At 46.3% G+C, this 57,671-nt stretch carries 52 protein-coding genes, 1 pseudogene and 1 other annotated feature (2 of these 54 only partly in view); of the genes and pseudogenes, 13 read left to right on the forward strand and 40 right to left on the reverse strand.

Features of this window, described 5'->3' with window-relative positions:
• Positions 1–865 carry the 3' portion of an acetate/propionate family kinase gene (locus AACS05_RS14415; RefSeq protein WP_045444545.1) on the forward strand. The gene continues 350 nt to the left of window position 1, outside the view, so the window shows 865 of its 1,215 coding nt (coding positions 351–1,215); its start codon lies beyond the left edge, outside the window; its stop codon occupies positions 863–865.
• 92 nt (positions 866–957) lie between these two features.
• Positions 958–1,824: a GHMP family kinase ATP-binding protein gene (locus AACS05_RS14420; protein WP_045444548.1), complete on the forward strand. Its 867-nt coding sequence runs from the start codon at positions 958–960 to the stop codon at positions 1,822–1,824.
• Between the two features lie 81 nt (positions 1,825–1,905).
• Here the strand turns inward: AACS05_RS14420 and AACS05_RS14425 are convergent, their stop codons facing one another.
• The 7 genes from AACS05_RS14425 to phsA form a co-directional block, all read right to left on the reverse strand.
• On the reverse strand, positions 1,906–2,241 hold the full coding sequence (locus AACS05_RS14425) for a DUF496 family protein (RefSeq protein WP_003834176.1): 336 nt from the start codon (positions 2,239–2,241) through the stop codon (positions 1,906–1,908).
• A 238-nt stretch (positions 2,242–2,479) separates the two neighbouring features.
• Positions 2,480–3,538, reverse strand: coding sequence for an FUSC family protein (locus AACS05_RS14430; RefSeq protein ID WP_045444553.1), 1,059 nt, complete (start codon positions 3,536–3,538; stop codon positions 2,480–2,482).
• Positions 3,539–3,645: 107 nt separating this feature from the next.
• Positions 3,646–4,113, reverse strand: a complete 468-nt coding sequence (sbmC, locus tag AACS05_RS14435) for a DNA gyrase inhibitor SbmC (RefSeq protein ID WP_045444556.1) — start codon at positions 4,111–4,113, stop codon at positions 3,646–3,648.
• A 124-nt stretch (positions 4,114–4,237) separates the two neighbouring features.
• Positions 4,238–5,410, reverse strand: a complete 1,173-nt coding sequence (dacD, locus tag AACS05_RS14440; protein ID WP_045444560.1) for a serine-type D-Ala-D-Ala carboxypeptidase DacD — start codon at positions 5,408–5,410, stop codon at positions 4,238–4,240.
• 154 nt (positions 5,411–5,564) lie between these two features.
• The gene (phsC, locus tag AACS05_RS14445) at positions 5,565–6,332 is read right to left on the reverse strand and encodes a thiosulfate reductase cytochrome B subunit (protein ID WP_045444563.1); all 768 of its coding nucleotides are present in this window, start codon (positions 6,330–6,332) and stop codon (positions 5,565–5,567) included.
• Positions 6,329–6,907, reverse strand: a complete 579-nt coding sequence (phsB, locus tag AACS05_RS14450) for a thiosulfate reductase electron transport protein PhsB (protein WP_045444566.1) — start codon at positions 6,905–6,907, stop codon at positions 6,329–6,331. Before phsB ends, phsC begins: the two co-directional genes overlap by 4 nt.
• Positions 6,908–6,921: 14 nt before the next feature.
• Positions 6,922–9,195 carry a thiosulfate reductase PhsA gene (gene phsA / locus AACS05_RS14455; protein WP_045444569.1) on the reverse strand — a complete coding sequence of 758 codons (2,274 nt, stop codon included), beginning with the start codon at positions 9,193–9,195 and terminating at the stop codon, positions 6,922–6,924.
• A 398-nt stretch (positions 9,196–9,593) separates the two neighbouring features.
• Between phsA and sbcB the strand changes: the two genes are divergently transcribed.
• Positions 9,594–11,018, forward strand: coding sequence for an exodeoxyribonuclease I (gene sbcB, locus AACS05_RS14460; protein WP_045444572.1), 1,425 nt, complete (start codon positions 9,594–9,596; stop codon positions 11,016–11,018).
• A 79-nt stretch (positions 11,019–11,097) separates the two neighbouring features.
• On the opposite strand, the gene plaP is transcribed toward sbcB, so the two are convergent.
• From plaP to AACS05_RS14480, 4 genes and pseudogenes are all read right to left on the reverse strand, one after another.
• Positions 11,098–12,456: a putrescine/proton symporter PlaP gene (gene plaP / locus AACS05_RS14465; RefSeq protein WP_045444576.1), complete on the reverse strand. Its 1,359-nt coding sequence runs from the start codon at positions 12,454–12,456 to the stop codon at positions 11,098–11,100.
• Entirely contained in the window at positions 12,446–12,508 is a 63-nt protein-coding gene (gene yoeI, locus AACS05_RS14470; protein WP_101706264.1) for a membrane protein YoeI, read from the reverse strand. The genes plaP and yoeI overlap by 11 nt, the downstream gene beginning before the upstream one ends.
• 161 nt (positions 12,509–12,669) lie before the next feature.
• Positions 12,670–13,660, reverse strand: a pseudogene (locus AACS05_RS14475) (LysR substrate-binding domain-containing protein).
• A 41-nt stretch (positions 13,661–13,701) separates the two neighbouring features.
• Entirely contained in the window at positions 13,702–14,526 is an 825-nt protein-coding gene (locus AACS05_RS14480; protein WP_045444581.1) for an SDR family oxidoreductase, read from the reverse strand.
• A 174-nt stretch (positions 14,527–14,700) separates the two neighbouring features.
• On the opposite strand from AACS05_RS14480, the gene hisL reads away from it, so the two are divergent.
• The 9 genes from hisL (at position 14,701) to hisIE (ending at position 21,933) form a co-directional block, all read left to right on the forward strand.
• Entirely contained in the window at positions 14,701–14,748 is a 48-nt protein-coding gene (hisL, locus tag AACS05_RS14485; RefSeq protein ID WP_100250077.1) for a his operon leader peptide, read from the forward strand.
• Positions 14,724–14,846 (forward strand) — a sequence feature (His leader region). It overlaps the preceding gene by 25 nt.
• Before the next feature lie 47 nt (positions 14,847–14,893).
• Positions 14,894–15,793: an ATP phosphoribosyltransferase gene (gene hisG / locus AACS05_RS14490; RefSeq protein ID WP_045444584.1), complete on the forward strand. Its 900-nt coding sequence runs from the start codon at positions 14,894–14,896 to the stop codon at positions 15,791–15,793.
• A 5-nt stretch (positions 15,794–15,798) separates the two neighbouring features.
• Positions 15,799–17,103, forward strand: a complete 1,305-nt coding sequence (gene hisD, locus AACS05_RS14495; RefSeq protein WP_045444587.1) for a histidinol dehydrogenase — start codon at positions 15,799–15,801, stop codon at positions 17,101–17,103.
• Positions 17,100–18,179 (forward strand): histidinol-phosphate transaminase, encoded by a 1,080-nt coding sequence (gene hisC / locus AACS05_RS14500; protein ID WP_045444590.1) that lies wholly within the window; start codon positions 17,100–17,102, stop codon positions 18,177–18,179. Before hisD ends, hisC begins: the two co-directional genes overlap by 4 nt.
• Positions 18,176–19,243 carry a bifunctional histidinol-phosphatase/imidazoleglycerol-phosphate dehydratase HisB gene (gene hisB / locus AACS05_RS14505; RefSeq protein ID WP_045444593.1) on the forward strand — a complete coding sequence of 356 codons (1,068 nt, stop codon included), beginning with the start codon at positions 18,176–18,178 and terminating at the stop codon, positions 19,241–19,243. The genes hisC and hisB overlap by 4 nt, the downstream gene beginning before the upstream one ends.
• Positions 19,243–19,833, forward strand: a complete 591-nt coding sequence (gene hisH / locus AACS05_RS14510) for an imidazole glycerol phosphate synthase subunit HisH (RefSeq protein WP_045444595.1) — start codon at positions 19,243–19,245, stop codon at positions 19,831–19,833. Before hisB ends, hisH begins: the two co-directional genes overlap by 1 nt.
• The gene (gene hisA, locus AACS05_RS14515; protein WP_045444597.1) at positions 19,833–20,570 is read left to right on the forward strand and encodes a 1-(5-phosphoribosyl)-5-[(5-phosphoribosylamino)methylideneamino]imidazole-4-carboxamide isomerase; all 738 of its coding nucleotides are present in this window, start codon (positions 19,833–19,835) and stop codon (positions 20,568–20,570) included. Before hisH ends, hisA begins: the two co-directional genes overlap by 1 nt.
• Positions 20,552–21,328, forward strand: a complete 777-nt coding sequence (hisF, locus tag AACS05_RS14520) for an imidazole glycerol phosphate synthase subunit HisF (RefSeq protein ID WP_045444599.1) — start codon at positions 20,552–20,554, stop codon at positions 21,326–21,328. The genes hisA and hisF overlap by 19 nt, the downstream gene beginning before the upstream one ends.
• Complete coding sequence (gene hisIE, locus AACS05_RS14525) at positions 21,322–21,933, forward strand: bifunctional phosphoribosyl-AMP cyclohydrolase/phosphoribosyl-ATP diphosphatase HisIE (RefSeq protein ID WP_045444601.1); 612 nt, start codon at positions 21,322–21,324, stop codon at positions 21,931–21,933. The genes hisF and hisIE overlap by 7 nt, the downstream gene beginning before the upstream one ends.
• A 62-nt stretch (positions 21,934–21,995) precedes the next feature.
• Here hisIE and wzzB read toward each other — a convergent pair whose 3' ends face one another.
• Positions 21,996–22,979: an LPS O-antigen chain length determinant protein WzzB gene (gene wzzB, locus AACS05_RS14530; RefSeq protein WP_045444604.1), complete on the reverse strand. Its 984-nt coding sequence runs from the start codon at positions 22,977–22,979 to the stop codon at positions 21,996–21,998.
• 354 nt (positions 22,980–23,333) lie between these two features.
• On the opposite strand from wzzB, the gene AACS05_RS14535 reads away from it, so the two are divergent.
• A complete protein-coding gene (locus tag AACS05_RS14535; RefSeq protein WP_045444607.1) occupies positions 23,334–24,338 on the forward strand; it encodes an NAD-dependent epimerase in 1,005 nt (334 codons plus the stop codon).
• 61 nt (positions 24,339–24,399) lie between these two features.
• On the opposite strand, the gene ugd is transcribed toward AACS05_RS14535, so the two are convergent.
• From ugd to cpsB, 28 genes are all read right to left on the reverse strand, one after another.
• Positions 24,400–25,566, reverse strand: a complete 1,167-nt coding sequence (gene ugd / locus AACS05_RS14540) for a UDP-glucose 6-dehydrogenase (protein WP_045444610.1) — start codon at positions 25,564–25,566, stop codon at positions 24,400–24,402.
• Positions 25,567–25,774: 208 nt separating this feature from the next.
• Positions 25,775–27,181: an NADP-dependent phosphogluconate dehydrogenase gene (gene gndA / locus AACS05_RS14545; protein WP_045444613.1), complete on the reverse strand. Its 1,407-nt coding sequence runs from the start codon at positions 27,179–27,181 to the stop codon at positions 25,775–25,777.
• 148 nt (positions 27,182–27,329) lie between these two features.
• Positions 27,330–28,760: an undecaprenyl-phosphate galactose phosphotransferase gene (locus AACS05_RS14550; RefSeq protein ID WP_045444616.1), complete on the reverse strand. Its 1,431-nt coding sequence runs from the start codon at positions 28,758–28,760 to the stop codon at positions 27,330–27,332.
• 85 nt (positions 28,761–28,845) lie between these two features.
• Positions 28,846–30,273: a phosphomannomutase gene (locus AACS05_RS14555; protein WP_045444619.1), complete on the reverse strand. Its 1,428-nt coding sequence runs from the start codon at positions 30,271–30,273 to the stop codon at positions 28,846–28,848.
• Positions 30,257–31,699: a mannose-1-phosphate guanylyltransferase/mannose-6-phosphate isomerase gene (locus AACS05_RS14560; RefSeq protein ID WP_045444622.1), complete on the reverse strand. Its 1,443-nt coding sequence runs from the start codon at positions 31,697–31,699 to the stop codon at positions 30,257–30,259. The genes AACS05_RS14555 and AACS05_RS14560 overlap by 17 nt, the downstream gene beginning before the upstream one ends.
• Positions 31,700–32,644 (reverse strand): glycosyltransferase family 2 protein, encoded by a 945-nt coding sequence (locus tag AACS05_RS14565; protein ID WP_045444625.1) that lies wholly within the window; start codon positions 32,642–32,644, stop codon positions 31,700–31,702.
• A gap of 7 nt (positions 32,645–32,651) precedes the next feature.
• On the reverse strand, positions 32,652–33,722 hold the full coding sequence (locus tag AACS05_RS14570; protein ID WP_045444628.1) for a glycosyltransferase: 1,071 nt from the start codon (positions 33,720–33,722) through the stop codon (positions 32,652–32,654).
• Position 33,723: 1 nt separating this feature from the next.
• Positions 33,724–34,908, reverse strand: a complete 1,185-nt coding sequence (locus AACS05_RS14575; RefSeq protein WP_045444631.1) for an O-antigen polymerase — start codon at positions 34,906–34,908, stop codon at positions 33,724–33,726.
• Positions 34,909–34,957: 49 nt separating this feature from the next.
• Complete coding sequence (locus AACS05_RS14580; protein ID WP_045444634.1) at positions 34,958–35,959, reverse strand: glycosyltransferase family 2 protein; 1,002 nt, start codon at positions 35,957–35,959, stop codon at positions 34,958–34,960.
• A 1-nt stretch (position 35,960) separates the two neighbouring features.
• Positions 35,961–37,259 (reverse strand): MATE family efflux transporter, encoded by a 1,299-nt coding sequence (locus AACS05_RS14585; protein ID WP_045444637.1) that lies wholly within the window; start codon positions 37,257–37,259, stop codon positions 35,961–35,963.
• A 71-nt stretch (positions 37,260–37,330) separates the two neighbouring features.
• Positions 37,331–38,347 carry a CDP-paratose 2-epimerase gene (gene rfbE / locus AACS05_RS14590; RefSeq protein ID WP_045444640.1) on the reverse strand — a complete coding sequence of 339 codons (1,017 nt, stop codon included), beginning with the start codon at positions 38,345–38,347 and terminating at the stop codon, positions 37,331–37,333.
• A complete protein-coding gene (locus AACS05_RS14595) occupies positions 38,347–39,168 on the reverse strand; it encodes an NAD-dependent epimerase/dehydratase (protein WP_339374225.1) in 822 nt (273 codons plus the stop codon). Before AACS05_RS14595 ends, rfbE begins: the two co-directional genes overlap by 1 nt.
• Positions 39,169–39,219: 51 nt before the next feature.
• Positions 39,220–40,533, reverse strand: coding sequence for a lipopolysaccharide biosynthesis protein RfbH (gene rfbH / locus AACS05_RS14600; protein ID WP_045444646.1), 1,314 nt, complete (start codon positions 40,531–40,533; stop codon positions 39,220–39,222).
• 26 nt (positions 40,534–40,559) lie between these two features.
• Positions 40,560–41,642, reverse strand: coding sequence for a CDP-glucose 4,6-dehydratase (gene rfbG, locus AACS05_RS14605; RefSeq protein ID WP_045444650.1), 1,083 nt, complete (start codon positions 41,640–41,642; stop codon positions 40,560–40,562).
• Positions 41,643–41,646: 4 nt separating this feature from the next.
• Positions 41,647–42,420, reverse strand: a complete 774-nt coding sequence (gene rfbF, locus AACS05_RS14610; RefSeq protein WP_045444653.1) for a glucose-1-phosphate cytidylyltransferase — start codon at positions 42,418–42,420, stop codon at positions 41,647–41,649.
• 19 nt (positions 42,421–42,439) lie between these two features.
• On the reverse strand, positions 42,440–43,414 hold the full coding sequence (locus AACS05_RS14615; protein ID WP_045444656.1) for a CDP-6-deoxy-delta-3,4-glucoseen reductase: 975 nt from the start codon (positions 43,412–43,414) through the stop codon (positions 42,440–42,442).
• A gap of 8 nt (positions 43,415–43,422) precedes the next feature.
• Positions 43,423–43,971, reverse strand: a complete 549-nt coding sequence (gene rfbC / locus AACS05_RS14620; RefSeq protein ID WP_045444659.1) for a dTDP-4-dehydrorhamnose 3,5-epimerase — start codon at positions 43,969–43,971, stop codon at positions 43,423–43,425.
• A 3-nt stretch (positions 43,972–43,974) separates the two neighbouring features.
• Positions 43,975–44,853 (reverse strand): glucose-1-phosphate thymidylyltransferase RfbA, encoded by an 879-nt coding sequence (rfbA, locus tag AACS05_RS14625; RefSeq protein WP_045444662.1) that lies wholly within the window; start codon positions 44,851–44,853, stop codon positions 43,975–43,977.
• 53 nt (positions 44,854–44,906) lie between these two features.
• Positions 44,907–45,806: a dTDP-4-dehydrorhamnose reductase gene (gene rfbD / locus AACS05_RS14630; RefSeq protein ID WP_045444665.1), complete on the reverse strand. Its 900-nt coding sequence runs from the start codon at positions 45,804–45,806 to the stop codon at positions 44,907–44,909.
• Complete coding sequence (gene rfbB, locus AACS05_RS14635) at positions 45,806–46,891, reverse strand: dTDP-glucose 4,6-dehydratase (RefSeq protein WP_045444668.1); 1,086 nt, start codon at positions 46,889–46,891, stop codon at positions 45,806–45,808. Before rfbB ends, rfbD begins: the two co-directional genes overlap by 1 nt.
• A gap of 371 nt (positions 46,892–47,262) precedes the next feature.
• The gene (gene galF / locus AACS05_RS14640) at positions 47,263–48,156 is read right to left on the reverse strand and encodes a GalU regulator GalF (RefSeq protein ID WP_045444671.1); all 894 of its coding nucleotides are present in this window, start codon (positions 48,154–48,156) and stop codon (positions 47,263–47,265) included.
• A gap of 165 nt (positions 48,157–48,321) precedes the next feature.
• Positions 48,322–49,710: a colanic acid biosynthesis protein WcaM gene (gene wcaM, locus AACS05_RS14645; protein ID WP_045444674.1), complete on the reverse strand. Its 1,389-nt coding sequence runs from the start codon at positions 49,708–49,710 to the stop codon at positions 48,322–48,324.
• A gap of 11 nt (positions 49,711–49,721) precedes the next feature.
• The gene (gene wcaL, locus AACS05_RS14650) at positions 49,722–50,942 is read right to left on the reverse strand and encodes a colanic acid biosynthesis glycosyltransferase WcaL (RefSeq protein ID WP_045444678.1); all 1,221 of its coding nucleotides are present in this window, start codon (positions 50,940–50,942) and stop codon (positions 49,722–49,724) included.
• Positions 50,939–52,219, reverse strand: a complete 1,281-nt coding sequence (gene wcaK, locus AACS05_RS14655; RefSeq protein WP_045444680.1) for a colanic acid biosynthesis pyruvyl transferase WcaK — start codon at positions 52,217–52,219, stop codon at positions 50,939–50,941. The genes wcaL and wcaK overlap by 4 nt, the downstream gene beginning before the upstream one ends.
• 23 nt (positions 52,220–52,242) lie before the next feature.
• Positions 52,243–53,721: a colanic acid undecaprenyl disphosphate flippase WzxC gene (gene wzxC / locus AACS05_RS14660; protein WP_045444683.1), complete on the reverse strand. Its 1,479-nt coding sequence runs from the start codon at positions 53,719–53,721 to the stop codon at positions 52,243–52,245.
• A gap of 1 nt (position 53,722) precedes the next feature.
• Positions 53,723–55,117 (reverse strand): undecaprenyl-phosphate glucose phosphotransferase, encoded by a 1,395-nt coding sequence (gene wcaJ / locus AACS05_RS14665; protein ID WP_045444686.1) that lies wholly within the window; start codon positions 55,115–55,117, stop codon positions 53,723–53,725.
• Between the two features lie 39 nt (positions 55,118–55,156).
• Complete coding sequence (cpsG, locus tag AACS05_RS14670; RefSeq protein WP_045444688.1) at positions 55,157–56,527, reverse strand: colanic acid biosynthesis phosphomannomutase CpsG; 1,371 nt, start codon at positions 56,525–56,527, stop codon at positions 55,157–55,159.
• A gap of 112 nt (positions 56,528–56,639) precedes the next feature.
• On the reverse strand, positions 56,640–57,671 hold the 3' portion of the coding sequence (gene cpsB / locus AACS05_RS14675) for a mannose-1-phosphate guanyltransferase (protein WP_045444690.1). The gene runs 405 nt beyond the window's last position; 1,032 of the gene's 1,437 nt are visible here — the last part of the coding sequence; its start codon lies beyond the right edge, outside the window — the gene reads right to left on this strand; its stop codon occupies positions 56,640–56,642.

Consider the following 57,671-nt stretch of genomic DNA (forward strand, 5'->3'; position numbering starts at 1 on the left):
ACTGGCACCGTTACATAACCCGGTTAATGCGCTCGGCATTGCTGTATTTCGCCAATTGCTGCCAAAAACGCCTGCTGTTGCCGTTTTTGACACCGCTTTCCATCAGACACTCGATGAGCCTTCTTTTATTTATCCCCTGCCCTGGCGGTATTACTCTGAGCTGGGAATTCGTCGCTACGGTTTTCATGGCACCAGCCATAAATATGTCAGCGCCGCACTGGCTGAAAAACTGGGTGTTCCTCTCAGCGCCCTGCGCGTTGTGTGCTGTCATCTGGGTAACGGGAGCAGTATCTGCGCCATCAAGGGCGGGCTGTCGGTTAATACATCAATGGGCTTTACCCCACAATCGGGCGTGATGATGGGCACTCGTAGTGGTGATATCGATCCGTCTATTCTGCCGTGGATTGCGATGCGTGAAGGCAAAACACCTCAGCAGCTCAATCAGTTACTCAATAATGAGTCAGGTTTGCTGGGTATTTCTGGCATTTCACCTGATTACCGTGACGTTGAACATGCTGCTGATAATGGAAACCATCAGGCAGCACTTGCGCTAACGCTGTTTGCCGAACGTATTCGGGCCACGATTGGCAGCTACATTATGCAAATGGGCGGTCTGGATGCACTGGTATTTACTGGTGGTATTGGCGAGAACTCTGCACGTGCTAGGGCCGCCATTTGTCGCAATTTGAATTTCTTAGGTTTGGCCGTTGATGAAGAAAAAAATCAGCGTAACGCGACCTTCATTCAGACAGAAAATGCGATGGTCAAAGTGGCCGTGATTAACACCAATGAAGAGCTAATGATAGCGCAGGACGTGATGCGAATAGCGATAGCAGAAACTGTGACATTGGACATCCCGGCCTAGTATTGCCGCACTGCAAATTGCGGCAAATCATGGTAATAGCGCGATCGCCATGACACTATGCGCCGAGGATTGCTGATCACAAAGGTGAAGACGTGGCTGTTGCGCAATGTCCCGCATCATGCGGAGAACTTATCCAGGGCTGGATTTTGGGCAGTGAGAAATTGGTCTCCTGCCCGGTTGAATGGTATAGCACCGTTGAGATCAGTTCAGGTTCACCGTTGACAGATGAGCGTCCCCTCTCTCGGGCGATGGTTGACCGGTTGTTGCAGCACTGGCAATACCCGGCACATGTCAGCCAGGATATCCGGATAGACATCCATTCAACAATCCCCATCGCCAAAGGTATGGCCAGCAGCACGGCGGATATTGCCGCCACGGCAATTGCTACGGCGCATCATCTGGGCCATCCGTTAGATGAATCGACACTGGCGCACCTTTGCGTTTCACTTGAGCCTACTGACAGTACCGTTTTTCGCCAGTTAACCCTTTTCGATCATAACGACGCCTCCACACAAATTGCCTGTGAAGCGCAGCCGCAACTCGACCTGTTAGTTCTCGAAAGCCCGGAAACGTTACGTACAGCAGACTATCATCGTATTCCTCGTCAGTCAGGATTACAGGCTGGCGCCCCTGCACTTAAGCGAGCATGGGAAAAAGTTCAGGAAGCCTGTATTTATCAAAACCCATACAGGATGGGCGAAGCGGCAACACTAAGCGCAATCGCCAGTCAGTTGTTGTTGCCAAAACCCGATTTCGACTCACTATTGGCGCTGGTAGAAGAATGTGATTTATACGGAGTGAATGTCGCGCACAGCGGCAGCGTTGTCGGCCTGATGCTGGACAGAAAACGTCACGATGTTGATTATATCAAATGGATGCTGGGGCAGAAGAAGCTGACAAGGCACTGGCCGGAACAGCATTTGCTAAGGATGGTAACTGGCGGGGTCGAGTTACAATAAGGGCCGCACCGCAGCCCTTATCATTATATACCTGTCATACTTCAATTTTGCCTGAAACCTGAAGGTTCAGGGTATAAAACGTTACTCTGCTTTCGCTTCGCCGTTTTTCACTTCGCCCATGGCTTTCAGCTTTTTAGAGATATCGCGACGCTCTTTTGAGATCTCAGCGTTTTTGATGATGTAATCATCCACGCGATCTTCGTAGTCACTTTTCATGCTGGCAATAATGCCCTGGATCGCTTCGACGCTCATGCCCGGCTTGATGTAGTCACTCAGGTTGTCCAGCAGCAGAACGCGTTTCTGGTTGTCACGGATCTTTTTCTCAACGTCCTGGATTTCACGTTGCAGTTTGTTCTTACGACGGAACAGACGAACAAATTCCAGCACGTCCTGGAAAGAAGGCTTGGTAGTTTCCATTTTTACACCCCTGATAATGTGAGATTCGGATTCGTTTAAACAACGGCTAAAGTGGGTCAACATTACTTTCATGCCCGCCATACTTCAAGTTGCATATGCATTGACAATACATGGTTGAAACCTGAATTATCGAGGGTAAAGCCATTGCAGTTAACAATGGTTTTAGCCTTTTTCAGTATCATACCCTTAATCCTTGCTGAATCGAAGCAGCAGGATAATCAATCCCCTCATCTGCTCTTTATTTGCGCAAAGCGCGACAGATTAAATGTGAGAGCAACTCCAGTTGTCGTGCCATTTCCATGTTCAGCCAGACATAGCCGTGAATGGGAGTCTCAGCGACATTATCGCCTTTATGCTCATCAATGAGCTTACGCAGCTCCGCTACGGTATCGTTGAGTTTTTCCGTATTGGCAAGCACTGGCTGCGGATTACCTTCATACAGAGCATGAGTTATCGTCAGTAATGCCTGTTGAGTTCTGAGCTGTGTTTCACGCAGTGTATGCGCATTCAGCATCACAAAGTGGCTGGTACGCGTTGCCCAAAGCGCATTAATTTGCAACTCGAGCATGCAAACCAGATTACGGTTAACAGTTTGAATAGCCTCAAATATAGACTTTTGGATATGCGTTTCTTTGCTGGCAGGGACGATGAGCCCGCGCATTTTGACAACGTCACTCAACAACTGCTGTAAATGTTTCTCCAGACGGGGTTGTTCGAGCAGGTTAGGCGACAGAGCAGCCTGGTACACGCGATTATACCCTGTAACACAATGCGCAAGTTGAATACGCCAGTGTATAAAAGCGCGTTGTGGCCAGATGCCGGTAAACAGCATCGCCAGTAGCGAACCCAGGATAACGTCACCACCACGCCAGAGTGCCGTATTCATATCGCCAGCAGGAGCTCCCACGACAACGGCAAGCGTAATGCCAATCAGCAGAGCCTGATAGGGCTTTTTGCCTAGAGCCAACCAGCCGCAGAGAAACATTGCCACCGCACACCATATCAACATTAACGGTAGTGAAAAGAGTTCCAGCCGCAGAGCCACCAGTCCCAGCACAGAGCCCAGAATCGTCCCACCAATGCGCTCAAAAGCCCTGGGAACCACATTACCCCAAAATGAAATAGGCCCCATGATCACGACCAGCGTGATTAGAGGCCATGTACCTTCAGGGATGTTCAGCAGCCGGACCAGCAGAAAAGTGAGAAGAAACGCCAGCGCAATGCGAATACCATGCACAACACGATAATGACGATACAAACGAATTTCAAAAGGACTCAGAGACTTATCTGCACGCACTCATGCACTCCGTCAGGGAATAGCAAAGAACGGAATTGTACCTGCTTTTTCAGTGAAAATATCACTGTAATGGTCAGGACTTTCATCCTGATTTACACAAAAAACAGTTACTTCGACTGCACTGGCACATACATTTCAATGTCCCAGTAACCATCTTCCGTACCATTGTTCATATAAATTTCAAAACAAGGTCTGGCCGATATCTGATACGTTGAGTCCTGCAACAGGAGATTAAAAAACTGATACCACGGTGTCGCAAAATCATGATTCTCAACGCGTGCAACGGCAACTGCATATTCACCACCCGCCAGTTCAGTCAGAGTCACTCCTTCACTGTTTTGTGGGATCACGAAACTATCAGGGACGGAAACTACAGTATCACAGCGGAGTTTATCTGCCGGAACAACGTCCGGGTTGTCGTAATAGACGGCAATCCATTCCAGCGGTGCGATATTCTTACTATCGACCCACATCATTAACTGCTCAAATCCCTGCTTTACCGTTTGTTCCCACGGTCCCACCATGTGAAAGCCGGCAATCCTGCGTTTTTCTACCTGCTTGATCTCATACTTCATATAGCCTCCATAATTACACTGTGTTTATATACAGTATAATTATTGCTTATTACGACAACAAGGAAACAGTGTTCATTATGTGAGCAGATTCGCACTCTTGCCAGTCAGAACCACAAGCAAATAATTACACTTTATGGTGAAAATAATCGCTCAGACGAGAAAACATGCCGCCTTCGCCAACTGACTCCAGCGTCATCAGCGGCCAGTGTGCCACGAGCTGATCTCGGTCATAGAGTTCAATTTCACCCACGCGTTGATGCGCAGCAATAGGGGCAACCAGTTCTTTCTTATCAAGCACATACTTTGCTTTAATGTTTTGAACTTCCGTTTTCGGCAGTGCCATCCAGAAATCCTGCTCAGTACCCAGGCTAATTTTTTCTTTATCGCCATACCAAATCCGCTCAACACCTACCTGCTTACCGCTACGCAAAATCTGCACTGTGTCGAAGTTTTGCTGTCCCCATAGCAACAGTTTGCGCGCCTGATCTTCGCGCCCTTTCGCACTCTCAGCGCCCATGACAACAGCAATCAAACGGCGCTGTCCATCAACAGCAGATGCGATTAGATTAAATCCGGCACCAGACGTGTGCCCCGTTTTCAACCCATCGACATTCATCGTCTTATCCCACAACAATCCGTTACGGTTCTGCTGCGTGATGCCATTCCATGTAAGGCTTTTCTCACTATACATATGGTAAAAATCAGGCTCTCCATGAATGATTGCCCGGGATAGCACGGCCAGATCGTAAGCAGAACTGTGCTGACCTGGCGCATCCAGTCCGTGTACCGTTTCGAAATGCGTGTCCTGAAGCTTTAGCTTTTTCACATAGCTGTTCATCATGTCGACAAACTGTGGCTGTCCACCGGCAATGTAATCAGCCAACGCGACACAGGCATCATTACCAGAATCGACAATTAAGCCGCGGCTTAAATCACGCACTGAAACACGATCGCCTTCTTTCAGGAACATTAATGATGAGCCCACGAATACCGGATTATCTTTTGCCCAGGCATCACGTCCAACGGTAACAATATCGGTCGGGCTGATGCGGTGGCTGTCGATTGCGCGATCAACAACATAACCTGTCATCAGTTTGGTGAGGCTGGCGGGATTGCGCTGCTGGTGTTCATTACCTGCGGTAAGAATTTGGCCCGTGGTGTAATCCATAAGCACCCACGCCCCGGCATTTATGGCTGGAGGCTGGGGAGCAAAACTGGTGACATCCGCCGCAAAGGCGGACGAAAAACTCATCGCGAACAGAGAAGCGGCAACAAACAAACGGCATTTCAACAGCATGTCCTCAGGAATAGGAGAAATAGCCGTTCTTTTTACGGAAGTTTAGTCGAATAAACAGGGATAAATTGCAAGAAAATGTGACATAAAGCACATTTTCTTGCAAGGTGATATGGGTGTTAAATGTACGTATCGTGCGCGATGCGTACTAGATTAATTACCCTTTACGTGGCTGCGCTTCTGTGTGATGACTACGATGACGATGATAACCATCAATCATGCTACGAAATATTTGTGTCGGCGTGTCGCCTAATGTGCACAGGTAAATATGTGCACAAATAAACAGAATGCCAACAATCGCTAACGCCATATGCAGCACTAACATTACCGGACCTGCTCCGATAACCTGCGGGTAAAGACACAGCAAACCGGTGATGATTAATAACGGAACCAGCGCATACATAATGGCCAGATATGCCAGTTGTTGCAGAGGGTTAAATTTATTATCCGCCGTAGCCGCAAAGGGATGCGCTTCGCCTTTCATGATCCCATACAGATAAAAGCGCGTTTGCAGCAAGCAGCGCGAAATCAGCCCGTTAAATTTCACACGGTAGTGACAGCCATTACCGCTGGTTGCGTTTATCAGCACAAAGCCAACCCAGAAGGCGAGCAATGCAAAGCCACACCAGGTATGCACCTGCACCATTAAGGCCACAGGGCCGACAGAAAAGTGACCAAATAAGCCGCTCAGCAGAAGCAGGATGAATAACAGTGCATTCCCCCAGTGCCAACGACGGACTGCTAACGAATAGAGGTAGTCACGATGCTCTTCTCCGCCTGCCGTTTTGGGTGCCAGCATCCGACGCAACAGTGCATGTGCGATCAGGCCAATAATCATCATCAGAATGATAACACCTGCATAAATGAGCCACAGCGGCCAGTAATCCGGCGCATAATTAAGCTCTGCTCCCCAGATAGCATTCATACTTTCCCCTCCTGATGGATCTCTTTACGTCGATAAAGACTCACCTCGCCACTTCGTTTTTCCTGCTGGCGATAAACCGCTTTTTGATTAATCCAGTGCTGAATTTCCGGGTCATCGCGGCGGCCAAATTTCAGCGCATCCGTCGGACAAACAGAAACACATGCTGGTGATTGTCCGGCATCCAGGCGGGTATCCGAGCAGAAGTTACATTTGTCAGCGATTCCTGTTTGCGGGTTAAGGTAGCGCACATGGAACGGACAAGCGGCGACACAATAGTCGCAGCCAATACAACGCGATTTGTCGACTTGTACAATGCCATTCTCATCACGGTAAGACGCGCCGGTCGGGCAGACGCTGACACAAGGCGCATCTTCACAATGCTGGCAGGAGACTCGCACAAACTGAAAATGAGACAGAACCTGAGGCTCATTTTCCGGTGAACGGATCTGCACCTGCAGCCGGCTGTAACCCTCGGGTACATCATTAAGTACTTTGCAGGCAACCGTACACGCCTGACAGCCAATACAGCGTTTCTCGTCATGCAGCATGACATAGGGGTTTGTTGAATGATTCATGATGTTCTCCTTTCTCATGCCCGACTCAGCGTAACGCCAGCAGTGTGAACCACCGTCCCGGAAACCGGACTGGTCACATGCGGAAGTAAATTACCGCAGTGAATACCATGCGTTGTCGCAGCCGTCCTGGCCCCGGCCTTGGCGCCAAATCCCATATAGACGAACAGCGTATCGGGTCGAATACCAGCTGTTACCAGTGCCTTACCTTTCTCTTTACCCGTCGCGTTTTCCAGCCAGATGTCGTCCCCGCTTTTGATCCCTTTTTCTTGTGCTGTTTTCGGGTGTATCCATACTGCGTTATCCCACATCAGCTCACTAAGCAGAGGAACATATTGCGTCGCACCGTTTGTGTGAACCGCCACTTTGCCCTGGATAAAATAGAGTTCGTTATCCCCCTTAAGCGCAAAATTACGGGCTCGCGGGCTACCGTAGCCGGGTAGTAATGTCTCCAGCTCTTCGGAATAAAGTTCGATTTTTCCTGACGGGGATTTGAATCGGAGTTGCTCGCCGTAAGTGCCGTCGCTGTCAACTGCTACCGCAGCGGGATACTGTGCCGTAAACTGGCGTACCATTTCAGGTTCGCGCAATAACAATGGGATGCCCCATTCGCGGTATCCCTTCTGGCGCAGTTCAGCAGATAAAGCATGGTCGCCATTCAGTTGATATAACTGCCGTGTTTGCATATCTTGCCACGGATAAAATTGTCCCAGCCCTAACTGTTCTCCCAGTTCTTTCCAGATCTGCCAGCTCGGACGCGCATCGCCAACAGGCTCAACAACCTGCTGACGCAGCGCATAGGCCGGATTTAACCCGGACATATCAGAAACCTCTTCATCGCGCTCGAGGTAGGTACACTCCGGAAGCAGATAATCGGCATACGCCGCACTTTCGCTTAAATAAACATCACAGCTGACCACAAGATCCAGTTGTTCAACGGTTTTGACCAAATCGGGTCGGCAGGTTACGGTTTGAAAAGGATTATGTCGGGACATAATCCATCCCTTCACCGGATATGGTGTCTGATTTAACACGGCATCGATAATACTCTGTACAACCCCACCGCCCGCCGCGATGTACTTAAACTGCGGCGCGACCATATCAATACGTTGTGCTGCAGGTTTCGCCAACTTGGCATCAGGTTTCGCCAGCACCGGGGCGACTTTTTCACCAGCCAGTTTGTTGTAGGTGGCGGCATTTTTTTTCTGGTACATACCACCTTCACGTTCAATATTCCCCATCAACACATTGAGGGTGAAAATCATCCGCCGCATGTCGATCTCTTCCTGAGAAAACGTCGCACGGTGGCCCGGACTGACGATGGCGTGAGGCGCACAAGCTGCCATTTCCCGGGTAACGCGGGTAATGACATCCGCAGGCACATCGGCCAGTTTTTGCGCCCATTCAGGGGTAGTCTCTTGTACTGCCTCGACCAGTTGCGCAAATCCCGTGGTGTAGCGTTCAACAAACTGTGCGTCATACAGCTTTTCTTTAATCATGACGTGGCACATGGCCATAAGCACCGGTAAATCACCACCAGGTTTGATCGCATGCCATTCATCCGCTTTACTGGAAAACACGGACAAACGAGGATCGAAGCTGACCATCTTCGCCCCCTTCTCCTGCGCGGTCATCAGTTCATGCGTGTCGGCAACCTCAATGCCTTCATACAAGTTATGACCAAAGGAAACCATATAGCGGGTATTGGCAATATCCATTGCTAAATCGCCCCCCATCATCACCTTAGCGGCAATAGATTTTCCTGCGGGACATGTTGAGGCGTGAGTGAAGGTATTAGGCGAACCAAAGGCCGTCGCCAGGTGAAATAAATGGCCGGAAAGCGAACCTGATTTAGAAGAGAACACAATGCCCTGGGGACCATACTGCTCTTTTATGGCACCCATTTTTTCAGCAATTTCTTTATAAGCCTGTTGCCAGCTAATGACCTGCCATTCACCGCTACCGCGGGGGCCGGTACGCTTCATCGGTTTAACGATACGATGTGGGTCGTTGACCAGGCTGACACCACTTCCCCCTCGCGCGCAAACTCGCGTACCTTGTTGAGGCGCATTGGGATTGCCCTGGATAAAAACGGTTTTATTATTAATAACTTGTGCTTGAATTGGGCAACGAAATGAACACATTTCGCACAGACTTGGCGTGAGCGCTGTTTTTCCTTTAATGCTCTCAGGCGAATTTCGCGCCAGTGCACCAGGTGGGAAACTTCCTATTGCGCAAGCAGAGCAACCAATCCCCACTCCTCGCAAAAAATTACGCCGACTAATGCTCATATAACCTCCTGTTATTAGATATATCCAATGATTATATGGCGTTTAAATTATTAGTTTTTAACATCACTCACATTTCATTACACTAAACCACCATTAATCATTAGAAATAAAAGCCTTTGTTTATAAAAGACTTTTAAAATTTCCAAAACACAACAATTAACCGTAAAAATAACAATAATTGTTCGCAATCAGATTTTTCTAAACACCAGCCTTCAGGAAAATTTATTCCGGTAATTTCCTTTAAAACTAAAAAAATAATTTATCTCATTTAATCAGCTCTTGTTTATCTCAATTTTAATGCGGCCAGTACCCAGGAATGATAATCACTTTGCTGATTACCGCGCTCATTTTTGGTATTCTTAGAAAAGCGCTAAATTGATCCCGGACATAACTGAACAATGAATGACGGCAAGCAGCACCCGACTTTTCTCTTCCACGATTACGAAACCTTTGGCACCCATCCGGCGCTGGACAGACCCGCACAGTTCGCAGCTATCCGCACAGATAGCGATTTCAACATTATTGGTGAACCTGAAGTCTTTTATTGCAAGCCTGCAGACGATTATCTGCCACAACCAGAGGCGGTACTGATCACCGGTATTACGCCGCAGGAAGCGCGTGAAAAGGGAGAGAATGAGGCTGCTTTTGCTGCACGTATTCACTCGCTGTTTACCGCGCCGAAAACCTGTATCCTGGGCTATAACAATGTCCGCTTCGATGATGAAGTGACACGCAATATTCTGTATCGCAATTTTTACGATCCTTATGCCTGGAGCTGGCAACACGATAATTCACGCTGGGATTTACTGGATGTGATGCGCGCATGTTATGCACTGCGTCCAGAAGGGATTAACTGGCCAGAAAACGACGACGGTTTGCCCAGCTTCCGGCTTGAACATTTGACCAAAGCCAACGGCATTGAACATGCCAATGCCCACGATGCGATGGCAGACGTCTACGCGACTATTGCAATGGCACAACTGGTTAAGTCACGTCAGCCGCGCCTGTTTGACTATCTTTATAGCCATCGTAATAAGCACAAACTGACCGCCCTGATTGACGTTCCACAAATGAAACCCCTGGTGCATGTCTCCGGCATGTTCGGCGCATGGCGAGGTAACACCAGTTGGGTCGCTCCGCTCGCCTGGCATCCGGACAATCGCAACGCGGTTATCATGGTCGATTTAGCTGGTGATATTTCTCCTCTGCTTGAGCTGGACAGCGACACTCTGCGCGAGCGCCTGTACACGGCTAAAGCCGACTTGGGCGATAACGTGGCGGTACCGGTAAAACTGGTGCACATCAACAAATGTCCGGTGCTGGCGCAAGCCAATACACTCCGCCCGGAAGATGCCGATCGCCTCGGGATTAACCGTCAGCATTGTCTGGATAATCTTAAAGTCCTGCGCGAAAACCCGCAGGTCCGCGATAAAGTAGTGGCCATTTTTGCCGAAGCTGAGCCTTTCGCCCCATCAGATAACGTGGATGCCCAACTGTATAACGGTTTTTTCAGTGATGCCGACCGCGCCGCGATGAAAATCGTTCTGGAGACCGACCCGCGTAATTTACCGGCACTGGACATCACCTTCGTCGATAAACGCATTGAAAAACTGCTGTTTAATTACCGCGCCCGCAACTTCCCCGGCACGCTGGATGAAACCGAACAACAGCGCTGGCTGGAACATCGCCGCCAGGTGTTCACTCCAGAGTTTTTGCAAAATTACGCCAATGAACTGCAGACACTGAGTCAGCAGCACGCTGATAACAAAGAGAAACTGATGCTGCTGAAATCGCTCTGGCAATACGCTGAAGAGATTGTGTAAAACGCAGACATAAAAAAACCGGAGAAATTCTCCGGTTTTTAATTATGCGCCGGGCAAACCGGCGCAGAAAAGTCAGTTGTTATGCAACATCTTCGTACTGCGGTACCGGGTTGCGGAAACTTTTGGTCACGCAAGCCAGGTAAATCAGACCAATACCAGCCCAGATCAGACCCAGAACCATAGAGCTCTCTTCCAGGTTCACCCACAGCGCACCAACGGTCAGCGCACCGCACATCGGCAGAAACAGGTACTGGAAGTGGTCTTTCAGCGTCTTGTTGCGCTTCTCACGGATCCAGAACTGGGAGATCACCGACAGGTTAACGAAGGTAAACGCCACCAGCGCACCAAAGTTAATCAGCGCCGTTGCCATCACCAGGTCGAAGTTGATTGCCAGCAGGGCAATCGCCCCAACCAGAATGATGTTCATGGACGGAGTACGCCATTTCGGGTGCACATAACCGAAGAAACTTTTCGGGAAGACACCGTCACGCCCCATCACATACATCAGACGCGCTACGCCTGCATGCGCCGCCATACCGGATGCCAGTACGGTAATGGTGGAGAAAATCAGTGCGCCAACCTGGAAGAACTTACCAGCTACATACAGCATAATTTCTGGCTGCGAAGCATCCGGGTCCTTGAAGCGCGAGATATCCGGGAAGTACAGCTGCAACAGATAGGTGGAGACAATAAAGATCAGGCCACCAATCAGCGCGGTCAGGAAGATAGCACGTGGAATTACGCGCTCGGCATCTTTAGTTTCTTCCGACAAGTTGCTGATGCCGTCAAATCCTGTAAAGGAGAAGCACAGAATCGTCGCACCGGTGATCATCGGAATAACGTGCGCATCGCCTGACCAGAATGGACGGGAACTCACCAGCGTACCGGCACCTTCGCCTTCAAATACACCGTAAACCACCATGCCCAAAATGACCGCAATCAGCACAACCTGCAACACCACAATCACGGTATTGAAGTTAGCGACGGATTTGAGACTACGCAGGTTGAATGCCGTCATAAACGCCACCAGGGCGATAACAAATACCCACGACGGAATCGAAGGCACGAGGGCTTCAAAGTAAATTTTTGCCAGCAGAATGTTGATCATCGGCGCGAACAGGTAATCGAGCAGAGAAGACCAACCCACCATAAAACCTACAGTAGGACTAATAGATTTCTGGGCATAGGTGTACGCAGAGCCAGCAGAAGGGTAACGACGTACCAGCTTCCCGTAGCTCAGCGCTGTAAACAGAATGGCGACCAGGGCGAAGGCATATGCCGTCGGCACGTGACCGTCTGTGAGGCCCGAAACGATACCAAATGTATCGAACAGCGTCATCGGCTGCATATAGGCAAGGCCCATCATAACAACCGGAACCAACGTAAGCGTTTTACGTAATTCCACGCGAGAGGTGTTTGGAGTAACGTTATGCGACATGGTCATTCCCCTTTACGGTGAACACCGTCGCGTAAGCAAAAAATTGCCCCATTTTTATGGATTCCTCAGCGACAACAACTGTCGGTTTTTAGTAAGTATCTATCCGGTACGAAGCCCGGCCTCTTTTATGAATGATTGGTTTGATGCAAAAAAATAACCGACGCGTATTAAAACGTCGGTTAATGTCATTTTTTGCAAGCGGCGTATTTTGCACTAAAGTGGGGAGAAATAACAAGAGAATGAGGCTACTGTATAATAATATTTTTTCTTAACTGTTTGATTTATAGGCAACCGTTTTTACATAGACACCCGCAATAGCACTATTTGCTAAAATCTCATCCCGCCACCAGACGCTTGCTAATCCAGAGGTCTGTTCATTCCAGCCAATCCACACCGGCTCAAACATAATTTGCGCGACCACTTTCTTCTCAATAAGCGCGCCACTGTCCAAAAATCGCTGTGCCAGATAACGCGGCATATAGCCACACCCCAGGCCACTAATTTGCAATTCCAGCTTGGTCTTAAAATCGAAAACAGTAATAGCTTCCTGATCATCAAATAACTGAGTTCCGGACGAATTCGCAGAATGCGCATTATCATTATCTCCCACAACGATAGCGCGATACCGTTTGATGGTTCGGCGATTCAATGGTTCTTCTTCCTGCGCCAACGGATGATGGGGAGCGACCACAAAAACCTGCTCAAGATCGCCTAAACGCGCAAAACCGAATTCGCTTGCCGAGGGCGGTTCGTGCATCGCACCGACAATAATATCTGCCCGCCCCTGGGTAAGAGCATCCCAGGAGCCTCCCAGCACGCCGTTAATAAATTTAAGGCGAGTCACACTGTGATGTTGGTAAAAAGACTCGATGAGCGGGGCAAGAAGCGAAAAGGGAAACGTATCATCCACACCGATAACCAGTTGGTTTTCCCAGCCCTCATGCAGTTTGATCGCCTGTTTTTCAAGTTCGCGGACGGTGTGCAGTACCTCCCTCCCCTTTTCCAGCAGCATCTGACCGGTACGGGTAAATTTCGCCCGATGTCCGCTACGATCCAGCAACTGAATATTGAGGTCGCTCTCCAACTTATGGACGGTATAGCTCAGCGCCGACGGCGTCTTAAACAATTTTGCCGACGCCGCCGCGAAGCTTCCCTCTTTCTCTAACGCATCAAGGATGATCAGAACGTCCAGCAGTGGTTTCATACTCGCCCCCTGGCGGTATACAGCGGCACTCTGCTGGTCTGTCACTCCATCGGCATCACCAGCGGATCAGGATACTGGTACTCGAACCCAAGCTCATTACAAATGCGGTTGCCATCAATGACTTTACCTTTACCGTTATCCACACTGTCCCGGAAAGTTGGCGGCTCCATACCCAACAAACGAGCCATCTGGGGATAGAACACATTACGCGCAGGATGCATAGGCGCACATATATTATAGATGTGTCCCCCTTTAGGTGCCTGTAACAACAAGGTGATTGCCGAAACAACATCATCCAGATGCACCAGATTAACCCCGTGTTGTCCGTCAGGAGCCGTTTTACCCGCAAAAAAACGGCCAGGGTGTCTTCCCGGTCCAACTAACCCGGCCAGACGCAGAATATCGACCGAGGTCCCCGGCAGGTTGTGCAGCCAGTCTTCCAGTTCTTTCAGAACGCGACCGCTTGCCGTAACCGGATTACGCGGCGAGCCCTCTTTTACCATCCCCTGTACATCGCCATAGACCGACGTAGAGCTGGTAAAAATAATCCGCGGAATACGATACGCCAGCGCACTGTCGACCAGTTCCTGCATCGCCTGCAGATAAAAATCCTCACCAGGACCGCTCCGGCGCGCGGGCAGCGTAATCACCAGCGCATCGGCGTCCATTAACGCATCAAGATCATCTGGCTCACAGACCAGTTCAGGCTCCAGGCGTAACGAGTAGCTCTCAATACCGCTCATTCGGGCCGCTTCTACACCATCCAAAGTGGTTTTGCTGCCGGTGACCTGCCAGCCTCTCGCCGCCAGTGACATGGCTAACGGCATGCCTAACCAACCTAACCCGACAATTGCGACCTTTTTCATGCCTTCTCTCCTGACTTTTGGCCTATAACTCAAGGCTACGCCAGCCCACGGTGGCTGACAATTCATAGTATCAATATGAAATGAATTAATGATCAAAAAAAGCCCTTGCTTTCCGTGGCTGAAGTGGTTTAGGTTAAAAGACATCAAATGAATAAGCATTCATCGAGAAATTTTATGACACGCGCTCAATTTAAACACCATCACCACCATCATCCTGACTAGTCTTTCAGGCGATGTGTGCTGGGAGACATTTAAATCTTCCAGTGGTGCATGAGCGTATGAGAGAGCCCCCGGAAGAATTCTTCCGGGGGCTTTTTTTTTGGCGCGCAACCCAGACCGATTCAGACAGGATAACGAGGAACAGAGAATGTTAGACAACACCCGTTTACGCATAGCTATGCAGAAATCAGGCCGTTTAAGCGATGATTCACGCGAATTACTGGCCCGCTGTGGCATTAAAATTAATCTTCACACCCAGCGCCTGATTGCGATGGCAGAGAATATGCCGATTGATATTCTCCGCGTGCGTGATGACGATATCCCGGGTCTGGTAATGGATGGCGTCGTGGATCTTGGCATCATTGGTGAAAACGTTCTGGAAGAGGAACTGCTCAACCGACGGGCACAGGGCGAAGATCCACGCTACTTTACACTGCGTCGACTGGACTTCGGCGGCTGCCGTCTCTCGCTGGCTACCCCCGTTGACGAAGCATGGGACGGCCCGTCAGCGCTGGATGGCAAACGTATCGCGACCTCTTATCCGCACCTGCTCAAACGCTACCTCGATCAAAAAGGCGTCTCGTTTAAATCCTGTCTGTTAAACGGTTCTGTTGAAGTCGCACCGCGTGCCGGACTGGCCGATGCTATCTGTGATCTGGTTTCAACTGGCGCCACACTGGAAGCCAACGGCCTGCGTGAAGTGGAGGTCATTTACCGTTCCAAAGCCTGCCTGATTCAACGCGATGGCGAGATGGCTGAAGCCAAGCAACAGCTGATTGATAAATTACTGACCCGCATTCAGGGTGTTATCCAGGCCCGCGAATCCAAGTACATCATGATGCACGCTCCAAGCGAACGTCTGGAAGATGTCATCGCCCTGCTTCCTGGTGCTGAACGCCCAACCATTCTGCCGCTGGCGGGCGATCAGCAGCGCGTGGCAATGCACATGGTCAGCAGCGAAACCCTGTTCTGGGAAACCATGGAAAAACTGAAAGCGCTCGGTGCCAGCTCGATTCTGGTACTGCCGATTGAGAAGATGATGGAGTAATCGCCATGAGCTTTAGCACAATCATTGACTGGAATAGCTGTAGCCCCGAGCAACAACGCGAATTACTGATGCGCCCGGCAATTTCCGCCTCAGACAGCATCACCCGTACCGTCAGCGACATTCTGGATAACGTCAAATCACGTGGTGATACGGCGCTGCGCGAATACAGCGCAAAGTTTGATAAAACCACAGTCAGTGCGCTGAAAGTCAGCGCCGAAGACATTGCCGCCGCCAGCGCACGCCTGAGTGATGAGCTCAAGCAGGCCATGGCTGTGGCGGTAAACAACATCGAAACTTTCCATAACGCGCAAAAACTGCCACCAGTAGATATCGAAACGCAGCCCGGCGTGCGCTGCCAGCAGGTGACCCGTCCGGTGAACTCTGTTGGCCTGTATATTCCCGGAGGGTCTGCACCGCTCTTCTCTACGGTATTAATGCTTGCCACTCCGGCTCGTATAGCGGGATGCAAAAAAGTAGTGCTGTGTTCCCCGCCGCCTATTGCCGATGAAATTTTGTATGCGGCGCAGTTATGCGGAGTACAGGACGTGTTTAACGTCGGTGGCGCGCAGGCCATCGCTGCGCTGGCGTTTGGTAGCGAATCTGTACCGAAAGTGGACAAAATTTTCGGCCCCGGTAATGCCTTTGTGACCGAGGCCAAACGCCAGGTCAGCCAGCGTCTGGACGGTGCGGCAATCGATATGCCTGCGGGCCCGTCAGAAGTGCTGGTGATTGCCGACAGCGGCGCAACACCGGATTTCGTCGCCTCTGACTTACTTTCTCAGGCCGAACACGGACCGGACTCTCAGGTGATCCTGCTGACGCCGGATGCTGATATCGCACGCCGTGTCGCTGAAGCGGTAGAACGCCAGCTTGCTGAACTGCCTCGCGCGGAAACCGCTCGTCAGGCGTTAAGCGCCAGTCGCCTGATTGTGACTAAAGATTTGCAGCAATGCATCGCCATCTCTAATCAGTACGGTCCGGAACATTTGATTATTCAGACCCGTAACGCGCGGGAACTGGTTGATGACATCACCAGTGCCGGTTCGGTATTTCTCGGTGACTGGTCGCCGGAATCGGCGGGTGATTACGCTTCAGGTACCAACCACGTCCTGCCAACCTATGGCTATACGGCAACCTGCTCAAGTCTTGGGCTGGCTGATTTCCAGAAACGGATGACCGTACAGGAATTATCACCGCAAGGTTTCTCAGCCCTGGCCTCTACGATTGAAACGCTGGCCGCCGCTGAGCGACTGACCGCCCACAAAAATGCCGTCACCCTGCGTGTTAACGCCCTGAAGGAGCAAGCATGAGTACTGATAACATTCTCAGCGTTACCGATTTAGCCCGTAAAAATGTTCGTGAGCTGACGCCCTATCAGTCCGCCCGCCGTCTGGGCGGTAATGGCGATGTCTGGCTGAATGCTAATGAGTTTCCGACCGCTGTTGAATTCCAGTTAAGCCAGCAGACGCTAAACCGCTATCCGGAATGTCAGCCGAAAGCGGTGATCGAGAACTACGCCCAGTACGCAGACGTGAAACCACAGCAGGTACTGGTCAGTCGTGGGGCAGACGAAGGTATTGAGCTGTTGATCCGCGCGTTTTGTGAACCCGGCAAAGATGCGATTCTCTACTGCCCGCCAACCTATGGCATGTACAGCGTCAGCGCCGAAACCATCGGCGTTGAATGCCGCACCGTCCCTACTCTTGACGACTGGCAACTGGATTTACAGGGCATAGCTGAGAAGCTTGATGGTGTAAAGGTTGTCTACGTTTGCAGCCCGAATAATCCAACAGGTCAGTTGATCAACCCACAGGACCTGCGCTCACTGCTCGACATGACGCAGGGGAAAGCCATCGTGGTCGCCGATGAAGCCTATATTGAGTTTTGTCCGCAGGCAACGCTGGCAGGCTGGCTTTCTGAATATCCGAACCTGGTGGTCCTGCGCACGCTTTCCAAAGCGTTTGCCCTTGCAGGCTTGCGCTGCGGATTTACGCTGGCTAATGAAGAAATTATCAACCTGCTGCTGAAAGTGATTGCACCCTACCCGCTTTCTACCCCAGTGGCAGATATTGCCGCCCAGGCACTGACGCCACAAGGGATTTCAGCCATGCGTAAACGGGTGACGCAGATCCTGCAAGAGCGCCAGTATCTGGTCGATAACCTGAAAACAATCCCCTGCGTGGAGCAGGTTTTCACCTCTGAAACCAACTATATTCTGGCCCGCTTTACCGCCTCCAGTTCTGTGTTTAAATCTTTGTGGGATCAGGGCATTATCTTACGAGACCAGAACAAACAACCTTCGTTAAGCGGCTGCCTGCGTATTACTGTCGGAACCCGTGAAGAGAGCCAGCGCGTCATTGACGCCTTACGTGCGGAGCAAGTATGAGCCAGAAGTATCTTTTTATTGACCGTGATGGAACCCTGATTTCTGAACCGCCAAGTGACTTTCAGGTTGATCGCTTTGACAAGCTCGCTTTTGAGCCGGAGGTTGTCCCTGCGCTACTGAAACTGCAAAAGGCAGGTTATAAGCTGGTGATGATAACCAACCAGGATGGCCTGGGAACGCAAAGCTTCCCGCAGGTAGATTTTGACGGCCCACACAACCTGATGATGCAGATATTCACCTCTCAGGGGGTGGAATTTGATGAAGTATTGATCTGTCCGCATCTGCCAGCGGATGAATGCGAATGCCGTAAGCCAAAAGTGAAGCTGGTCGAACAGTACCTGGTTGAGCAAGCGCTGGACGCCGCGAACAGCTACGTCATTGGCGATCGGGCGACCGATATTCAACTTGCTGAAAACATGGGAATTACCGGATTACGCTATAACCGTGAAACCCTGAACTGGTCGATAATTGCCGAACAGTTAACCCGACGCGATCGTTACGCTCACGTTGAGCGTAATACCAAAGAAACACAGATTGACGTCAAAGTCTGGCTGGACCGCGAGGGTCGCAGCAAAATCAATACCGGCGTTGGTTTCTTTGACCACATGCTGGATCAAATTTCGACCCACGGCGGTTTTTGCATGGAAATTACCGTAAAAGGCGATCTGTATATCGACGATCACCACACGGTGGAAGATACCGGTCTGGCGCTGGGCGAAGCCTTAAAGCTGGCTCTGGGCGATAAACGCGGAATCAACCGTTTTGGTTTTGTACTGCCGATGGACGAGTGTCTGGCACGCTGTGCGCTGGATATTTCCGGGCGCCCTCACCTGGAATACCGGGCTGAATTTACCTATCAGCGCGTCGGCGATCTGAGCACGGAGATGATTGAACACTTTTTCCGTTCGCTCTCTTACACCATGGGTGTAACGCTGCATCTGAAAACCAAAGGCAAAAATGACCACCACCGCGTGGAAAGCTTGTTCAAAGCATTTGGTCGCACGCTGCGTCAGGCGATTCGCGTGGAAGGCGACACGCTTCCCTCCTCAAAAGGAGTGCTGTGATGAATGTGGTGATCCTCGATACTGGCTGCGCCAACCTGAACTCGGTGAAATCCGCCGTGGCGCGTCATGGATACGATCCTATTGTCAGTCGTGACGCCGATGTTGTACTGCGCGCCGATAAACTCTTTCTGCCCGGTGTTGGCACCGCGCAGTCGGCAATGGATCAGTTACAAGAACGAGAACTGATAGAGCTGATCAAAGCCTGTACACAACCTGTGTTAGGGATTTGTCTGGGCATGCAACTTCTCGGTCGCCGCAGCGAAGAAAGTAACGGTGTCGACCTGTTGGGCATTATTGAGCAGGACGTGCCCAAAATGACCGATTTTGGCCTGCCACTACCGCATATGGGCTGGAACCGCGTATATCCGCAGGCCGGGAACCGTCTGTTTCAGGGCATTGAGGACGGCGCATATTTTTATTTTGTGCACAGCTACGCCATGCCGGTGAATCCGTGGACCATCGCTCAGTGCAACTATGGCGAACCGTTTACCGCTGCAGTACAAAAAGACAATTTCTTCGGCGTGCAGTTTCACCCTGAACGTTCGGGTTTCGCAGGGGCGCAGTTGCTGAAAAACTTTCTGGAGATGTGATGATTATTCCGGCATTAGATTTAATCGACGGCACGGTTGTGCGCCTCCATCAGGGCGATTACGCGCAACAGCGCGATTACGGCAACGATCCCTTACCGCGTCTACAAGACTACGCCGCGCAAGGTGCGCAGGTTTTGCACCTGGTGGATTTGACCGGTGCAAAGGATCCGTTGAAACGACAAATACCGCTGATTAAAACGCTGGTCGCTGGCGTAAACGTTCCGGTACAGGTTGGCGGCGGCGTGCGCACTGAAGAGGACGTTGCAGCCCTGCTGGACGCGGGTGTTGCGCGTGTGGTTATCGGATCCACAGCGGTAAAATCTCCAGAGATGGTTAAAGGCTGGTTCACCCGCTTTGGCGCCGATGCGCTGGTACTGGCACTCGATGTGCGTATTGATGCCCAGGGTAACAAACAGGTAGCGGTCAGCGGCTGGCAGGAAGACTCCGGCGTTTCGCTGGAAGAACTGGTTGAGACCTATTTACCCGTTGGCCTGAAGCATGTGCTGTGTACAGATATCTCCCGCGATGGCACGCTGGCTGGCTCAAACGTCTCGCTTTATGAAGAGGTCTGCACCAGATACCCGCAGGTGGCATTTCAGTCCTCTGGCGGTATTGGTGATATTGAAGATGTGGCCGCTCTGCGCGGGACAGGCGTTCGCGGCGTGATCGTCGGCCGTGCTCTGCTGGAAGGTAAATTCACCGTTGAGGAGGCCATCCAATGCTGGCAAAACGCATAATTCCATGTCTGGACGTTCGCGATGGACAGGTTGTCAAAGGCGTCCAGTTTCGCAATCACGAAATCATTGGCGACATCGTGCCGCTGGCAAAACGTTATGCCGATGAAGGTGCGGATGAACTGGTGTTCTACGATATCACTGCTTCCAGCGATGGCCGTGTGGTTGATAAGAGCTGGGTTTCACGTGTGGCAGAAGTGATAGACATTCCGTTCTGTGTTGCTGGCGGCATTAAGTCGGCGGAAGACGCAGCCAAAATACTCACCTTTGGTGCAGACAAAATCTCAATCAATTCCCCTGCGCTGGCCGACCCGACGCTGATTACCCGCCTGGCTGACCGTTTTGGTGTGCAGTGCATTGTGGTAGGTATTGATACCTGGCATGACACAGAAACCGGAAAATATCACGTCAATCAATATACCGGTGATGAAAACCGTACCCGCGTCACCCAGTGGGAAACTCTCGACTGGGTAAAAGAAGTGCAAAAACTCGGGGCAGGCGAAATCGTCCTCAATATGATGAACCAGGACGGTGTTCGTAACGGCTACGATCTGGAGCAGCTAAAAAAAGTGCGCGAGGTTTGCCATGTTCCACTGATCGCCTCTGGTGGTGCAGGAACGATGGAACACTTCCTCGAGGCATTCAGAGATGCAGATGTCGACGGCGCACTCGCGGCTTCCGTCTTCCACAAACAGATAATTAATATTGGTGAATTAAAAACGTACCTGGCGACACAGGGCGTGGAGATCAGGATATGCTAACGAAGCAACAAAGCCGGGAACTTGACTGGGAAAAAACCGACGGACTGATTCCGGTCATTGTGCAACATGCGGTATCCGGGGAAGTATTGATGCTCGGCTATATGAACCTGGAGGCGATGGAGAAAACCCTCGAAAGCGGGAAAGTGACTTTTTTCTCGCGCACCAAACAGCGTTTGTGGACCAAAGGTGAAACCTCTGGCAACTTTCTCAATGTTGTCAGCATTACACCCGATTGCGATAACGACACCCTGTTGGTGCTGGTCAATCCAGTTGGACCAACCTGCCATAAAGGCACCAGCAGTTGTTTTGGTGAAGCAAGCCATCAGTGGCTTTTCCTGTATCAACTTGAACAACTGCTTGCTGAACGTAAAACGGCGGATCCTGCCAGCTCTTACACCGCGAAGCTTTATGCAAGTGGCACTAAACGAATTGCCCAGAAGGTCGGTGAAGAAGGTGTCGAGACCGCATTGGCCGCGACGGTGCATGATCGTTTCGAACTGACCAATGAAGCATCAGACCTGATGTATCACCTGTTGGTTCTGTTGCAGGACCAGGATCTCGATCTGACCACGGTGATTGAGAATTTACGTAAACGTCATCAGTAATCTGCAGACACAAAAAAACCGGGCAACGCCCGGTTTTTCTTTTGCAGTAAATAAATGATGACTTACTGCGCTTTTGCGTTGTAACTACGCAGAGCGTTGCGACCAAGAACCACACCCGCACCAATCATCCCACCCAGCAGTACTGCCAGAACCAGAGTAATTGCTTTTTTCGGACTATCACGACGCACAGGTAAGCTTGGTTTCATCACATAACGGTAGGAGTGCATCTCTGCCCCCTCAAGCTTCAGATTCTCGATATCCAAGAGCTTTTGTTTGGTCTGAAAGTAGCTGTCAGAGAACACCAGGGGACGTGTAGACTCATGCTCAATCATCGATTTCAGGGCTTCACTACCCAGAAGGAACATACTGTCCTGAGTAACATCCTGAGTTTGCTGGAGCTGCGGCTTGGTTACATTCGCCTGTTCGGCATAGCGCAATGCTTCCTGGATTTGCTTAATTCGCAATTCTTTTTGCTCCTGAGCAACCACTTCCTGAGTTTTCAAAGAGTCTTCAAGCGTAGTCGTTTGCAACTTGATGTTATCAGCCAAGTCGAGTTCAAGCTCTTTAGCAACTTTTTCATCAGTTTGTTGAATGTATTCAGACAGCTGACGCTGCGCATTTTCTGCTGAATTACCTACATAAGAAACCGCCAGCGGCAGCTGCTGACCTTTAACCGACGGCTCAATGGTCAATTTTTCTGGTTTTTCCTGGTTATCGAGTGTTTCGGCTAACGCAGAGAAAGACGTACTAAAACGACCAACCACATCCATCTGAAGATCTGTTACTTTTGGCGCACTGTTACCATATATAACGTTAAATGCGTTATTGTAGGTCGCAATTTGACCAACATCCGGCTGAGTAATAATTGCTGTGGAAGTCCATTTTTCTTTAGCAATCATCAGATAGCCTGCCGCCAGCGCAACCGCAACAATCACACAAACAATAATCGTCACTTTGCCACGCCACAACTGCACTACTAAATCAATCAAATCAATCTGTTCCGGATCGTTACTGCGCCCGGATGTGTTGTTATCGCCCACAGACATAAATACCCTAAATGAGGAAAAACCGAAACTGGAAATAGTGTAGTCATATATACGGGTAATGCCATAGGATTATTGATAAAAATCGCAGATTGTTTACAGGATTTTGATTGGTATTTTAATCATCACAGAAAAAGTTACTCAGGAAATCATTAACATCAACGTTCAGATGCCCGTTATTGAGGAATAATCTGATTAATCAACAAATTCACGTCATGAATATGTTTTTCATCACCAAAACAGAGGTTGGCGTAATGACACTTAACGATTATCTTTCTTGCCATCTAACGGTATCATTCTTGTTTTGTGGTGCCTGCTGGCACCTGGCTATAATTTAGCCTGAAAGAGGAACAAAAAATGAAATTTCTGGTTACGGGAGCCGCTGGTTTTATCGGCTTCCACGTTAGCAAGCGCCTCCTGAAGGCAGGCCACCAAGTCGTCGGTACTGATAATCTTAACGACTATTACGACGTGAACCTTAAACAAGCTCGTCTGGATTTACTGGCGCAACCCGGTTTCAATTTTCATAAAATTGATTTAGCCGATCGGGACACGATGGCTGAGCTTTTTTCAAGCGAGCATTTTGACCGTGTAATACATCTTGCCGCACAGGCTGGCGTACGTTATTCGCTCGAAAACCCGCACGCCTATGCTGACTCTAACCTTACTGGCTTTCTGAACGTGCTTGAAGGTTGTCGGCATAATAAAGTACAACATTTGCTCTATGCCTCCTCCAGTTCGGTATACGGCCTGAACCGCAAAATGCCTTTTTCTACGGATGATTCGGTCGACCATCCCGTTTCTCTGTATGCCGCGACCAAAAAAGCTAATGAACTAATGGCACACACGTATTCGCACCTGTACGGACTACCTACAACAGGCCTGCGCTTCTTTACTGTATACGGTCCATGGGGTCGCCCTGATATGGCTCTCTTTAAGTTCACCAAAGCGATGCTCGAAGGTAAAAGTATTGACGTCTATAACTTCGGAAAAATGAAGCGTGATTTTACCTATATTGATGATATCGCAGAGGCAATTATTCGCTTGCAGGACATCATTCCGCAGGTTGACGCACAATGGACCGTTGAGACCGGAACCCCGGCAACAAGCATTGCGCCCTATCGCGTGTACAATATTGGAAATAGTTCACCAGTTGAGCTGATGGATTACATCAAGGCACTGGAAGATGCCCTTGGTATTGAAGCCGCTAAAAATATGCTGCCACTACAGCCTGGCGACGTACTGGAAACCAGCGCAGATACTAAAGCACTGTATGAGATTATTGGTTTTAAACCCGAAACAACAGTTAAAAATGGCGTGAAAAACTTTGTTGACTGGTATCGTGATTTCTACAAAGTATAATTGCAGTCTGGTTTAATGTAATAAAAGGCCTTTCAAAAGGCCTTTTTTACAGAAACGATATTTAATCATTGCCAAACAGATCTCGCGTGTACACCTTTTCGGCGACATCATCCAGTTCCGGCGTCATACGGTTAGAAATAATAATATCTGCTTCATTCTTAAAGGCGTCTAAGTCACGTATCACTCGAGAACGGAAGAACTCATCCTCTTTCATGACGGGTTCATAAATAATAACGGGCACACCCTTAGCTTTAATCCGTTTCATTATTCCCTGAATGGAAGATGCACGGAAGTTATCAGAACCACTCTTCATAATCAGGCGATACACCCCCACCACCTTCGGCTTACGGGCGAGGATAGAGTCAGCAATAAAATCTTTACGCGTACGGTTAGCATCAACAATCGCGCCAATAATATTATTCGGTACTGAAGCATAGTTAGCCAACAACTGCTTAGTATCTTTCGGCAGGCAGTAGCCCCCGTAACCGAATGATGGGTTGTTGTAATGGTTGCCGATACGCGGATCCAGGCATACTCCTTCAATAATCTGACGCGAATTCAGCCCCAGACTCTCTGCATAGCTGTCCAGCTCGTTAAAATAGGCTACGCGCAGCGCAAGATAAGTGTTGGCGAAAAGCTTAATAGCTTCGGCTTCGGTAGAGTCGGTAAACAGGGTCGGAATATCTTTCTTCACGGCCCCTTCCTGTAGCAGTGCAGCAAAACGCTCGGCGCGCTCGGAACGCTCACCAATTACGATACGAGACGGATGCAGGTTGTCGTATAGCGCACGGCCTTCACGCAAAAACTCCGGCGAAAAAAAGATATTGTCGATACCCAACTGCTCCTTAATGGAATTCGTAAAGCCCACCGGAATGGTGGATTTTATGACCATCACTGCATTTGGATTAATTTCAACAACATCGCGGATTACTGATTCCACACTGGAGGTGTTGAAGTAGTTGGTTTTCGGGTCGTAATCAGTCGGGGTGGCGATAATAACGTAGTCAGCATCGCGGTAAGCATCATTCTTATCGGTTGTCGCACGGAAATTCAGCGGTTTCGTGGCCAGATACTCTTCGATCTCTTTATCAACAATCGGCGATTTTTTCTGATTCAGCATGTCGACTTTAGACTGAACGATATCCAGGGCAACCACTTCATGGTGCTGGGCGATCAGAATGCCGTTCGACAGGCCTACGTAACCTGTTCCTGAGATAGTTATCTTCATTCGCTCTGCAACTTCTTCCGGTTAAACATTTAAGGGTGAACGTGTCACCATCGTTAGACCCAACTTTGTCGTATCGGATCAGCCTGCAATCATTATATCGTGATTTATAACTGTAAGGCCTATCAGACCAAGCCGAATGCCGTTTTTTGCCCATAAAAAAGCCCAGAGGAGCGCTCCGGGCCTGCATTTACGATTGGGTTAAATCAGATTAATCCAGCCATTCGGTGTGGAACACACCTTCTTTATCAGTGCGTTTATAGGTGTGTGCACCGAAGTAGTCACGCTGAGCCTGAATCAGGTTCGCCGGCAATACCGCAGAACGGTAGCTGTCATAGTATGCTACGGCGGCAGAGAACGTCGGTACCGGGATACCATTCTGCACAGCATAAGCCACTACATCACGCAGCGCCTGCTGATATTCGTCAGCGATGTTTTTGAAGTAAGGAGCCAACAGCAGATTTGCGATGCCTTTGTTTTCAGCATAAGCATCGGTGATCTTCTGCAGGAACTGAGCGCGAATGATACAGCCTGCGCGGAAGATCTTCGCGATTTCACCGTAATTCAGATCCCAGTTGTACTCGTCAGACGCAGCGCGCAGTTGAGAGAAACCCTGCGCATAGGAGACGATTTTGCCCAGGTACAGAGCGCGACGTACTTTCTCAACGAACTCTGCTTTATCACCAGCCAGTTTAGCCTGCGGACCAGACAGCACTTTAGATGCAGCAACACGCTGGTCTTTAAGGGAGGAGATGTAACGAGCGAATACAGACTCAGTGATCAGAGACAGGGGTTCCCCAAGATCCAGAGAACTTTGGCTGGTCCATTTACCGGTACCTTTGTTCGCAGCTTCATCCAGGATCACATCAACCAAATATTTACCGTCTTCATCCTTTTTAGTGAAGATATCTTTGGTGATGTCAATCAGGTAGCTGCTTAATTCACCTTCGTTCCACTCGGTGAAGGTGGTCGCCAGCTCTTCGTTAGACAGGTTCAAACCACCTTTCAGCAGAGAGTAGGCTTCAGCAATCAACTGCATGTCACCGTATTCAATACCGTTGTGGACCATCTTCACATAGTGGCCCGCACCATCGGCGCCAATATAGGTTACACATGGCTCACCATCTTCGGCAACAGCTGCGATTTTGGTCAGAATTGGCGCGACCAGTTCGTAAGCCTCTTTCTGCCCACCAGGCATGATAGAAGGCCCTTTCAGTGCGCCCTCTTCACCACCGGACACGCCGGTACCGATGAAGTTAAAGCCTTCGGCCGACAGTTCACGATTGCGACGAATGGTGTCCTGGAAGAAGGTGTTACCGCCATCAATAATGATATCGCCTTTGTCCAGATACGGCTTCAGGGAATCAATGGCAGCGTCTGTACCTGCTCCCGCTTTCACCATTAACAGGATACGACGAGGCGTTTCGAGGGATTCAACAAACTCTTTTACCGTGTAGTAAGGCACCAGTTTCTTGCCAGGGTTCTCGGCAATCACTTCTTCGGTCTTTTCACGGGAGCGGTTGAAAACGGAGACGGTATAACCACGGCTTTCGATGTTGAGCGCCAGGTTGCGCCCCATCACTGCCATACCGACGACGCCGATCTGTTGCTTGGACATTACATACTCCTGTCAGGTGTGGTTACCCACCGGGACAAACTCCGGGGGCTTAAGTGAATAGCATGTTAACTCAGAGGCAAGGCAGGAAGGTAGTAATTGATGTACCAGAGCTTCCTTTTGGGTAGTAATCAGCCATGTCTAACGAGACTCAATACGCGCCGTCTCGATGTAAAACAACCTTCACTGTCTTAAACAAAATGGCAATATCATTCCAGAGTGTCCAGTTCTTGACATACCAAGAGTCAAAGTACACACGCGTTTCATAGTCCACATCATTGCGACCACTAACTTGCCACAGACCTGTCATTCCTGGTTTTGCCATCAAATAATAGTCAACATCATCACAATACCGTTCAAGTTCATCCGAAATGATTGGGCGTGGCCCAACCAAACTCATCTCACCTTTTAATACATTGAACAGTTGGGGTAATTCATCAAGACTTGTTTTTCGAATAAAACGCCCAACAGCAGTAATGCGAGGATCATTTTTAAGTTTAAAATCTTTTTCCCACTCAGCTCTCGCATCGGGATCTTTATCCAGAAGATCTTTCAATACTTCTTGCGAATTCATCACCATTGAACGAAATTTATAACACGGAAATAATTTACCGTTCCGCCCTACGCGTTGATGGCCGTAAATCGCTGGACCTCCATCTCGGGTAACTTTATACCAAAGATAAATCATAAGGGGTGATGCCACTAATAGAATTAATATTGAACAAACGATGTCAAATGTTCGTTTAAGGAAACGGGAGGTACGCTTTGCAAGATTGTTCTGTATCCTTAACAGCATAACTTCATGGCTAAAAATAAAGGACATATCTGTATTATACAATGGCAATCCGCGAAAAGAAGGAACCACAGTTACTGATCGGCAATGATGCTTTGATAACTCACGAAGCCAAAATTGTGTTTTATCTAACTCAGTATATTCATAGGCAAGAATATAATGAATATCACCTGTACGATTCAAACTCCAGATTTCTTTATCTTCTTTTATTATTGGTAACCCATTAATCTCAGAATGAATTGCATCAGTATCAAAGAAAGCAACAACATCAAATCCCATCATCTCTTCACTCTGAAGAGCACTGTATGCTCCGAGTGCATTTTGGCCACTTCCGAGAATGATGGTTTTCTTCTTCCAGATTCCAAGTTTGTTAAGCAAATGCTTTGTAAGTACACGGAAGAATGGCACCAATACAAGCGCAAATGTCCAGCAAAAAACCCAGACATACCGTGAAAATTGCCACTTAGAAAAGGCGCTTAAAGCCAGGTCAAATACAGCAAAAATAACAATGGTACGAAAAATTTCTTTCAACTCATACCAGAATGGCTTGCGATACGTATAATGCCGTAATCGAATCCAAAACCATCCCACACATACTATAGATAAAATGAAGTGGGAGATAAATCGTGTATCCAGCTGTTCTTGTGGAACAAAACGCTGAACTTCATCAAAAATTAAATATACACAACCTAATGACAGCCATAGTGCCACATTAAAAAAGACCAAATCAGATATGGCTAAAAAAAGCTTACACAACTGTGGATTATACTTATTATCAATATTATCCATTTAACCCTCACCCTCTAAATGGGTATAAAAAACAAGATAAAATCACTGTTCTTTTGAACATGCTTCGAGATAAATTTAGAAAATCTTAGCTTTCATCCCTGATACGAACAAGAACAGTTTCTACAATATCTTGAGCAATTACCAATGAATTCGCCTCGGCATAACAACGCAACTCAGGTGCATTCCCTGAAGGTCGTAAATGCACAATACTCCCACTACCAAGCGTAATTCTTATCCCATCAGTGATATCTACAGAGACAGCGATTTCATCTTGTAAACCAATACTATTGAGCAATGATTGCTGATTTACAGCTCCCATATCAATTAGTTTTCGGCTCTTTTCAAAGCAGATATTCTGTAATCGGTCAGAATGGGTGTACCTGCGGGGAAGTTGTTCAACAAGACTGCTAATATTTTTCTCTCTACTACTGTAAAGAAGCATAATCGCTGGTAATAGTGCATCACGAGTCGGCAATGCTGATAAAACTTCACCATTAATAGTGACATCACTTCCTAATAAGAAACCTCCGTTAGCTTCAAACCCGGCAATACGGTCATAGTTCTGCGATAATTCAGAAAACGCAGCTATAACATAGGGTGAACCAATCTTAGTAAGTTCTACATGTTTAAAGTAATGACCGGAAGATATGACACTATTACAACTCACAGGAATAGCAACAGCATCTACAGATAAGGCAAGCGAACACAACAGTCCTAAAATATCCCCTCTCAACCACTGCCCTTTCTCATCAGAAATTAAAGGTCGATCTCCATCTCCGTCAGTAGAAAAGATGGCATCCAATTCAAAATCCTTTACCCATTTAAGTGCTTTCGCTCTATCCTTTTCGCTTACCGCTTCAGTATCTATAGGTACGAAGCTATCACTCCGATCCAGACTGATAACTTCAGCCCCTAAAGCTTTAAATAAAGGTTTATAAAGATCGCGCCCAGCACTTGAGTGCTCATAAATACCAATACGCTTTCTCTTCAAAAACGGTGTAGGGAACAGAGAAAGATAGCGTGAGATGTAATTTTCAGCAGCAACTGGTGAAACAGACAATTCTTCAAGCACTAGTTGATTACATGTAGCTTGAGTATTCAGAATTGCTAGCTCATCAGCTTTTGTAATTTCGCCATCAGGACGGTAGAACTTCAATCCATTACGATCAAAAGGTATGTGGCTACCTGTCACCATAATCGCTGGAATTTTATCTGCCATAGACTGAAGCGCTAAGGCTGGTGTTGGAATAACACCGTAGAAAATCGCATTGATGCCTTTATCGGCCAATGCTGCGGCACAAGCCTGGGCCATAGCATAGCTGCTTGGTCGATTGTCTATTGCCAGCGCTATTGCATCGAAAGAAAAACGTTGCTGCATAACAGCCACAAACGAAACGGTGAAAGCAGCGCATACGGTCGGTGTAAAATCGGTCACCAGACCACGAGCACCACTGGTTCCAAAAGCGATACCTGAGGTGTTAATTACATCGTGGCTATTACAAACTGTGTTCATCAGTCCCTTCCTCCAGAAATCCTGAACGCTGCTCTAAACGAATAATATCATCCTCACCAAGATAGGTACCTGATTGGATTTCAATTAGCTCCAATGGGACAACCCCTGGGTTTTCTAGCGCATGAATAGTGTTAAGTGGTATAAATGTTGACTCGTTCTCCGACACGATAAATGTCTGCTCCCCCTTAGTAACGCGGGCGGTTCCAGATACCACTATCCAGTGTTCTGCTCGATGCTGATGCATCTGCGCGACAAATTTTTCACCGGGCTTAACACTTATTCGTTTGACCAAATAATTGTCACCGCTATCAATTACGTTATATTTTCCCCAAGGGCGGAAAACTTCTAAATGTTGCTTATATTCGGTTCTGTTGTTATTTTTCAGATAATCTACGATTTTTTTGACATCTTGAACCGAATCTTTACTCGAAACCAATAAAGCATCAGCAGTCTGAATAATAACAAGATTACTTACTCCTACAGTACTGATAAATGAGTTTTCAGAGTAGATGTAGTTATCTTTACTGTTATGTGTAAAAACGTCGCCATGTAAGACATTGCGCTGCTGATCTTTTTCTGAAATATCCCAAAGTGAAGACCAGGAACCAACGTCCGACCAGCCAGCACTCATAGGTACAACTACTGCATGATGGGTATGCTCCATAACCGCATAATCGATAGAATCACTCGGGCACAAACTGAATGCCTCTTTATTAATACGGATGAAGTCAAGATCGGGATTGATATGGCCTACAGCTTTCTCACAGGCACTATATATATCAGGTGATAATTTTTTTAATTCGTTCAAATAGGAACTTACTCGGAATAAAAACATTCCACTGTTCCAGTAATACTTCCCGGACGCAAGGTAGTGACAGGCCGTATCAAAATCTGGTTTTTCCACAAACTCTGCTACAGTAAAAGCATCATCCCCAATTGCCTCGCCCCGGAGTATATAACCATAACCAGTTTCAGCCTGCGTAGGAACGATACCGAAAGTTACAAGTTTACCTTGCTCCGCGAGAGGCTCAGCCTGTTTAATGGCCTGAATAAAAGCTTCTTCGTCACGAATGACATGATCTGCAGCAAGAACTAACAAGAGAGGGTCTTCGCCATCGGAATTCTGGAGTGAACAAAACGCAGCAAGTGCTATGGCCGGAGCTGTATTACGCCCAACAGGCTCCAAAATAATATTATTCGCGAGTTTATCAATGGCACGAAGCTGCTCAGCCACAAGAAAGCGATGTTTATCATTGCAAATGACCACCGGCGCTTCAACTGAAAGTGGAGCCAATCGCATAATGGTATTCTGCAGCATTGATAATTTACCCTCAATGCTAAGGAATTGCTTCGGATGATGTTCGCGGGACAACGGCCACAAGCGGCTACCGGTGCCACCAGCCATAATTACGGGAAGAACTGACATTTATCTTATCTCTTTTGATTCAGAGCGTTTAAAATTATTCCAATAACTCTTATACATACTTAAAAACCGGCATAGCGGTAAGGGAAGTGATTGCCAGCGTTTTCCTAACTTATAACCAAGTAACTTAGCGAACGTTGTCAATAATGCTCTTGGGATCCATAAAGGTGCTTTTTTAAGAAGAAAACAAATCTCTGATTTAACAAAACGCGAGCCTTCCCCTCCGGCACCGCCAAAATCCTGTTGAATCCAGGGATTACAAGCATGGAAAACACCCGTATCAAAATATCGTTGGAATTCTTCTCGCGGGCTATAATTATGAGAATGCCTCACAACGGCCGTTCCACAATAAGCCACTTTGTAGCCTGCTTGAATCATCTTAGCAGCCATAAACATATCCTCAGCTAGGATCGTATGCTCAGGAAACCCGCCTAATTTTTCAAAAACAGAACGACGGTAAGCTGCAAAAGAATTCGACATAAATACGGTTTTAATACCAAAGGTTTTTATATCTGACTTACTCTTAATTTGTGATGTTGAACCGTAGTTAAAATTACGGGCATGTACTGCCAAAGGATTAGCGTCAAGATGCGGGATTTGTCTTCCGCAAACAGCGGCGACGTCTGGATCCTGAAATACTTCGATCATGTTAGCTAGTGCATCTTCATTATCAAAAATTGCATCTTGAGTTAAAAAAACTATTAACTCACTGTCACTAGCTTGAGATAACGCTCTATTTCTAGTCCCACCATGATTAAATTCACTGGAAGGAATTTTGATTAATTTGCAGTCAAACTCGAATGCTATCTCTCTAGTATTATCAATTGATGAGGAGTCTATGACAATTAGCTCAGATGGCTGTAGAGTTTGTTTCTGTAGAGCCACAAACCACTCTTTCCACCTTTCACCAGCATTATAGGTTGGTACAATTAATGTAAATGAAAACATATTTCGGCTAATCCAACAATTCTAATATTTTATTTCCAATACTGAATTTATCAACCACATAAAGATTTTCATGCTGCTGAATACCCTCAGCCCCCACGTCTGTAGCAACGACCCTCGCGCCAGCGTCAAGCATTTGAAGAACCTTAATTTTAACGCCAGCACCATATAATAATGGAGCCACGCTTAAATCTGCCTTCTGAAAGGCCAACGTTGGATCAGATACAGCTCCAATCACATGTACATGTGGAACACATTTACCGATAATCTTAAGTATTGGCCGCGGACCTAAACCTAAAATCCAAAGATGGAGATTTGGCTGTTGCTTAATCAGTTTAAAAAAAACAAAAAAGACAAACCATACTATGGACCAATGATTTTCGGAACGTTTCATATTACCAAAAAAGATAATATTTTTATTTTTTCCAAACTCAGAAACTACACGTTCAATCGGGACAGAATTGAAAACCTCCCCCACCTTTTGAATACCAAGGTCGGCAACACTAACCTGTCCTTTATAATTCATAGCCTGAATTAATTCACTATCTTTTTTAGACATTGTTATTATAGACTTTAATCTTTTAAATAGATCAGATTCAATTCTTAAGATTGTTGAGTTGATCGGGCGTTTAGTTAAAGAGCGGCTGGTTCTTTGGGACACAACGTCATGTGCAAAGTAAACGATATTATCATGTGAGATATGTTTTACCAAGCCTAAGACAGAAGGAAAATCAAGCCAAATCATATCATATTTTTTATGTGACATTTTATATTTCACACGATCGACTAGCTCTTCACTAACTCTAGTAAAAAACCACGGCGCTACAAAAGATTTATGTTTAAGATTAAAACGCACTCCATTAAAATATTCTCTTTTCCCCACATTCATTAATTCATATGTATGACATAATGATTTTATCTCGGGGTTTTCATATTGAGATGATGGTGCAATTACAATAACATCGACTTCACTGCCATTCCTAATATGCCTTTTTAAATTATCGCCACAAATTGCCTCTCCTGCACCAATCGTTCCTTTAGCCCCAGGATGAAAGGCACTGATAAAAAGTACTTTATACATTTCAGTTACTAACCATTTTTTTTAGTGGAAGCAGTTTATAAATGAAATAGAAAATCACCATACATATTAATAATAATGAAATATATTTCACACCATAAGTTAGATCTTTCCTCATTGCCACAAAAATCAATGAAACAATTGGGAATTGATAAATTATCAGACCATTTTTTTTTGCTATTCTGTAAAAAATAACCAACATAATTCCGAGTATTAATCCGTGAAGAAACACACCTAAAAAACCCAATGAATGAAATGCTTCAGTAAATATAAACTGACCACCTTTATCTTCATAAAATCGTACTTCACTATTTTCAAACAAAGACTGTTTGTCTAAACCAAATATATTATATATAAATGCTGGTATAATAAAAAGCACAGGTGAAAATAGTTCCAGAACTCCCCCATAGGGCAAATTATTGTGCAAATGAGTTCTAACTTCATTGGCTAACGTAGCTAATGAAAAGTGTGTTTCATACATGATAGCAAATGGTATTGCAGTCAAAACACTTCCACCTGATGTTGAAGAACTCTCACGCAAATATAAACCAAACCCTGCGACAAAAAGCATGATAGAAACAATAGAGAAAATATTAATAACACGCCTTACATTTATTTTATTAATAAATAGATAATGTGATATAAAGCACAATAAAAGCAATATTAGATTTTCTCTCCGTCCTTGTATGAATATGGATACTAATATAATCAAAGATATCAAGATTATTATTTTGTTAGATCTGGTGACCATTTTTAATTTTACACGCACACTTGTCAAAAGAGCGTAAATAGATAATAACCCAGCTGTAGATATCAGCACGTCCCTAGTCTCATTCGCTGCGCTACCCTCATAAATAGGAGTGTATGATGTATGCAGAAAAGAGATATATCCACCATATGATGCAACCCCTAAAGAGAACACAACAGATGCAAAGATAATGAAGCAAAAGGAACAAAAACATATAAAATTTGTGTTATCAAAATCTTTAATTTCGATCAACCTTATTTTTAAAAAAGTAAGATAACCAATAAAAGCTCCAACAATACCTATTGCTGCCACATATAACACATCATTTACAGTATCGGGGTAAGCCAATGCACCTAAGGGCGATAAAAAGGGAAACTGTAGATAAATTATTCCACAAGTAAAATATAAACCAATGACAAGCACCCAAACGATTAACACCATAATCATTTCTCATCGTTATATAAAAGATTTATGATTAATGTATACAATACTATGCAAATATTTTTTTAACTAATTCTTTTATTAATTTAAATTTCTTAAAAGAAGAAGCAAGGCTTTTGAATTTAAACAAAAAATATGTAGCTATCTTTGGATAACCTAACGTCTTATAGAAAGCAGCTAGTTCAGATCGATCTGAGGCATTACCGTAACACGCCATAGCCAAAGAAGTGTAAAACCATGGGCGCTCTTTCAATAACACAGTTCCAAATGAGGAGAAAATGTCCTTATTAGCGCTATATAAATCTTTTCTCAACTTTAAGTAACCTATAAAATCGATTTTAATTCGACGAGCTCTCCCATTACTCTCGAAAGTATCATTATCACCTCGACAATAAGCTAGTGGTTTCGATATATATTGTAAGGTTGCATGTGGGTTATTGATTATATTTAATAAAATAAATACATGGGAATAAGCTGTTCCTATATAAGAATCATCAAATTTCACATTAGACCATTTCTCTTTTTTAACTATAATTGAACTTAAATAGCTAAATACACCACCAACTGAATTACACTTATTAAAATATTCGATATAATCAGAATCATTTCTAAAATAAAATAATCTGCTTCCTCCTGATATCCATCGCCTATGCGGATTAGATACCTTTGTCATAGAAATATCAAACTCCTTTCTATCACATAAATAAATATCAAAACCATCAGCTAGTTTTTTTTCCATCAATGCAAGTGCATTATTTGCCAGAAGGTCATCACTGCCAAATATCCAGCAGTAATCACCAGTACCCATATTAACAGCGGCTAAATAGTTTCTGTCTGGGCCAATGTTCTCTGTATGCTGTTGAAATATAATTGGGAAATTATATTTACTCCTCCAAATATCTATAGATTCTCTAGTGTTATCTGTTGATGCATTATCTGAAATGCATACTTCAATATTTAATGAATGAGGTAGCTGATTACTAATACTATATAAAAGCTCATCAACGAATTGTGATCTATTATATGTTGGAATACAAAAAGATACTTTCATGTTACGCTAAACCTTTAATTTTATATATATAGTACACAGGCAACCCCCAAAAAACTGTTAATGCAAATGAAATAATCAGCCCCCATAAAATGCCGACAATCCCATAACTTCCAGCCAGAATCCATTGAGCCGCTCCACCGATCAAAGCCTGGCAAGGAACTATGAACCAAAGAATTCTTAATTGGTTCATACTTTGAAGTAACATAGCAAATGTATCACACCAGACGCGAAGACTAAAATATACTGCAAGTAAGACAAACGCCATACCACTAATACGGTAATCAATATTTTTAGCTATGATGCTATAAATGTAACTTTTAAAAATAAAAATGAATAAAGTGCTACAACTAATAAAAAGAACCCCACCAAAAACATTAATGAACACTAATTTATTTAGCTTCTCCCATTGCATTTTAACTCGTAGTTCGGCACATAATGGCCATAAAGCCTGTAATACAGCCGTATAAATAAAAAATACCAAACCAAAAATCTTCATCGTTACTGTATATTTAACAATATCTGTAGCAGATAATTTCTGTGAGATAACAATATAATCAGCCTGTAGTACCAATATTGATAAAAACGAAAACATTAGGAAACCAGTAGAGCGTGATAATAAAGACTTATAATTATCAAGACTTACGTCAATCTTTATAATTTTTATATATCGATATAGTGTGTATAGAATTGGTAGCAAGGCAACAGGTGCATATAATGCTATTAAAGAAGTTGTAATGTTTGCATTCAAATTCAAGTAGCGTATGAGAAAAACACCGAGCAACCCCAACATATAGGATGCCGCATTAATTGCGTTTGCTTTCCATCCCAATTGTTCAGCAAATAATATCTTATATACTACATTCCCAATCCCGACAGTTATAAATATTACACTTGCTATAAAAAAAGGGGTAGCCAAACCATTTTTCATCTCATAGCTAAATGAAGATAGATATAGAGATGACACTTTGCCTGACAGTAAAAACAATGTGCCAGAAAATATAATTAAGGATGCGAATAAGATGTGTATTGCAGCTTTAATATATGAATCATACGATTCATTCTTTACTCTCAACTCAGATATATAATTCTGTAAGCTACTGCCAACACCAATATCTGCAATGCTAAACCAAATTAATAAACCAGTTAAAAGTGTAAATATTGCGTATGATTCTTCTCCTAATATTTCCAGTAAAAATTTTATACTTACTAACTGAACACTTGCGATTATTATTTTTGATAACCAAGAAGAAGCAGCAATAATAAGGTGTTTTGGAACATTAGCCAACCTCAATACTCTCATAATGGTTTCAACTTATATATCCCATGAAGATTAATGTATATTAAATCATGCCCGCCTTCACGGGCAATATATCAGATGGTACTTGTCCAATCATACATCTTGTGGACACCATCTGTTGCAGAGACATTTGGGGCCCAACCAATTGCATTGCTAATTTTTGTAATATCGGCAACAAAAACTCGCTGATCACTCTCTCTCACAGGTAAATTTGTATATTTCATTTCTATTTCGCTATACTCTTCAAGTAATTTGAAGAGTTCAAGTAAAGACAGACTGTTAGCAATAGTCCCTCCCACATTAAAGGCATTACCTCTAATTTTTGACACATTAGCTAGAGCCGTAAAATACAATGAAATCATATCTTCAGCATGTAATACATCTCTGACTTGTTTGCCGTTCCCAGAAATAGTAAAGGGTTTAGTAATACCTTTTTTTATTTCAACTGCTTTTTGGCAAAACCAACCAACCCAACCCTGATCATAGCTAGCAAATTGTCTACCACCATACATGGATGAATGTCTGAACACTACCGTGTTTAAGCCAAAAATCCTCGCATAATCAAGCATATATTGGTCTGCAGCACCTTTAGAACATCCATAAGGCGAATGAAAATCTAGCTGGGTTGTCTCATCAAACCCATTGGGTCTATCAGTACAGGTATACCTAGTTTCAGTTTCCCTGTATTCATACTGCTCCAGATCTCCATATACTTTATTCGTAGATGAATAAATTATGTTACATCTTGGCTGATACTGCCTTACTGCCTCTAATAAGTTTAATGTACCACCTGTATTAATTTCAAAATCCATGCAAGGGTTATCAATGGATGTGGTCATTGCCACCTGTCCTGCCAGATGGAAACAGCTATCTGGCATATACTTAGTAATTAATCTTGTAACATCATTTTTATTTCGAATATCACCATGTACAAAATCAAATTTTCCTAATGAAGAGAGCCACTGTAAATTATTTATCGCACCTTTGCGTGATAAATTATCAAATACAATGACCTCAAATCCTTGGTTAATGGCATAAGAGGCCAAATTACTCCCAAGAAAACCACAGCCCCCAGTAATTAAAAGTTTCATTATTTTTCCTTCTCAACTATTTCAGATATTGCGTTAACTAGAGAATACTCTCTTTGCCAGCCTATTTTCTTAAGCTCTGTTACATTAGCACAGCTATACATTAACTCATTCTCTCTTTGTTCCACTGCACCGAACTCAATTTCAGAACAACTTTTAGTAATTCTTTGGACGGTCTCAACATATTCGCGAATAGATACAGCCTCGCCGCTTCCTACTTCTATTGTGTGAAACTTCGGAAACTCATGGATATGATTTAAAATGCAGTCAAATGCGGATAGCAGATCTTTAATGTATATAAAATCTCTCTTTTGTGACCCTGAAGTCAATTTTATAGCTTTGTTATTTAAGCAACTTCTTATAACCATACTTGTAAATTTACCATCTCCATCAAAAGCACCAAAAAAATGCTCTAACTTCAATTCTAAAAACTTATTATCTGTCTTATTTATAATTACCCGTGCAATTTCAGGCAATTTTTGTTTCGTGTACGCATATAGATTTACATCTTGTGGTAATGATGTACCACAATTTATAAAAACAGAATTAAATGATGTAATGGACTCTATTACTTTGATAGGCAAGAGAATATTGCTTTCCAAAAGCACAGATGCTGATTCGTTATTTCTTCCATAGCAAGCAGCAGTATTAACAACAATGTCGGGCTTAAATTTTATAATCTTTTCAACCCACTCACTATCTGTAGTATAAATAATATTTTTTCTGTAATCCCCACTTTTTTTCTTCCTTGCCAAACCAACTACCGAATGTTGGCTTTCAAAGTAAGACATAAGTTGTGAACCAAGATATCCAAATGCTCCCATGACGAGAATTTTCATATAGTTAAAGGGGAATTCATTCCCCTCCCTCAAAAATTAGAAATTCAGACCAAAGAACTCTTCAAATTTGCTAACTACGTAGTCCAAATGCTCAGTAGTTAGTCCTGGGTAAATACCAATCCAGAAGGTTTGATTCATTATGCGATCTGTATTTTTTAATTCACCCACCACTCGGTACTTCACATTCGCAAAATACGGTTGACGAGTCAGATTACCTGCGAATAACAGACGGGTACCGATTTTGGCTTCATCAAGAAACTTAACTAAATCGATACGTTCAACGCCACTCGTTTCTTTAAGAGTGATCGGGAAACCAAACCAGGATGGGTCAGATTTCTCTGTGGCTTCCGGTAACTCAAGAAACTCAGCACAGGATTGCAAACCTTGCTTGAGATATGCAAAGTTCTCTTTGCGTTTTTGTACGAACTCTTCAACACGTTCTAATTGTGCCAAGCCACATGCAGCCTGCATATCCGTAATTTTCAGGTTATAACCCAAATGAGAGTAGGTATATTTATGGTCGTATCCGAACGGCAGAGAACCCAGTTGCTGTCCAAAACGTTTACCACAGGTATTATCGCAACCTGGTGCACAATAACAATCACGTCCCCAGTCACGGAAGGATTCAATCAGTTTCTTTAATTCGCCTGATTTGGTAAAGACAGCCCCGCCTTCTCCCATTGTGATATGGTGTGCAGGATAGAAACTCACAGTACCAATATCACCAAAAGTACCGACCATTTGACCATCATAAGTAGATCCGAGCGCATCGCAGCAGTCTTCGATAAGCCAAAGATTATACTTATCAGCAATACGGCGCACTTCCGTTAAATCAAACGTATTACCCAGTGTATGGGCGATCATAATCGCTTTTGATTTTTCACTCACTGCGGCTTCAATAAGTGAAGCGTCAACATTATAAGTAGGGATATCAACATCCACAAAAACAGGAATCAATCCATTCTGGATTGTTGGGTTAACTGTGGTTGGAAACCCTGCTGCTACGGTAATAACTTCATCACCAGGCTTGAGCGCACGATCACCAAGTTTCGGTGACGTTAATGCTGTTAAAGCCAACAAGTTCGCTGATGAGCCTGAAGTGGTTGTTAATACGTGAGGCACGCCAATAAACTCACCGAGTTTCTTCTCGAAAGCATCATTAAAACGACCCGTTGTAAGCCATCCATCTAAAGATGCTTCAACCATCAATTGCAATTCTTTCGCACCAATAACCTTCCCTGAAGGTGGGACGACACTCACACCTGCATTAAATGGTTTTGGGCTCAGTGCCTCATCGGCATACTCAGCAACGAGTTTGGATATTTGTTCACGCAGGTTTTTTGCTGTCATTGCTATAATTCCTGTACTTATCTATTTTAGCTAAAAGTGGTAGTGGTCATATAATCATGAATTTCACGTTTCGAGCATTCCAACATATCTGCTCCGTTTATCCATGCTTTATGCCATTTAACAATACGACCAAGTGTTTCAACGAGCTCCCATCTAGGGTGCCAATCTAATTGCATATGGGCTTTCGAACAATCCAGTTTAAGATAGTGTGCCTCATGGGGATGATCCTGACCATCCAACTGCCAACTGGCCCCCTCACCCCATAATGTCACCATTTTGTCGACAATGAACCCAACCGTTTTTGCATCCTCCTCACGAGGACCGAAATTCCACCCTTCTGAATATTTGGCCCCCTCAACATAGAGGCTCTGTGCCACCACGATATACCCAGAAAGCGGTTCAAGTACATGTTGCCATGGACGAATGGAATGAGGATTGCGAATAACGACCTGCTTCTTTTTCTCAAAAGAACGCAAAATATCTGGAATCAAGCGATCTTCTGCCCAATCACCGCCACCAATCACATTACCCGCCCTAACCGAGGCCAAGCCAACGCCATGGTTTGCATAATCCTTAGGATTAAAAAACGAATTACGAAATGCGGAAGCAACTAGTTCAGCGCAGCCTTTGCTGTTGGAGTAGGGATCGTATCCGCCCATCGCTTCATTTTCGCGGTAACCCCAAACCCATTCACGGTTTTCATAGCATTTATCGCTGGTGATATTGACTACAGCCTTAATACCCCCAACCTGTTTTACCGCTTCAAGCAAATGTACAGTGCCCATCACGTTTGTTGAATAGGTTTCGATAGGTTCTTTATAAGAAAGCCTTACTAGCGGCTGGGCAGCCATATGAAAAATAATTTCTGGCTTAAAAGACGCTATAGAATTTCGTAATTTATCAAAATCACGAATATCGCCTATTTCCGATTCCATCAAGTTACTTATATTAGCGGTGTCAAATAAGCTTGGATTCGTCGGGGCCTCAAGGGAGTAACCTTTTAGTGTTGCTCCCATTTCACTTAGCCATAGAGAGAGCCAACTACCTTTAAAACCCGTATGGCCGGTAATGAATACGCGTTTACCCTGCCAGAAGCTCTTATCAATCATGCAGTCACTCCCATGTTTTCCAGGGCGCAGTACCTTTTTCCCATAAACCTTCAAGGTACGTTTTATCGCGCAGTGTATCCATCGGCTGCCAGAACCCTGCATGCTCGTAAGCCATGAGTTCTCCCTGTTTAGCCAATGTCATCAACGGTTCCTGTTCCCAGGTAGTCGCATCATTTTCAATAAGATCGATCACTGAAGGATTTAGTACGAAGAAACCACCGTTGATCATCGCGCCATCGCCTTTAGGCTTCTCCTGGAACGATTGAACCTGGCCGCCACGGATATCCAGGGCACCAAAACGTCCAGGAGGGAACGTTGCCGTCAGAGTTGCTTTTTTGCCATGCGCTTTATGAAAATCGATCGTAGCTCTGATATTGAGATCGGCAACACCATCGCCATATGTAAACAGAAACGCTTCATCATCTTTTACGTACTCAGCCACACGTTTCAAACGGCCACCGGTCATAGATGAATCACCAGTATCAACTAGCGTTACATTCCACGGTTCTACGCGCTTGTGGTGAACTTCCATTCTATTTTCTGCCATATGAAATGTTACATCCGACATATGCAGAAAATAGTTCGCAAAGTATTCTTTGATTACATATCCCTTGTATCCACAACAGATAATAAAATCTTTAATGCCGTGGGCGGAATACATTTTCATAATATGCCAAAGAATCGGCTTACCACCAATCTCAACCATTGGTTTTGGTTTTACTATTGTTTCTTCACTCAATCTGGTACCAAGTCCACCAGCCAGAATTACCGCTTTCATACCTAACCCTCTATTATCATTATTTAGATGCGGTAAAAGCATCAGAATAGAAATTATCAACAGACAGATTTTTTGACATAAAGTCTTTTTTGCTTACATCGATCATGATGGGCGACCCACATGCATAAATATCAAACGATTCAAGCGAGTCAAAATCTTCCATCACAGCCTGGTGAACAAAGCCTTTACGCCCATTCCATGTTTGATCATCCCCGGACACCACGGGAATAAAATGTATCCGATCAAAATCCCTGCTCCATTCGTCAGGAACTTTCGAATAGAAATCTTTCGCAAATGGCATCCCCCAATAAATATAGATATCGCGAGAGATTGTTTTTTTCACTAAATACTCAACCATGGATTTAACAGGGGCAAACCCTGTACCACCGGCGATGAAAATAATTGGACGATCGTTTTCTCTAATGAAAAAAGTTCCACACGGGCCTTCAATACGCATCAAAGTATTAACTTGTAACTCATTGAAAATCAATGAACTCATTTGGCCATTGATAACATTCCTGATATGTAACTCAATACCATCTGCTTCATTGCTATTCGCAATAGAATAGCTACGCGTTACACCTTTGTATTGCAGATTAATATATTGCCCAGGAAGAAAACTCATTTTAGCAGTTGGGGGGAGACGAAGAGTGATCTTCATAACATCAGCAGAAACAAGATCGATACTATTGACTTTACAAGGTACGATCTTCTTCACCTGCCCTTGTAATTCTGGATAGTAAAGGGCCTGCAACTGTATATTACTTTTAGGCTTACAATTGCAGGTGAGAACTTTATCCCCTTGTGCATATATCCTGCCCATGGGATCTGTCGCTTCTCCGGCAAGTAATGTAGATTCACAAACCCCGCAATCTCCATTTTTACAGCTGTGCTCCAGATGTATACCCGCAGAGAGCGCAGAATCGAGGATTGTCGAGTCTTCTTCACCTGAGAATTCAATATTGGATGGGAAAATCTTAATTAGATGTGACACAGTAATTCTTACTCAGATAATGAAACTTGTTCTAACGACGGAGCAACAGCATCTTTTGCTGAAAGTTCTGGAGGTTGTGTAATCGGCCACTCGATACCAATTATTTCATCACTCCACAATATGCTACCCTCAGCAGATGGGGCATAATAATTTGTTGCTTTATAAAGGAACTCAGCGGTTTCACTCAGTGTGACAAAACCATGTGCAAAACCTTCAGGTATCCAGAGTTGCTTCTTATTTTCTGCTGACAGATGTACGCCAACCCATTTTCCAAATGTCGGTGAATTTTTGCGGATATCAACAGCCACATCAAATACCTCACCAAGGGTGCAACGTACTAACTTGCCCTGGGCATGTGATCCTTTTTGAAAATGCAGCCCTCTAAGCACTCCTTTTCTCGATTTAGAGTGATTATCCTGCACAAAAGTAATTTTACGCCCAACCGATTCTTCGAAAATTTTCTGACTAAAACTTTCGAAAAAGAACCCACGCTCATCTCCAAACACTTTCGGTTCAAAGATCAACACTTCCGGAATTGCTGTTTGAATAACGTTCATCTCTTATAAACCTTTAACCATTTTTATAAGATACTTGCCATAATCGTTCTTTGATAAAGGCTCTGCCAGTTTTTCAACCTGAGAGACATCAATAAACCCCTTACGAAAAGCTATCTCTTCCGGGCAAGACACTTTTAGCCCCTGGCGTTCTTCGATGGTGGCAATAAAATTACTGGCTTCGATCAGACTCTGGTGTGTCCCTGTGTCCAACCACGCATAGCCACGCCCCATCATTGCTACAGATAAACGGCCCTGCTCCATATAAATTCGGTTAATATCTGTGATTTCCAGTTCACCGCGCGCCGAGGGATTCAAGCTTTTTGCCATTTCCACGACATCGTTGTCGTAGAAATATAATCCGGTAACCGCATAATTGCTCTTTGGCTCTAGAGGTTTTTCTTCAAGGCTAATAGCGGTACCATTCTTATCGAATTCCACTACACCGTAGCGCTCTGGATCGTTCACATGATATGCAAATACTGTTGCCCCACTTTCTTGATTGACTGCATCACCCATTAATTTTGGCAGGTCATGTCCATAAAAAATGTTGTCCCCCAATACTAATGCGCAATCATCATTTCCGATGAACTCTTCACCAATGATAAATGCCTGAGCCAGTCCATCCGGAGTAGGTTGTATTTTGTATTGGAGATTTATCCCCCATTGGCTGCCGTCACCCAGAAGTTGTTCGAAACGAGGAGTATCCTGCGGGGTACTAATAATCAGAATATCACGAATACCAGCCAGCATCAGAGTAGAAAGCGGGTAATAAATCATCGGCTTGTCATAAATAGGCAATAGCTGCTTACTCACTGCCATAGTTACTGGATATAAACGGGTGCCCGATCCACCAGCTAAAATAATACCTTTACGCGTTTTCATTTCATTTTCTCTTTATGCGCAAAATGCCCGCTTACGCAGCATTATTATCATGTTCAGATTGCTGTTGTAGTAAATAATTCGTTCAGCATACGCTTTACACCAGACTCCCACTGTGGAAGAACAAGTCCAAAGTGACGCTGGAATTTTTCAGTATTTAGACGAGAATTATTCGGTCGGCGAGCAGGTGTTGGATAAGCATTGGTTGGCACTTCATTCAATTTATTAATTGCTAATTCAACACCAGCTTTTCTGGCCTCATCAAACACCAAAGCAGCATAGTCATGCCATGTGGTAACACCACTCGCAACCAGGTGATAGAGACCAGCAACCTCATGATTTTTAATAGCTATACGAATAGCATGAGCGGTACAATCCGCCAGCAACTCCGCACCTGTCGGAGCACCATACTGATCGTTAATAACTGACAGCTCCGTCCGTTCTTTAGCCAGCCGTAGCATGGTTTTGGCAAAGTTATTACCTTTACCGGCATAAACCCAACTGGTACGGAAAATAAGATGTTTCTGACAGTATTCTTGTAACGCCTTCTCACCAGCCAGTTTAGTTTCGCCATAAACATTCAACGGTGCCGTAATATCATCTTCACGCCACGGTGTTTCACCGGTACCTGGGAAAACGTAATCCGTTGAATAATGTACCACCCACGCTCCAGTTTCAGCGGCGGCTTTAGCGATGGCTTCTACACTTGTAGCATTGAGCAACTGCGCAAATTCAACTTCTGACTCAGCTTTATCTACAGCGGTATGTGCCGCCGCATTAACAACTACATCGGGACGTATCTTACGTACGGTTTCAGCAATACCTTCTGGATTGCTGAAATCACCACAGTAATCTTTAGAGTGAACATCAAGAGCAATAATATTGCCAAGTGGGGCTAATGCTCGTTGAAGTTCCCAACCCACCTGACCATTTTTCCCAAAAAGCAGAATATTCATTACTGACGTTCCCCGTAATTCTGTTCAATCCAGGTTTTATAGGCACCACTTTTAACGTTATCTACCCATTGAGTATTGTGCAGATACCATTCCACCGTTTTACGGATCCCGCTTTCAAAGGTTTCTCGCGGCTTCCAGGCCAGCTCGCGGCTAATTTTATCTGCATCGATAGCGTAGCGGCGATCATGGCCCGGACGATCAGTTACATAGGTGATTTGTTCTCTGTACGAAACCGCTTTTGGTACAATCTCATCCAAAAGATCGCAAATGGTATGAACTACATCGATATTTTTTTTCTCATTATGGCCACCGATATTGTAGGTTTCACCAATTTGACCTTCTGTCACAACGGTGTACAGCGCTCGGGCATGATCTTCTACATACAACCAATCACGGATTTGGTCGCCTTTGCCATAAATGGGCAGTGCCTTTCCTTCAAGAGCGTTAAGGATCACTAACGGAATCAACTTCTCAGGAAAGTGGTACGGTCCATAGTTGTTTGAACAGTTGGTGACAATCGTGGGTAATCCATAGGTTCGCATCCAGGCGCGAACCAGATGATCGCTGGAAGCTTTCGATGCAGAATATGGGCTGCTAGGTGCATAAGGTGTTTTTTCTGTAAACATCGGTAATTCTGCACCGCTCGCCACTTCATCCGGATGCGGCAAATCGCCGTACACTTCATCCGTCGAAATATGATGAAAACGAAACGCCGACTTCATCTCAGCGTCCATTGTTGACCAATAGGCACGCGCGGACTCCAACAGCACATACGTGCCCACAATATTCGTTTCAATGAAGTCAGCAGGTCCGGTAATAGAACGGTCTACATGGCTTTCGGCCGCAAGGTGCATCACTGCATCAGGTTTATGCGTAGCAAAAATACGCTCCATTGCCGTTTTATCGCAAATATCCGCATGCTCAAAATGATACCGACTGCTTTCATTAACTTCAGCAAGCGATTCCAGGTTACCGGCGTAGGTTAGTTTGTCAACATTAACAACCGCATCCTGGGTATTTTTGATTATATGACGAACAACTGCAGATCCAATGAACCCCGCCCCACCAGTAACAAGTATTTTCACTTTTTAATTCCGAATATCATATATATGGCTACTATTAAGATGCTGGTATAAAAACAGCCCCCTGGATATTTATCCACGCTACCGCCCCTGGCTTCACAGCTACCAGAGCACTACATAAATTTCCAAAGATGTAACCAGCCCCGCTAGCTATCGCAAAGCTCTCTTAAGCTCAAACGCTAATTGTCTTACCAAATGCTGTCATAAACAAGGGAAAATCTGACAAAGATAAGATTAAACTTAGTAGTTTAACTCGTTGTTATTGGTTGTTTTTAATAAAAAAACGACAGTAACATTCCATTGCATCAAGCATAGACGCTGGAATGTTAGCTGCCGCTATTTTTTGTGGAGTATTGTCACAAAGAAATCAAAATCTATTCGCTAAGCAACTTCTCAATGCTCTTGCGAAACTTCGGTCCTTCCTTCAGGTTGCGCAGCCCGTACTTCACAAAGGCCTGCATGTAACCCATTTTTTTACCACAGTCATAGCTATCGCCGGTCATCAGCATGGCATCAACAGACTGTTTTTTCGCCAGTTCAGCAATTGCATCGGTTAACTGAATACGTCCCCATGCGCCAGGTTGCGTATGCTCTAATTCAGCCCAGATATCTGCAGAAAGCACATAACGCCCCACGGCCATCAGATCGGAGTCCAGCGTTTGTGGCTGATCGGGTTTTTCAATAAATTCAACGATGCGGCTAACTTTACCTTCATTATCTAAGGGTTCTTTAGTCTGAATGACGGAGTACTCGGAAAGGTCGCCTTCCATACGTTTTGCCAACACCTGGCTACGCCCAGTTTCATTAAAACGGGCAACCATAGCAGCCAGGTTGTAGCGCAACGGATCTGCACTTGCATTGTCAAGAATAACATCAGGTAACACCACCACGAACGGGTTATCCCCTACAATCGGGCGGGCACATAGAATTGAATGACCAAGGCCAAGCAGCTGAGCCTGACGAACGTTCATAATAGTCACGCCAGGAGGGCAGATAGATTGTACTTCGGCTAGCAGTTGGCGTTTTACGCGTTGCTCAAGAAGAGACTCTAATTCATAAGAGGTGTCGAAGTGGTTCTCTACTGCATTCTTGGATGCATGAGTAACCAGAACGATTTCTTTGATCCCTGCAGCAACAATCTCGTCGACAATGTACTGAATCATCGGCTTATCGACGATCGGCAGCATCTCTTTTGGGATGGCCTTTGTGGCAGGCAACATATGCATCCCCAGGCCCGCTACCGGAATAACTGCTTTCAAATTAACCATTAAGTCATTCACCTATACAATAGTTGCTGAATTATAGCTTTTTAGCTTGTTTTAGCCAGTATGAATTACATTGATCAGATGCCTCACATGTTACTCCGCTTATGTGCCAAATGCAGTAGTATTAATCTCAAGCTGGTATCATTTTAGGCAGAAAAGCTCGTAAAATTACCGCTCCGGTAGCGTAAAATTCACTGTATCCACATTCACCACCTGATGATTCACACTGTCGATATCGGCCGAACTCTGCCCGGTCTCATTTACCGCATTGACATTAGCCAGTGACAGCAATGTATTCTCTTTGGCCATAAACTTCCCGCGAATGTCCTTACGCAAATCGAAGTGCATTTTTAGCGCGGGACCCACTGTGGATTGCTGCATTACCTTGATATTACGTAAAAACAGATGCTGCGGTTTGTTGTGTAGCTCAAGCGTTCCACGCTTCATATCGACATTGGTGATGGATACGAAAGAGGTAGCATTACCTGAGGAAATCTGGATGCCGCGTAATTTATAATCAAAACTAGTGTTATCCAGTTGAATATTATTTAATTTAAAGTTTTGAGGTATCGATAAATATCGCCCTTTGACTACACCGTAACCAATCAGTATTCCCGCGCTATTCCTCATCTTTATATTATCTATCACAAAATTATCACACCCATAAATAGCAATCGTTGCATTATCAATACCCGCTTTCTTACTGAAATCCGGAGTGATATTCCGCGCATTGACATTACGAATGATAAAGTGCTTACCGTTCTCCACATGGATTAACTGGCGGCAGTCGCTACCGGTGATATTCGCAACCACAAAGTTTTTCACTGCCTGGTCGTCCGGGTAGGTATTGTCATAGGTACTTCCCGCCAGCCCTATACCGATGCCCCAGTTAACATTGCCATTGGTACAGTTGATGCGCTCTATAACATGGTCGGAGATAAGAATATCGCGATCGTTTATTGCCACATTCCACTCAATGGCATCGCCCTGCAAATCACTAAAGCGACTATTAGTGATTTGCACACCATCCAGTTGGTTATGAAATCCCTGGCGCAGGATCCCGTAATTAGCATGGGTGATGGTAATATCATCGATGGTAAGGTTGCGCATCACCCGCTTTTTTTTACCGCCGATATATATCTGCGTCACCGGACCAAAACCGCTCATCATGATTCCTTTAATCAGGCAGTCCGATCCACGCACATCGAGGGTAATATTATGCAGGCTCCCGCCTTTCTCCCCTACTACCTTGCAACCATCCTGCAGAACAAATCGACCACGCCCATTACTGCTTATGTGACCTTGCAGAAGTAATGTTTTACCTTGCGGAATGAAAATCCCGGTATTCATGTTTCCACATACCAACCCGACAGGTACAACGACCGTTTGTGCCTCTGAAAATGCCTGTCGGAATGAAGCTACCCAATCCTTTGGATCGTAGTCCTGAATGTTAACGCTGCGCCCGGTTTCAAGCGAGCGTCCAACCGGTGAATGGAGTACGACAAGCGCGGAGCCTGCCGCCAGAAAGGTACGTCGGGAAAGTTTTTTCTCTGGCATACAACCTCGAATCACAGCGTTTGCAACAGGCTGGATAACTGCGTATTGATGACTGACTGATTGAATTCAGATTCAATTTTCTCACGTGCACGCAGCACAATTGGCTTTAGCTCTCCGCTGTCGATATGAGTCAATGCTGCCAGTCGTTCTGCCAGCGCCTGCGCATCGTTTTCGGGAACCAGCCAGCCTGTCTTACCGGACTCAACCAGCTCAGGGATACCACTGTGAACGGTAGAAACGACCGGGATCCCCACTGCCATCGCTTCCATCAGTGCCACCGGGATCCCCTCCATATCACCATCCGTCCCTGTGATTGAGGGCAGCAGAAATACGTCCGCTCGCTCGAGCATCTCTTTCACCTGATGACTGGGTTTAAAACCCGACATTTCAATCACATCATCCAGTTGATATTGCTCAATCAGCGTACGCAGACGACGCTCCCAGGGGCCAATGCCCAGGATCCGATAACGAAATGCCATGCCCTGCTCTTTCAACTGACGACAGGCTTCGATGGCGACGTGCAGCCCTTTTTTCTCGGTTAATCGTGCGACAGAGAGAATTTCCAGCGGAGCAGCAGGTGCTTTCACTTCACGAGGAGTAAACCGTGTCATATCTATCCCCATGCGTGATACAGCGATTTTTTCTGGCGGGCATCCCATCTTTTGTAAACGCCCGGCCCAAAGATTACTGATCGGCAACATTAAATCTCCGCGCTGAAACAGCTTTTGATATTCCGGGGTATAACGGGCAAGCACCTCCCGATGTGAAATATCAATGCCGTGAAACACCGTCGCTATTTTGCCGCTAATTACACCAAGCTCACGTAGTTTCGCCGCCGTCACACCTGCCGGTCCAAAGTGAGCAATAAACACATCGGCATGCAATGCCTTTGGCGTTAACCCGCATATGGCGGCCAAAATCAGGTTGCGCGCCTCATCACCGTAGCGCGAAATATTGAGTGCCTTCCAGGAGACCATGCGGGTAATCCCTTGTAACGCAGCAGTAATCCGGTATTGCAACTTCCTCAGTTTGTCGTTCGGTTCATCAAGCAGCCAGCGCGTTTTTTCTGCCAGCTGATAGGCATCGTATGAGGCATGCGTATTTTCAAGGTCGCCCTTATGCAAGGCGACAATTTCCACTTCATAACCCATATCAATAAACGCAGTGATCTGATTAAGCACAAAAGTTTCTGATGAAAGCGGGAATTTGAGCAGGAAAAATCCAACCTTCATTTTTCCTCCCCGATACGAGCTAATACCGACTGCACCATCCGCAACCCCTGTTCACGTTCACGCTTTACAGCGTCTTCCACGCGTACGTTCAGTTCCGGTAGTTGGCCGAGGGTATCGGTAACCTTACCTTCCAGGCTGCCATCCAGCAGATGACTAATATCAACAGCCATCTCCGGTAGCCCCAGTTGTTGCATTATCCCTGCCGATTTATGCTCGTAATTAATAGCGATGGCTGGCGTCATAAAGTTCATCGAGATAATAGCGGAGTGCAGACGAGTACCTACCGTCAGACGGCATGCGCCGAGAATTTTTCCCATCTCGAGGTCGTTCAGTTCATCCATTACCACGTGGTAACGGTCTGGATCGTTGATGTACTGACGCAGATTCAGCGCCACCATGCGGTCATCTTTGTTGTAACTGTCGATGCCAGTACAGGTTGATAGCGCCATCACCTGATAGCCTTCGTCGAGGATCCGGTTCACCACCCCGGCAAACGCTTGCTCATAGGCCTGCTGCGTGGTCCCTAGCCGCTTATCAAACGGAGCCAGTTCACGCAGCGTGATGGCGACGGTTTTTTGCTGTGCCGCCGTGTGTAGCCAGTGCCGAACGACATAGCTGGGTTCAAAGTCATCCTGATGATTATCAACCAGCCAGGCGGTATCCACGCCGTGCTCCACTTTCTCGGTGGTTATCGCACTGCGCTTCATCAACTCCAGACTGACGGACTCACGCAAAATAAGCGCATTACAGTGACCAAAGACGTAATTCGCCAGTTGGTTAAACTGTGCATCCTGGAATGGCCCCACACTGTGACCAATCATGTACAGCGGTTTTTTGGCCATAAATGAACACAAAGCATGCTCAAACTGCGGTACACCGTACAAATCGACAAAAAAAGATCCGCCGACCTGGATAATGGCGTCATAGCGCGAAAGCAGACGGACAAAGTCGGTAAATCCCTGAGCAATCGCGATATTACGCAGATTGCCAGAATCAGTGACGCGAGAAAGCAGTACCTGATGCTGATAGCGACGGCGCAGTATTTTCTTCACCCGCCCCACCACACCCGCAGCATTGTTGTGCTGCTTCATTTGTGAATACAACGGATCGCCCATCACCGGGCGGTTCAGTAACCAGGAGGAACTCACCGGGTAGCGGCTCATCACATCTACTTCAGTCTCTGGCTGTAGCGTATTAATGGCATCCAACAAACCGCGCAGAATTGCGCTATCGCCACGATTTCCGCAGGTGTGGTTGCCCAGAATTAGTAATTTCATAATGACCTCTTAAAACGATTTTCTTACCCTGCGCGTAGCAGTGTTTTCATTTTTTCACTGCGGCAGAACTGGCGCTTAACCTCCACCACCAGCGGATGACGCGAAAGTAAAATCATCACGGTAAACGCCAGCGCCCCTGCCGCTATTTGTAAGGCCAGCAGCATGCTTAACGGCAACTGACCTTGCAGCGTAATTCCAGTCAGGTAACTCACAACCAGTGTCGGTAAGGAGAGATAGAACGGTAACCACAGACTGAGCATGTACTGCCGGTAGCTCGGCCCCAGTACCGGTTTGATCATCACGAAATAGCTAAGGATGGTGTTAATGATCTGTACCAGCAAAAACCCCAGCGTGACGCCAAGCGCACCAGCAATATTCCCGCCAACCAGAATGGCAGGGATAAACAAAAAGGTTTTGAATACATTGAATTTGAAGCTGATATCGACGCGGGCTTTTGCCATCAGCAAAGAACCTATCGGATTACCGACTGAACGCAGCAGACCCACAATGCACAGCAGTTGCAGTACCGGAACGATACTGTTCCACTTCTCACCAAACACCAGCGGCACCGCGTTGTTCGACACCACCATTAATCCCAGCAGCGCCGGGAAATTGATAATCCCCACGACCGACAGCAGCTTGTAAAAATTCACCCGTAGCTTTTCCGTGTCGTCCTGAATTTTGGCAAACGCCGGAAACAGCACTCGGGTAATAATTGGATTCAGTTTTATTGGCGGCACAACCGCCACATTCCAGGCAAGGTTGACCCCTCCCGCAACGCCAGCCCCCAGAGTTCTGGCCAGCACCAGGGTGGAAAGATTGGTATTAACGTAATTGATGATGCTGTCTGCAGTCAGCCACGCGCCAAAACGCAGGTTTGCCGACACGTTAGCGAGGGAAAAATGCAGTCCGGGGCGATAAATTTTGCGACCCAAATAGCCGAACAGCAGCGTTCGCAGCACACAGTTCACCAGATAGCCCAGAATAGCCGTCATCGCTAACGGCCAAACGTGGGCGCTGACCACGGTAAAGGTAAAACCGGTCAGCACCGAACTGGTTTCGATGATGCCAATTTTGTTGAATTCCAGCTCTTTTTGCATCAGGGCGCGGAACTGTTGGCCATGCGGTATTACCACAAACGCCAGCGACAGCGCTTTTATCAGCGGCGCCAGATCGGGGGTGTTCAGTACACTGGCAATCGTATCACTGAGCAGAAACATCGCTACGCAAACAACAATACCCAGCCCAACGTTTATCCAGTACAGGGTGGTGAGTTCAACATAACCGATCTCTTTGCGCTGAATAATAGAATTGGCGATACCAAAATCTGACAGCGTATCTGCCAGCGCGATAATCACCAGCGACACGGTTAACAGCCCGAACTGATGGCTATCAATAATGCGCGCCAGTACAGTCATCTGGATCAGGCCAAGGCCAATGATGATCACCGTGGCAATTGCTGACCACTTTGCGCCGTTGAGGGTTTTTTCTCGTAAGCTCATATTAATACGCCGCTTTATTCACAAAGCCTTTAAACACCGTCAGAAAAACAATCTTGATATCGAACCACACGCTCCATTCACGAATGTACTCAAGGTCAAACTCAACGCGTTTTTCCATTTTTTCCAGCGTATCGGTTTCACCACGCCAGCCATTGATTTGCGCCCAACCGGTAATGCCGGGTTTCACCTTATGGCGCAGCATGTAACCTTCAATCAACTGACGATACTGTTCGTTATGCGCCACCGCATGCGGACGTGGACCGACAATAGACATCCCCCCCGTCAGCACATTAATAAACTGCGGCAGTTCATCAAGCGAAGTGCGGCGCAGGAAGTTGCCTATGCGGGTCACACGCGGATCGTTCTGGGTCGCCTGAGTCACCACCGCATCGTTTTCCATTACCTTCATGGAGCGAAATTTCCAGACTTTGATCGGTTTGCCGTCTATGCCGTAACGCGTCTGGCGAAAAATGACTGGTCCCTTTGAGGTCAGCTTCACCATCAGCGCAATGGCGCATAACACCGGAGAAATAAGCAACAGAATTAACGACGCCAGCACGATATCTTCCGCGCGTTTCAGCAGACGGTTAATGCCTGACAGCGGCGTGTCATACAAGGGGACAACCGGCACACCGTTCATCTCTTCAATCCGCGAGTGCAGGATATTGAAAGTAAAGACATCGGGAATAAGGATCACCGAACAGGTGGTATCAGCCAGGTCGCGCACCAGTTTTTTTACGCGTGCCCCTTCGTTCATCGACATTGCGATATAGACGTTATGAATGCGTGAAGCTTTGGCGTCATCCACCAGTTGTTGCAGATTTCCGGCCCAGTCACGAGAGTTTCGTCCAGGCTCTGGGTCATGATAGACGCCAGCCACCTCAAAACCGAGCCACGGTTCATGGCGAAAGCTATCCAGCAGCATCTGCCCTGCGGGGAGATCGCCTGCAACTGCTACCCGTCGAGTGTTATAACCGCGGTTTCGCAACCATCCCGCACCGAAGCGAATAAAAGCACGGCACAGCACCAGACCGACGCTTGAAAGCAAATACCACGCCAGCCACAGGGCCAGTCGGTTATCAAAATCGTTATTAAAGGCAATCAATCCCGCACTAAAAATCAGACTCAGCGTCCAGTTTTGCAGCAGTAACACTAGCTCAGTGGATATTTTGACGCCGCGCCAGGAGCGGTAAAAATCCGTTATTCCTCCCAGCATCTGGAAAACCACCAACGTGATTAACGCCACCAGCAGGTGCATGTACAGGAAAGGCAAACCGGCCAATTCGCAGACCATCCACAATCCGCCAAACATGATGGTGATATCCGAAAAGCGTTGCACCATCGAGATTAACGACGCATTGGTTTTGGTTCGTTCGCGCTTTTTTAGATGTGTCATCGTGGTTCCTGTTAGTCAACCCGTCCGGAAGAACCGGCATTACTGATTCAGCAACGCCAGAAGAGTGCGCGTTCGCGCTTCCATCAACGGAATATCTCCGCGCGATTCCACATTAAGGCGCACCACGGGTTCGGTATTGGAGGAACGTAAATTGAAGCGCCAGTCGGCAAATGACATGCTGATACCATCGGTTCTGTCCACCGTCAGCGCCTCACCTGAAAAATGTTGTTCCACACGATTGATAGCCACTGCCGGCTCCGCCAGCGTGCTGTTAATTTCGCCACTCGCCGGGTACGCCGCCATCCGGTCACGTACCAGTTCGCCCAGCGACTGTCTTTTCAGACACAGCAATTCCGCTACCAGCAACCACGGGATCATCCCACTATCGCAGTAAGCAAAATCGCGGAAATAGTGATGGGCGCTCATCTCACCGCCGTAAACCGCATCTTCATGACGCATACGCTCTTTGATAAAAGCGTGGCCGGTTTTCGACATCACCGGCGTGCCTCCCGCAGTGTTCACCACATCCACCGTGTTCCAGGACAAACGCGGGTCATGGATAATTTTGGCCCCTGGATGTTTCTCCAGAAATGCCTGTGCCAGCAGGCCAACGATGTAGTAACCCTCGATAAACTGGCCCTTCTCATCGAACAGGAAGCAACGGTCAAAATCCCCGTCAAAAGCAATCCCCATATCCGCACCGTGTTCAATCACCGCATTCCGGGTATCTTCACGACATTCCGGTAACAGTGGGTTGGGAATACCATTAGGGAAGGAGCCATCAGGGGTATTGTGAATTTTGATGAATTCAACCGGCACGCCCAGCGTCTTAAACCGGGCTTCAATGGCATCCACCACCGGACCTGCCGCACCGTTACCAGAATTAAGCACCAGCTTTATCGGTTGCAGATTGTTGACGTTGATATAACTCAGCAGATGGTCAATGTAAGCGTCACGCAGATTAATAGTCTTGTAACTACCGCGTGTTGTCGGGTTGACGGGCGGAAAATCGTTAGACTGTGCCAGGCGCTGCACGTCTCGCAGGCCGGTATCGCCACTGATGGGTCTCGCGCCTTCACGTACCAGCTTCATCCCATTGTAATCCATCGGGTTATGGCTGGCGGTGACTTCGATACCACCGTCAACACCAAGGTGAAACGTCGCGAAGTAAATCTCTTCAGTGCCTGACATACCAAGATCCAGTACGTCCACCCCCGCGTCCTGCAGCCCTTTCGCCAGCGCCAGCTTAAGCGCTTCGCTACTCAGACGCACATCGCCGCCCAGTACCACCGTTTTCGGTTGCAGGAATTCACCACAGGCGCGGCCAATACGCCATGCAATGTCTTCATTCAGCTCGTCGCCTAGCTTGCCGCGAATATCGTAGGCTTTGAAACAGGTTAATTTCGTCATGATTACCCCTTTTTCAGGCAACAGTTAGCCCTGACCGGAATATGGCCAAAACAGGTTGTTGTCATTATTTGCCCGATAACGCTGTGCTTACCGGGCCTGCAGATTTGTAGCGTTAAACCCGTCCGTAGCGGTCCTCAAAGCGCACCACATCGTCCTCTTCGAGATAGGATCCCGAGCGCACTTCAATCAGGTCTAGCGGAATTTTTCCGGGGTTCTCCAGGCAATGAGTCGCCCCCAGAGGAATATAGACCGACTCATTTTCGCCAAGCAGTTTGATGTCGTCATTGACTGTCACCTTAGCTGTACCGGCCACCACCACCCAATGTTCGGCGCGGTGATGATGCATCTGCACAGACAACCCCTCACCCGGTTTAACGGTAATACGCTTCACCTGGTAGCGTTCTCCGGCATCAATAGAGTCATACTTGCCCCACGGACGGTACACTTCACGGTGAATATGGTGTTCATGGCGTCCGTCAGCTTTAATCTGTTCAACCACCTTTTTCACATCCTGTACCGCGTTGCGATCAGCAATCAACACCGCATCTTTGGTCTGTACCACCACCAGATCCTTCACACCAACAGTCGTCACCAGGCCTGACTCCGCGTAGACATAGCTGTTTTCAGTTTTGTGGCTAATCACGTCGCCGTGATGCACATTACCTTCGGCGGTATGGGCGCTGATTTCCCACAGCGATGACCACGAACCCACATCACTCCAGCCCGCGTTCATCGGCATCACTACTGCGTCAGCCGTATGCTCCATCACCGCATAGTCCACCGACTCTTCCGGGCAGGCGAGAAAGGCCTCTTCATCAACGCGAACGAAATCAAGATCGGGATCGGCCATGCTCATGGCATTCTCACAGGCGTCGAAAATATCGGGACGGTACTTTCTCAGTTCTTCGAGGTAGCGACCGGCACGGAACAAAAACATACCGCTGTTCCAGTAGTAATCGCCGCTTGCCACATAACCCCGCGCGGTTTCAAGATTGGGTTTCTCAACAAACTGCGCAACGTCAAAAGCGACAGCATCGGTATTGGTGGGGGAAACATCGCCACGCCGAATATAACCGTAGCCAGTTTCAGCCTGATCCGGCACGATGCCAAACGTCACCAGTTTACCCGCATCGGCATAAGGCAT

It is taken from the genome of Citrobacter sp. S-77 (assembly GCF_963864895.1).
GTDB lineage: Bacteria > Pseudomonadota > Gammaproteobacteria > Enterobacterales > Enterobacteriaceae > Citrobacter > Citrobacter murliniae.

Bases quoted from the DNA above. Each gene is read 5' to 3' on its own strand.
- AACS05_RS14425 (WP_003834176.1), bottom strand. From the start codon at position 2,241: ATGGAAACTACCAAGCCTTCTTTCCAGGACGTGCTGGAATTTGTTCGT.
- sbmC (WP_045444556.1), bottom strand. From the start codon at position 4,113: ATGAAGTATGAGATCAAGCAGGTAGAAAAACGCAGGATTGCCGGCTTT.
- dacD (WP_045444560.1), bottom strand. From the start codon at position 5,410: ATGCTGTTGAAATGCCGTTTGTTTGTTGCCGCTTCTCTGTTCGCGATG.
- phsC (WP_045444563.1), bottom strand. From the start codon at position 6,332: ATGAATGCTATCTGGGGAGCAGAGCTTAATTATGCGCCGGATTACTGG.
- phsB (WP_045444566.1), bottom strand. From the start codon at position 6,907: ATGAATCATTCAACAAACCCCTATGTCATGCTGCATGACGAGAAACGC.
- phsA (WP_045444569.1), bottom strand. From the start codon at position 9,195: ATGAGCATTAGTCGGCGTAATTTTTTGCGAGGAGTGGGGATTGGTTGC.
- sbcB (WP_045444572.1), top strand. From the start codon at position 9,594: ATGAATGACGGCAAGCAGCACCCGACTTTTCTCTTCCACGATTACGAA.
- plaP (WP_045444576.1), bottom strand. From the start codon at position 12,456: ATGTCGCATAACGTTACTCCAAACACCTCTCGCGTGGAATTACGTAAA.
- AACS05_RS14480 (WP_045444581.1), bottom strand. From the start codon at position 14,526: ATGAAAAAGGTCGCAATTGTCGGGTTAGGTTGGTTAGGCATGCCGTTA.
- hisG (WP_045444584.1), top strand. From the start codon at position 14,894: ATGTTAGACAACACCCGTTTACGCATAGCTATGCAGAAATCAGGCCGT.
- hisD (WP_045444587.1), top strand. From the start codon at position 15,799: ATGAGCTTTAGCACAATCATTGACTGGAATAGCTGTAGCCCCGAGCAA.
- hisC (WP_045444590.1), top strand. From the start codon at position 17,100: ATGAGTACTGATAACATTCTCAGCGTTACCGATTTAGCCCGTAAAAAT.
- hisB (WP_045444593.1), top strand. From the start codon at position 18,176: ATGAGCCAGAAGTATCTTTTTATTGACCGTGATGGAACCCTGATTTCT.
- hisH (WP_045444595.1), top strand. From the start codon at position 19,243: ATGAATGTGGTGATCCTCGATACTGGCTGCGCCAACCTGAACTCGGTG.
- hisA (WP_045444597.1), top strand. From the start codon at position 19,833: ATGATTATTCCGGCATTAGATTTAATCGACGGCACGGTTGTGCGCCTC.
- hisF (WP_045444599.1), top strand. From the start codon at position 20,552: ATGCTGGCAAAACGCATAATTCCATGTCTGGACGTTCGCGATGGACAG.
- hisIE (WP_045444601.1), top strand. From the start codon at position 21,322: ATGCTAACGAAGCAACAAAGCCGGGAACTTGACTGGGAAAAAACCGAC.
- wzzB (WP_045444604.1), bottom strand. From the start codon at position 22,979: ATGTCTGTGGGCGATAACAACACATCCGGGCGCAGTAACGATCCGGAA.
- AACS05_RS14535 (WP_045444607.1), top strand. From the start codon at position 23,334: ATGAAATTTCTGGTTACGGGAGCCGCTGGTTTTATCGGCTTCCACGTT.
- ugd (WP_045444610.1), bottom strand. From the start codon at position 25,566: ATGAAGATAACTATCTCAGGAACAGGTTACGTAGGCCTGTCGAACGGC.
- gndA (WP_045444613.1), bottom strand. From the start codon at position 27,181: ATGTCCAAGCAACAGATCGGCGTCGTCGGTATGGCAGTGATGGGGCGC.
- AACS05_RS14550 (WP_045444616.1), bottom strand. From the start codon at position 28,760: ATGGATAATATTGATAATAAGTATAATCCACAGTTGTGTAAGCTTTTT.
- AACS05_RS14555 (WP_045444619.1), bottom strand. From the start codon at position 30,273: ATGAACACAGTTTGTAATAGCCACGATGTAATTAACACCTCAGGTATC.
- AACS05_RS14560 (WP_045444622.1), bottom strand. From the start codon at position 31,699: ATGTCAGTTCTTCCCGTAATTATGGCTGGTGGCACCGGTAGCCGCTTG.
- AACS05_RS14565 (WP_045444625.1), bottom strand. From the start codon at position 32,644: ATGTTTTCATTTACATTAATTGTACCAACCTATAATGCTGGTGAAAGG.
- AACS05_RS14570 (WP_045444628.1), bottom strand. From the start codon at position 33,722: ATGTATAAAGTACTTTTTATCAGTGCCTTTCATCCTGGGGCTAAAGGA.
- AACS05_RS14575 (WP_045444631.1), bottom strand. From the start codon at position 34,908: ATGGTGTTAATCGTTTGGGTGCTTGTCATTGGTTTATATTTTACTTGT.
- AACS05_RS14580 (WP_045444634.1), bottom strand. From the start codon at position 35,959: ATGAAAGTATCTTTTTGTATTCCAACATATAATAGATCACAATTCGTT.
- AACS05_RS14585 (WP_045444637.1), bottom strand. From the start codon at position 37,259: ATGAGAGTATTGAGGTTGGCTAATGTTCCAAAACACCTTATTATTGCT.
- rfbE (WP_045444640.1), bottom strand. From the start codon at position 38,347: ATGAAACTTTTAATTACTGGGGGCTGTGGTTTTCTTGGGAGTAATTTG.
- AACS05_RS14595 (WP_339374225.1), bottom strand. From the start codon at position 39,168: ATGGGAGCATTTGGATATCTTGGTTCACAACTTATGTCTTACTTTGAA.
- rfbH (WP_045444646.1), bottom strand. From the start codon at position 40,533: ATGACAGCAAAAAACCTGCGTGAACAAATATCCAAACTCGTTGCTGAG.
- rfbG (WP_045444650.1), bottom strand. From the start codon at position 41,642: ATGATTGATAAGAGCTTCTGGCAGGGTAAACGCGTATTCATTACCGGC.
- rfbF (WP_045444653.1), bottom strand. From the start codon at position 42,420: ATGAAAGCGGTAATTCTGGCTGGTGGACTTGGTACCAGATTGAGTGAA.
- rfbC (WP_045444659.1), bottom strand. From the start codon at position 43,971: ATGAACGTTATTCAAACAGCAATTCCGGAAGTGTTGATCTTTGAACCG.
- rfbA (WP_045444662.1), bottom strand. From the start codon at position 44,853: ATGAAAACGCGTAAAGGTATTATTTTAGCTGGTGGATCGGGCACCCGT.
- rfbD (WP_045444665.1), bottom strand. From the start codon at position 45,806: ATGAATATTCTGCTTTTTGGGAAAAATGGTCAGGTGGGTTGGGAACTT.
- galF (WP_045444671.1), bottom strand. From the start codon at position 48,156: ATGGTTAATTTGAAAGCAGTTATTCCGGTAGCGGGCCTGGGGATGCAT.
- wcaM (WP_045444674.1), bottom strand. From the start codon at position 49,710: ATGCCAGAGAAAAAACTTTCCCGACGTACCTTTCTGGCGGCAGGCTCC.
- wcaL (WP_045444678.1), bottom strand. From the start codon at position 50,942: ATGAAGGTTGGATTTTTCCTGCTCAAATTCCCGCTTTCATCAGAAACT.
- wcaK (WP_045444680.1), bottom strand. From the start codon at position 52,219: ATGAAATTACTAATTCTGGGCAACCACACCTGCGGAAATCGTGGCGAT.
- wzxC (WP_045444683.1), bottom strand. From the start codon at position 53,721: ATGAGCTTACGAGAAAAAACCCTCAACGGCGCAAAGTGGTCAGCAATT.
- wcaJ (WP_045444686.1), bottom strand. From the start codon at position 55,117: ATGACACATCTAAAAAAGCGCGAACGAACCAAAACCAATGCGTCGTTA.
- cpsG (WP_045444688.1), bottom strand. From the start codon at position 56,527: ATGACGAAATTAACCTGTTTCAAAGCCTACGATATTCGCGGCAAGCTA.